The organism is Synechococcus sp. ROS8604, assembly GCF_014279655.1.
In the GTDB taxonomy this organism is placed as follows: Bacteria; Cyanobacteriota; Cyanobacteriia; order PCC-6307; family Cyanobiaceae; genus Synechococcus_C.
Map to the genome: position 1 here is coordinate 1,827,415 of NZ_CP047946.1, position 51,600 is coordinate 1,879,014.

Sequence of the window (51,600 nt, forward strand, 5' to 3'; positions counted from 1 at the left end):
AAATCGTTTTCTGTCAATAATTTATTTGCCAACAACAAAGACGTTGACGACGAATGGCTCGACACGTTGGAGCAAGAAGCAGCCAACATGAGCACGCGTTGGGCAACATTTTCTTTTTTGGCTGGTTTTTGGAGACGCAAATGGATCAGTCAATGGCAAAAAATCAACCAACCTGTGTGGCTGTTGTTCGGGCAAGAGGCCACCGGAATCGGCCGTTCCAAGCAATGGGATGACGCACGAGAACGCATCCAAACCTATGAGCAGCAGATGCCAACTGCTGTGAGCGCAAGCATTCATGGACGCAACGTTCTTCCCTATGAATCAACATCCGAGTGTGTGAGCCAACTCCAAAGCTGGTTATTACACCCATCAAACCCTTCAAACAATCAAGCCATCAGTCATTAGAAAGGCGTCGAGCATTCCCTTCCGCCGAGGGATGTCGTCTGTGGGCAGAGACATCACGCATCGCCTCAGATGGATTCAAAGAGCGCGCCAGCGCTAACAAGCCTGCAGCAAGAGCCGTTTCACCCTCAAGCTGCATCATTCGGTGGAGGGTGATGACCTCGCTGTAATCGGCGGCAGCCGTTCCATTGATCAGACCGCGAGCGGTGCATCGAGCAACGGCAAGCTGAAGGGAGATCGTCATGACCCAAAGCTGGCCCAAGGCACGAGCAAAACCAACGAAGCTTCCGGTTTCCAGCTGATTCAGAAACGCGGATCAACGACAAACTCATTAATATTTCTTAATAAGAGTGATTCGTTACATGCTTTCTGCACTTTTTCCCTTGGTTTATGGAAGCGTCTTCGTCTTCCTGTTGGTCCAAGCCTTTCGAATGATGCGCTTGAGCTCTAGCTCTACGCCCCCTACCAATTCAAGACGCCGGACAGACCGGACAGGGTTGTTAACCACCCATCCCGAACTCCTAGACGCCAACGGTTCCATCACCGGCGAAGATCTTCTAGTCGTGCACTTCCCGGGCCAGGATCGACCCGAAGCGTCCATCACTGATTGAAGAGGGACTAAGTCCCATTCAGAATGGAATTCCATACCTGTGGCCCATGACCCTTAATCAATTTTTGATCTTCTTGGTCATAGGGATTGCCATTGCCATCGTTACGAGTTCAACCTGGCTGTGGTGGATCCTCGCCATCTGCACAGCTTTCGTTGTGTTGAAACTGCTTAGAAAATAACAATGCATCAACAATGACATCACAATTAACTGCAATCAATTGGGCAAAAGCGGTCACGATCCTTTTGATTCTTGGCTTAATAGGACTATTTGGTATCGAGAGTCAGCGGCAAATCCTATACGCATGTATACACATTAGCTATTGCTTATGGTGGCTTATAGAGCAAAGGATTTATCCAGAGCGTCGGAAGCAGATTTTCACAGAAAAAGTTGATTTCTCTGGATTTATTGGTGCAATTGTGACTGTTGGAGTATTTTATTCACTACCAGCATTTTTAGCCTTTACAAATTCAACAGAGCTTTCCATCGCAGCTACGGCAACGGCAATTCCACTTTTTTACTTCGGAAGCCTGATCAACACAGCTGCAGACATTCAAAAAACAACAGCCAAAGAAAGCGGAACGGGCTTGGTTCGTACCGGCATCTGAAGTAGTGTACGCCATGTTAATTACACAGGCGATTTGATGCGCTACCTAAGTTTTAGCGTGATAGCAGGTTCCCTGTGGGCATTCTTGGTGCCACTCTCAGTTTTTCTTTTGTACTTACAACGCATACGCGAAAAAGATGCATCAATGAGAATCAAATATCAGGATTTTTCGAATTACAAATCTACAAGTTTTCGCTTAATTCCTGGGATTTGGTAAGAATACGTGCATGGTCAAATCAATTCTCAATATTGTTTGGGTCATTCTTGGTGGCCTGCCCATGGCCTTGGGCTGGTGGCTGGCGGGTCTCCTCTCTGCCATCAGCATCGTGGGCCTGCCTTGGAGTCGCTCGTGTTTTGTGATTGGTAAATTTGCTCTATGGCCCTTTGGGTTTGAAGCCATCAATCGACGAGAGCTCAATGGACGCGTTGATTTAGGCACCGGACGGATGGGTCTCATCGGAAATATGATTTGGTTTTTAGTGGCTGGCTGGTGGCTGGCCATAGGTCATCTCACCTCAGCACTGGCCTGCTTCGTCTCCATCATTGGGATCCCCTTCGGGATTCAGCACATCAAACTCGCTTTGATTGCGATAGCTCCCATCGGAATGACCATCGTTCCAGCCAATCAAAACAACTAAAAGCGAGGCACTCATCACAAAGAGCGGACACCATGGATCCAGAGGTACGACAATTGGTGGTCGCTCAGCTCCTCGTGATCGTGATCCCCGTTGGAACGCTGTTCGCGATCTGGATCAGCATGCTGCGATGGAAAGGCAATCGCTAAGGAAAGCGTGAAGACAGCTTGCAACGGATGTGGTTCTTCTAGACATCCGTTGCCAAGCTACAAACGACGAGCATGCCAATAATCAAAATCGCAATGAACATTCCCAGCGAGTTTCAAGCCTTCTCCAACGTCCACGCCATTAGAGATGGCAGTGCATTTATTAATGTTCTCGGTTGGATGTGGAGCGAAGACAAGGGGATTCAGTATCTGGCTTGGGATGGAAGCATCTATTCAGCGAGTTCCATTGACGGAATCAGCCCACAGGCATCACACCAGTTGTATCGAACGGCTAATTCCCTTGAAAAGCTGGCTGATCAGTAGGACAAAGCCTTGCAAAGTCGACGCAAGACGTGCCAGAACAAGAGAACACATGCCTTTGGCAGATGACCAGCACAGCTCAACGCACAGTTCAAGCCACAACAGGCGAAGACATGCTGATTGATGCCTTACGAGGAATCAAAACAAAACGAGAGCTGATGCTCTTGCAAGACCGACTAACTGCAAACCCAGCCAACCTCCCCCTTTTTACTTGGGTTTGCAACCTGTTGATTGAACGAAGGATCTCAAGGGGACTGGCCGCACGCGTATTGTCCCAATTGCATGATCTTGATCCTTCGGCAAGCTGAGACCAGGACCAGGTGGAGGCCTCCAGGTCCGCCGACCACCTAACCGTTACCACACAAATCCTGAAGCAAGCGCACAGAGGTCGAAGAAGCGAAGCAATAACATCGACAGGAAAAGTCAAACCTAGAGAACGAGAAGGTACAAAAGACTTCTGGATCGAAATGACAAGCCACAGGTCTCAAATACACAAAGAAAAATCAAATCAATCCAAAGAGTTGACTTAGATGAGGATGCGCTGTTAATAATAGTTTGTTGAGGCTTATTCCCAAATGCTTACTGGTGCAGACCTGCTCGCTAAGGTCAAAGATCTTGGCGATGTATCAAAGACCGATTTAGCCACTCAGTGTGGCTACGTCTCGAAGAAGAAAGACGGAGGTGATCGTGTAAATTTCACTGCATTTTATGAAGCTCTTCTGAACGCCAAAGGCATTGATCTCGGAGGCGGAGCAGGAGAAATTGGCAAAGGCGGACGCAAGCTCAGCTACATCGCCAGAGTTCAAGGCAATGGAAATCTATTAATCGGTAAAGCTTATACAGCAATGCTTGATCTAAGCCCTGGCGACAATTTCACCATCAAGCTAGGTCGAAAGCAAATCCGTCTCATCCCCGAAGGCAGTGAAGATAGCGAGGATTGATTAGTCGAAGCAATCTAAAAGAGGCTTTATGCACCTCTTTTTGATTGCAAACCAAATTAAAAACTATTAAAAAAACAGAACAACTAGGAATTAAACGATAGAAAGCAAGAATCAAGCATTATCCCATTTAATTTTTCCATCAAGGAGCTCCATCAACTCCTCAAGCTTCTGATTGGTCACACGAACATCAGCGGCATCTGGCATGGTGCCCTCTTCAATCAAAACGTTGTAGTGTTCGCGACACATATTGCGGAGTTCCTGAAGGCGCTTCTTCGTAATGGTGCGTTTCTCTTCTGCTGTTGCCATGCTTGGATCCTAGACCTAGATACAGTCTGCCTTATCGAGTGAACTGATAGGGCACATTGGAAGGCAAGCATCGAAGCTTGCATCATCAACACGTCTAACCATTAAATCCTTGCAGGTGCAAGACTTCTACCCATCAATAAGCATCATTCAGAGAATGTTGCACCAAAGCCTCCATACACAGCCAATCACCCCCATCACAAAGCCTCGATAGCTGCTGAATGCATCGTGCAAGAGACGCGTCAAAGCCAACAAGGCCTAGCCGTGATCGGATGTCGGCGGTCATTGGCCATGACGGGCCGCCCACTTCGCGTGACGGTTCCGACTCTCAATGTCCCAACGTCGCCATTCCGAGGAAGAGGCTGGGAGTGCCGATGGCATCAAAGCTGGATCAGTCCAATAGTCGGGTGAATCAAGGGTGGATTGATGGAGGGGGCAACAGGGTCCGTGAGCCACGAGAGATAACTACAGATTTTCTTTATCATGCTCCCTTGAGCTCCCGTAGCGCAATAGACAGATCAGCGCACCTTTACGCCACAACCGCCACAGCCCCGGCAAGCCGTCAGAGTCACACAGAAAAAATCCACGAAAAACCATGGGATCAAGGGAAAGCCCATCAGGCAAACAATGAATTACAGAATTTCTGAAGGGCAGAAGAGAGATTGAGCCCGTTTGAATTTCAAGATCCAACGTAAGCTCAATTAATTATTGGACTGGTCGGTGCCCTCACCTCTTCAAAAATACGAATTGTCATCGATGAAGTGGGCATCGAATGGAGAGCTTTCTGCCCATGACATCCATAAGCTGCTCAACAAGATGAGTCAGGCACAAGCCTTTGAGCGACAAACTCGGTGCCTGGAGCCAACAGAAAGTACAAGATGAATCCATCACCAGATCCAGGCCACCACTTCAAGCTGTTCGCACAAGACAGCGGCGATACAAGTGAAATTAAATAAAAAATACAGAAATGCATTTGATTAATTCATAATTTATTTCTGATCCCAAGGTTAATCGGTAGATCGCACGCTTTTGTCCCACGAGAGGCCAACATATCGATAATGGTTAGACCTAGATGTACACGATTGAGCACCTGTCTGATGAAAGCTGGACAGCAGAAGTAACCAGAGAAACTGAGTTCAAAGCATTTGTTGATGCTCGGACAAAATGTATGGCCACCGGCAAAATTTATAGAGTTGTGGACGACAAGCACAACGTAAGATATACAATCACACTCGATGCATGCAAAAAACAGCTGTTTTCGAATCACTAGCGCGTGAATCGACGCATTATTGTTGAAGAGCAGGCATAGCCTCTTGCAGCTCATTAGAAGAATCAGAATCGTTCAATCCACTCGTGAGTTGGAACGCCAAAATAGCTAATCCGAGAGAAGCAACAATAACGATTACACGCAAAACTTTGGTGGGATTCACAAAAATAAAAACAATGAAACAAACTATAGCGAGTACAGAAAAGAAAAGCCAGTTGAATTCACGTCAAACTCCTGTTCATTCATACACAGGAGACAACATTGAAGCTCTATAAAATGGCTCAAAGCATTGAACGAGGGCAAGAGAGATACGTGACACCACAAAAAAACCGCTCAACACATGAGCGGCCTGAAACCAAGCAATCCCCATCACCCAGCCTTTTGCATCACATTGAGTTGTGATGCGAGAAGCATAGGGACAAGACACCCTAAGAGTGCATGAGTTTCGATTTACTCAAGATTGTGACTACATTGTGTAAAGCTTTAAAAGCAAAAAACACGCCAAACAGATTTTCGAAGATCTACAACCAGCCGTCACAATAAAATGTGACAGCGATCTAGCGCATCAAACCAAGACAATGAAGAAGCCAAAGCTCACACGAGGCAAAAAGATCAGGTCAGATCGAAACGATTAAGTATTCAACCCGCTCATCAGAGCAACAAAGATCTCCATAAAAACATTCTAATTCATCATAGGCGTCATCGTAATTAGCAAATCTCAACTTCGTGATCGAATCTTCTTGAAGATCATCGCGAACAATACGATACGAAGGAGATTTAGCATCTAAGCCGTCAGAGATTGACCGCAAAGCTTCAGATGATTCATCTACCATGTACTTAAAATCATCCATATTCAATCATACGCTATCAACAGAAAGCCGACAAAGATTGAAAATGCAAAGAAAACTAAATCTATTTAATTGCTATTAGCGATGAATAGTAATCAGCCGTTCATTCTTAGAGAGCTAGAGGATATTTTAGATGATTTATGAAACAATGATGTCCTTGCCGGAATAAAAAGCAAATCTATAACGAATCGACTCAGCGTTAGGCTTTGGTGTTTCATAGCTCCAAGCCACATTAGTCATCACATGGTCGCCAACAATGAGGTCCCAGTAGCGTGCTTTCCCTTTCCATCCACACACCGTCGTGTGTCGAGAATCGCGAAAATATTCAGAATTCATAGCCTCACGAGGAAAATAAGGATTCCCATCCATATAAACAATATCGTCGCTTTCAGCAAGAACGCAACCATTGAAAACTGCTTTCATTGAATTTGGCTTTTTCACCATAATAAGTAGGTATGGACTGTAGTGTGAGGCTTCAGATCATCAATTCAATGGATCAAGCAAAACAAATTCAAATGGAATAAGACAGAAAGCAGAAAATATTGACTTAAAACTATGTCCATCGAAGTTTTAGAGGACTAAATTCAAATGCAACCAAACGGTCTGGACATCTTGGGATGTGTTGCGCGCATCGACGCCATGCAGTCGGTCAACGCAGCAGTCTTTATTCTCCGCGAAAATCTATTTCGATCTGAAAAGGAACGGCTGAAAAACGTGCGCAATGCCTAGATCCTGATCTAGACCAAAGGTAACTGAGTCATTCCAGTGACCTTTCTCAGCAGAATCTGCGCAACATCCAAAGGTTCAACCATTGATGCCGTTGGGAATGGGAAATATCGAGTTTGTAACAAGGAATTGACCTGCTCAGAAGTGGATGGCTTGTGGAAAGCCTATGAAATGCTGAGAACTCAGGAGCAACGAGTGAGCTAAGCAATCCAACGCTTAGCGCAGCACGAATCACAAGAGAAACAGGCAGGCATGATCTTTCACTCAGGTCATCTGCGTATAGAAACATGCATAAAAACTATGGGAATGAAAATCAGTAGCATGCATCCCCTTTCTTGAGCTTATAAGCAGCTTCAGGATATGCATTTTTCCAAATCACGCAATTCTTCTCTTCCTGAGACAAACGACTGAATTCATCATTGGAAGCGGAGGGAGCAGCGAGTAGATTCTTACTTTGTGTATGGTTAATATCTTTTTCTTGCGGGTCTGTTGTATTAGGAGACTTACGACTAGGAGAAACTTCACTCACATAAGGCTTGGGAACAGGCTCACTCACTTCTTGGGGTGATTCCAGATTGATTTTATTATTTAACGTGCTTCTAATCAAAAGTGAGCCAACAAAAAATCCAATCAGGGTGAAACCAATTCCTATCGATAACTCAAGCCTATTCGCTAGACGAAATTTACCGAGCATATTGTTCAGATCTCAGATAAAGGTATTTTAATTATAGAATCCAGCGAAGCCTTGATTGAGGCTTAAAAGTTAGCAAAAAGCTCATGGAATAAGCAAAACGACCTAATCTAAAAAGATTTGCGGCCCTAATATTTCTGAATAACCATGCTTTAAAGCCCAAAAAAGCCTCAACAGCCAAAACCAATGCAAAAGAATTAAGAGTAACAGTCAAAGTTTATCTTGGAGCTTTGACAGACAGGCAATAAAAACAATCACTCAATTCAAGTCGGAGTGATCACTCTGTCTAGGTCTTCATGGACATGACACAGGAGTCTCTCAAAAGACCAGTCAGCTGTGGCGTCCCAGAGGTTCGATCCAATCCACTAGGACCTCACGGTGATGCAGCCAGCGCTTGGAGACACGGCATCCGAGATTGACTTGTCCCTCATCCATAAGACGACCTAAACGAAGCGCAGCTGCTTCTTCAGGCCTTGAAAAGGTCTGAAGATGATCAGTGAGCCAAGTGACCTCATCTTCCGTAATCACTCCGGTGGAAAGGGTTTCGAGCACGAGTTCGCCGACGGTCACGGGGTTTGTAACGATTTCGTTACATCTTGGCGCCTCCGTCGGCCAACCGTGGCCCGCGGTCTTCATGAAGAATTTTTAAGATAGTGTCATCTCTAGTCACTTCCATGGAAGCCACTCTTTCCCAGCAGTTCGAAACCGAATCCATCAAGCGTCAAATTGACTCCACCACCGACGTGGCGGAACTGCAACAGCTTGCAAGGCACCTTGCGGATCTCTACTTAAAGCAACGGGTCGCCACTGCCTGGGTCATCGCCAATAAGTGATTCATCGCTTGTCCAAGCCTGTGTCCTCGAAAGATACGATCCACGAGACGACCAAGTTGGTTCCGTTGATATTCAAGGAGAAGGAGAGTGTGATTTCCAGTTAGGTGTGACTACTGACTGGTACTCCCTCCCTTAAAAGACTTTGTTTCAATTCTCATCCTCTACTGATAGTAATTTCCATAAAGAAGCCTGGTAAAAGCAGCTTTCAAATCTTGTATTGAACTTTCAATTCACCATTTATTGATCGTTGTCCCAACTTTTTATTATTCGACAAGTTTTCAGAATCGGAGGATCCTAAAAGTCGTCATCAATCCGCATGCCAAGACGAATCGGCCCGAAGCAACAGCCAAGCATCGAGACGCCTCAGTTCCAACAAGCTCCATGGGGCCTTGCGCCAAAAAGTCTCTAGGACGCACACCACTGAGCAAGTACTCATCGTGTGCGCATCATCTGTCAAACAGCTCAGAGTTCAAATACCGTTCCAAGCACGCTGGCTGGATGCTCAAACTGCTCTGCAGTTCGACGCTCAAGCTGAACCATCATCACCAGATGAGCCGTGGTTCGAATCGCTGAGAGCAGCGCTAAGCCGATACAAAGAGGACAGTGAGTCAATGTCATGAAGTCAATCTTGGAGCCAGTTCAAGCCTCTGACCCCATTCCTTGCGATTTCTTGACTTAATGGAAGATTCGGCAGTGAGTGATCAGAAGCGGCAACCCACCTCATGGATCAGGTCAATGCTGTTAGGCCATCGCCGAATGTGTTCGTAAAACTCCATGGCAAGGATGCGAGCTTCCCAAGCATCGGATGCATAGAAGCAAGCCTCCTGCTTGCTGCCATCAGACATCTTGTAGCGAATCGTGAAATGTTTGTAGTGACTGAAATAAGCCATCGGTTAAGCCACCAACTCGTGATCAGTTTGAATCGCAGTCGAACCAGCTCGGTTCATGATGCAAACCATCTCATCCAAGGGGTTGAGGACTCTCGCGGATTGTCCTTCCTGCTGACTGAGAGCATGCGCAGCCCTAAAAGCCTCTATTTCTGTTGTTCTGGATCCGTGATCCATCCAACCGGAAGAGCTCAGCTCCTTAATTCTGTTCATCAATGAATTTTCATATGTACTCAACATATGCACCCAACCTGCAAAACATGGTGCAAACCACTCACATTGATCAGAAGTCTTCGGGATCACGGATGATTCATGTGGTGATAGAGACAAACAACCGCCATTTTTCAAGATTTCAGCACATTCAAAGGAAATTCTGACCAGGAATAAAACGCATCCATCAAAGAGGCAACAGACCAATGAAAAGGCCGTGACCCCCCGGCCACGGCCCACGAGACGCATTCATCAAGCTTGATCTGAACCCTTCCCAATGGGCTCTTTCGTTATGGCGCATGCCATCTTCTCAACACATCGGTGTTTCTACTCAGAAGCTTGACTCAGTAACGGTGTGGGTATTCACCAGGATGATCAACACGAACCACCCGCATCCCTCTCAGAGACTTACCTGATAGCAAAAGCAGCTCACTTCCTGACACGGGATAGCCAAGCTCCTGAGCGATCATCGCAACCTCAGCAGCTGTCATTGCCGATTGAACACGGCTTTGCAAACGACCATCGCGTTGCAAGTGCTCCAAAAATGACTGGAGAGCGCTCAAAACAGATGTCCCATGCCCTTTTTCTCCGTTTACTGATACACGAAATCAATGCACAAAGGGATCGATTACCAGCGAATCCCAAGAACCTCAACAAGACATGAAATCGGTCGTGAGCTGACGTCGAAGGCTTGATGGAGTACGAATCAAGTCATGACCCATTACCAATCTCCAGCGATCGCCGGCCGCGAAGCCGATCTGCATTCCCTTTTGCAGAACCGCGAGCCCGTCTGGCTCCAAGACACCAATTTGAGACTTCCCAGGATCAGCTCAGCTTTTGCCTGTGCTCTGCACATGCATCAGCCAACGATTCCCGCCGGCAAAAGCGGAGAACTGGTTTCCCATTTGCAATACATGGTCGAGAACCAGGGAGAAGGAGACAACCACAACGCGGAACCCTTCGCGCAGTGCTACCGACGGATGGCTGATCTCATTCCGCAGCTGATCAGCGAGGGATGCAATCCAAGGATCATGCTCGATTATTCCGGAAACCTCCTTTGGGGAGTTCACCAGATGGGCCGTGAAGACATCACGGGGGCACTCCGCTATCTCGCCTGTGATCTGGAGATGCAACGCCACGTGGAATGGCTGGGTACGTTCTGGAGCCATGCGGTGGCTCCATCAACACCGATTCCGGATCTCAAGCTTCAGATCAGTGCCTGGCAACACCAGTTTGTTGATCTCTTTGGGGAAGAGGCACTCAAGAGGGTGAAAGGGTTTTCACCACCGGAAATGCATCTTCCCAATCACCCAGACACCCTTCATGCCTTCATTCAAGCCCTCAATGAATGCGGCTACAGCTGGTTAATGGTTCAAGAACACAGCGTCGAAAACCCGGATGGATCCCCTCTTTCCCATGCACAGAGATATCTCCCCAACCAACTGGTTGCACGCAGCTCAACAGGAGACATTGCAAGGATCACAGTCTTAATCAAGACACAAGGCTCAGACACAAAGCTCGTGGGCCAAATGCAGCCGTATTACGAGGCTCTCACCCTTGAGAAACAACCGCTTGGAAACAGACACATTCCATCCTTGGTGACCCAAATCGCTGATGGCGAAAACGGGGGGGTGATGATGAATGAATTCCCTGAAGCATTCCTTCAAGCGCACCGCAAAGCATCCAATCGCAACCCATCCGACAACGAACAAGCCCAAACGGTGGCGATCAACGGAAGTGAATGGCTCGAACTTCTTGAACAGGAAGGAGTTACGGCCTCCGATTTCCCCGAAGTACAAGCCGTGAAGCAGCACCAGCTATGGGAGAAGGTGGGCAGCTGTTCGACGCGTGAAAACGTAAACGCAGCAATCGATGAACTCAAAGCCAATAACAGCGGCTTCTCGATGGAGGGGGCCTCTTGGACTAACAACCTCAGTTGGGTTGAGGGCTACGACAACGTCTTGGAACCGATGAATCAACTCAGCGCAGACTTTCATCAACGCTTCGACCAGCAAACAGCAAAAGATCCATCGATCACAACGGGGGGAAGTTACCGAAACGCGCTGCTTCATCTGCTTTTACTGGAAACAAGCTGCTTTCGTTACTGGGGACAAGGAGCATGGACGGAATACGCGCGCAGCATTCACAGCCGAGGCAAGGACTTGCTGAACTAACCCATCCTGTGACCAAGGTGGAGACACGTCAGGACTCGTTCTGACGTGTCTTGGAGCTGATGAATCTCCCCGTCATGCAGGGAATCGAAATGTCCTAGCTGGTTACCCTGCTGCACGTGATCGACGACGCACGACGCGTCGACCATCGGGGGTCTGATCCACCTCGGATTCGCTATCAGCGCTGGTGGTGACATCTTTGCCCTCAGGTTCGTTTTCAGGCGGTTCTTGCTCTGCAATAAGACCCACAACCACCGCAGCCTGAAGCTGATCAGAAAGATCACCAATCACCATCAAGGCCTTGAGGGTGAGCTCCAATCGAGACTCACGAGGCAAACCCGGGCGCAGCTTCTTGACAGAACCCCACAACTCCTGCCCGACTTCCTTGAGTAGCTCCTTGTCCGCCATCTAAATTATTGTCAATGACATCAACTTACCGAACGAACGGCTGGAGGGGTTTCTGAAGACGCTCGTCTACGACGGTGGCTGTCCTTTCTGCAAAGCATTTGCATTGCGCAGCGAACTAAAAGGAGGCATTCCAGATCTGCTGATCCGGGACGGAAGGCTTGAACATGATCTCCGCAACGATTTACGTAGACGGGGATTCAATTTAAGTGAGGGAGCCGTTTTGATGGATGGAGATCAAATTTGGCACGGAAGCGAAGCCATTTCAATTCTCTGCAGCCAGCTCAAACCGAGCGATCCACTATTGACCTTGCTCAACGGCCTCTTTCAAAATAAAAAAAGAGCCAAATATTTGTATCCAGGGTTGCTTGCTGCCCGTCAATTCGCACTCACACTAAAAGGGCTGCCCGTGGATCCAGATCGTGCCTGAGCTTTTTGAAAGTGCTGTTCTTCAAGGTCCATTTGATAGGAAAACTCACGTATCTCAGCTTGCATTTCTAAGAGCATGACCACGAGTGAACGTGCCAGTTCCCTGCTAAAACTGTTCTGCATGGACGATGCTCAATACAGGTCAAGACTCTTCTAAGTGACTTGAACGACCGTTCGTGGATAGGGTGAGCCTGCTGTCACACAGCTCAATGATTATGCGTGGAAAGATGATGTCCTGACAGGGAAACAGCTTGAACATCGGATCAAAAGTTCATTGGGAAACAATCAGCGATTGAACAAATGCGCTGAAACACTCATTAAACGATGCTTCAGCTAGCAAAATTTCCGAATAGGCAGCATCAAATATTTCCTAACAGGAACAAACCTGGGTTCTAGCCACATCGATGACGGGATTTAGAGCAGGAGGCCACGCGTGGAAGGTCTCTGTTTTGGAAGCTGATACAGCTCAGGCGAACCTTGAGGCACGACCCTGTAGCGAACGCGAACTTGGGTCTTGGATGCGCAGTGGGTAAGCACACCCAAAAGGAGCACAACCAAGAGCCCACGAACAACATGGTGATTCACGCTTTCTCCTCGTGGTCGCTGGTTGGAAGATCAGCAATGCAAGCCCAAAAATTCTGTCTGGGAACATTGATAAAACCTTCACCATTTCATTGCTTTCATCGTACCCACTTTTCCATTGCCATGAGTACTAAACTCAAGAACGCCAACTCTGAACAAAACCGGGAGAGCGTTCCTGCAGCAAAAAGAAACCACTACAACCATCAAGATAGGAGTGATTCAATCAAAGCAATTCGACTAAAAATGCCAAAAAAAGGTCAAAATTTAGCCGAAAAGCATCTTAAATCATAACCATTTACTTCTTCGATCCCACGATCACAGAAGGCATACCACCATTGGTACCTGGCAGACCAGGAACAACCTGAGTCATACCGTCCCACTTATCGAGGAATAATTTGTACAAAACACGGTCATCAAGACTTTTGTTCAGGGTGTCGTAGCGCAAAGCTTCCTGCTCAGCAATTTTCACCTCGGTTTGGGCCCTGAGAAGTTGCTGTTCAGCAATCTGTTTCTGCTCAATCGCGGCACGATATTCTTCGGCGATTTCCAGTCCAGTGAGGTCAAGACCCAGCACCTTTACGTAATCAAATTGATCAAGTTCGTCGGCAACTGTCTCTGCAACGAGCGTTGAGATGTCATTCCATTCAGAAGCGATGGTGACCAACTCATACTGAGAAAACACAGACTTGAGTGCTTTCAACAAGGACGGCTGAATGATTCTTGGATACACATCCCGGTCACTGCTTGCAATCGTGCTGTAAGCACGACCAGCTTGATCAGCCCGCAACGCGTATTTGATGGTGGCCGTGGCCTCAATGACCTGCAAATCCTTCGTCAGAGTTGCAAAGTTTTCAGGCCGTACTTGCGTTCGGATACTGAAAGGCCATACCTGCTGAACGAGGGGAATTTTGGCATTCAAGCCAGGCTGACGTGGAGCACCACTGACTTTGCCAAGCGTTGTCACAACAGCAACTTCACCAGCTGGCACCACAAACAAGGCCTGAGCGAGCAACAACAAAGCGGCTAAGACGAGACCAAGGATCGCGACCAGCCCTCCTTCAGGCCCTCCTGGGGTCACCGAACGCATCTGAGATGGGGTCTGCATGGGGAATGTTGTCCGCTAGAGCTTTGATGCACCTTCTCTAGCGAAGATGACCGTGATTGAGGCGATGATCGTGCTCAAAATGCCACAGTGATCTTGGTATCGACTGGAGAGCGATGTCCCAGCGATTCACAGTTTTCTTCAAACTCACGGGTGAGAGTGTCAGCTCGATCACCGTGTTTGCCTCGGACCACGCGGCAGCATGGGCCGCTGCACTTGACGAATTCGGAGCTCGCACCATCTCCGTGGTTCGTACTCCTGACGATGACAGCGACCTATGAACGTCGATTCAGCGACGCTTTCCATCTATCCCACAATTTTTGCTGCCAAGGGGTGACATCCATGGGGATGCGCTCAGACGACTTCTTCTGAACCTGGTCAAGTTGCTCGAGTTCGTTGCGCAATTGACGGAAGATCGGGATCAGGGCGAGCCCGGCCAACAAGCCAGCAATCAAAAGAATCGGCAAGACGACGGGTAGCAACGCCGCCATCAACACCAATCCCAAACCAAAAACAAGACCAGAAATAAGTTGTTGCTGCCATCGAGGACGCGATCGGCCTGGAAGCTGTTTCATGGCATCGTTGTCAGCCTAAGCGCACTCTTCCATATCAGCCCCGGATGACCAAGCCACAACGCACTGTCTTGATCACTGGGGCCTCTAGCGGAATTGGCAAAGCCCACCGCTCAACGGCTCCTTCTTCAAGGCTGGAAGGTGATTGCTGCGGCACGAAAAACAGAAGCGTTGAATGATCTTCGTGAGTTAGGGGCCGAGTGCTGACTCTTGACATCACGGACATCCAATCAAGGCAAGCCGTTGTGACGCATATCCATCAACAATTTGGTGCTCTTGATGCCCTGGTGAACAACGCTGGATTTGGAGATGTTGGTCCCATCGAAACTATGCCAATTCAGACCGCTGAAAACCCGTTTCAGGTCAATGTCTTCGGTCTCATCGCACTCACTCAGTTGGTTTTACCGGAAATGAGAAAGCGTGGAAAAGGCACGGTCATCAATCTTTCCTCGATCGCGGGTCGATTTGTTACCCCTGGAGCCGGGTGGTAAGGAGCAAGCAAATTTGCTTTAGAGGCGCTCAGCGATGCCTTACGTCTCGAGCTTCACCAATTCGGAATCAACGTCGTCGTCATCGAACCCGGCTTAATTGCAACTCGCTTCGAAATTCTCACGAGGAACTCCATGGCCGAAGCCCAAAAAGACCTCGCTAGGGCTCCCATGATGAGGAAAGTGGAAGAAAATTGGCAGGAGGGGTTCAAAAGGGCATCTCCAGCAGACGTTGTGGCGGCAACCATCCAAAAGGCCTTGGATGCTCGCACTCCAAAAGCGCAATACCTCTGCGGACACCGAGCCGCGTCTGCAGTGATACAAAGACTGTTGCCCACTAATCAGTGGGACAGCATCGTTCGCTGGCAAATGACGTAGGAGCTACCAAATCAGCGCCCAAAGCGCGACGTTTTCGATACAGAGTGTTACAGTACAAACACCTTCAGGTGCGGTAATTCCATGTTCACGATCGATAAGGCCGCGCAAATATTTCCAGATACACGCACAGCAGACGCCGTTCCAGCGATTACTGCTCGCTATAAGCTGTTGAGTGCAGAAGATCAACTCGCTTTGATCTGGTTTGCCTACTTAGAGATGGGACGCACGATCACCGTGGCCGCTCCTGGCGCTGCTCGAATGGCAATCGCCCAGCCAACCTTGGATGAAATTACAGGGATGAGCTTCAGTGAGCAAAGTCGCGTGATGTGCGACTTAGCTGGAAAGGTTGATGCTCCAATTTCAAAGCGTTATGCCTTCTGGTCGATCAATGTGAAATTGGGATTCTGGTACGAACTTGGCGAACTGATGCGTCAAGGCAAAGTTGCACCAATTCCCGATGGTTATAAGTTGTCTTCCAATGCCAACGCCGTTCTTGAATCAGTCAAGAAAGTTGAACAAGGACAGCAAATCAGCATTCTGCGTAATTTCGTTGTCGATATGGGTTTCGACCCTGACAACGATGATTCAGCCATTGTTTCTGAACCAATCGTCGATCCGACTCCTTCAGAGGCTCGCGAAAAGGTCTTTATCCCAGGGGTCCTGAACCAAACGGTTTTGGACTACATGGAACTGCTTAACTCCAATGATTTTGATGCACTGATTAAGCTGTTCTTGTCGGATGGAGCGCTCCAACCTCCCTTCCAAAGACCCATTGTGGGCACTGATGCGATTCTGAAATTCTTTAAGCGGGATTGTCAGAATCTAAAGCTGCTTCCTAAAGGTGGTTATGGAGAACCCACCGATGGCGGTTTCAATCAAATCAAGGTTACTGGACAAGTTCAAACGCCTTGGTTTGGAGGTGAAGTTGGCATGAATGTTGCTTGGCGCTTCCTACTAGATGAGAACGACAAAATCTACTTTGTTGCCATCGACCTCTTGGCATCACCAGCTGAACTTCTGAAACTTGGTGGTAGCTGAATCAGTTCAGCAGCGTGATCTCGGTTTAATTTTCGCCGCAATAATTGCGGCGATTTGGCTCATCACACTTGTGGTTTGCCTGTCATTAAATCTTGAATCTTTGCCGCTTGCAACACTCATTCCACTGGTTTTGTTGAGAACTTTTGTTCAAACAGGTTTGTTCATTATTGGCCACGATGCCATGCATGGAATCCTTGCGCCCAAAAGATTAAAACTCAATCATTGCATTGGAGCTGTAGCACTCATTCTTTATGCGGGTCTCAGTTATCGACGATGCAAAAGTAATCATGCTCTCCATCACTTAAAGGCGGAAACAGAGCGCGATCCTGATTACCAAAGCCACCCAGATCATTCCGTTTTGAGATGGTTTGGGGATTTCATGAGTCGGTATATGAATGCCGGAGCCCTCACGATTTTGGCTTTGTTTTGGATGGCACTTACCATTCTCAACCCTTCAACGGATCAACAAGCCGTTTTATCCGTTGCTGTGTTCTGTGCCCTCCCTTTAATCCTGAGCGCCCTGCAACTCTTTTTCGTTGGAACCTGGTTTCCCCATCACCTCAATAAAAACAACCCCAACCGTCAGACACCAAGGAGTTTGACGATCCACCCATTGCTCTCGTTCGCAGCTTGCTATCACTTTGGATATCATCGCGAACATCACCTATCACCGTCCACCCCCTGGTTTGATCTTCCGCGTTTGCGTCAACGATCCCCATTGAGTCAGACGGCCTGAAACTCCGGCTAACACCATCCCTTTTGATTCACGTCATGACGCAAGTTGACTGGCCTTCCACAGAAACAGAAATCGCTCGTAAAGCTTTCCACAAAGGCAATGAGCGCGCGGTGACTGTTTTAATTGGTGTGATCCAAACCAAGAGTCAATCCCTGAACTCGCTGGAATCAGTTTGCTCACTTCACGATTATCTCAGCACTGAAAGGTACGAGATCGAAGGGAGAATGGAATTCAACTACGACACGATCCTTTTCTGTCTCGCAGAAATGATGAAAAGAAATCTCATTGAAGCAACAGACCTACAGGGTTTAGACCCCAAAAAGGTGTCAAAGATTAAAGCGATGTCCCTCTTTTGAATAAAAACTAGACTTTTTACCAATACGAAAGCTCCTTATATCAATATTTTTAACTTAGAACAGTTGATGCAATTATTCATGGATATTACTTCGTTAAGCTTGAAACAAATACGTCAACGAACTTCTGATTCAGTCTCATTTTCACTTGAAGGACCCTGCTCAAGTTTCCTCTGTGCCTTTGCAGCTTTCTTCAAGATTTTTTGTGCCTCCCCTCTTGTGAGGCACTCCTCTGCCCGAGATTGAAGCTTATGGAGCTTTCGATGCTGCTTAGCGGGGTTCATCCTTTACCTATCCATATACCTTTTTAACATTCTCTGAGCCGCAGTGGCAACTGTGTGGTTCATATCGGGATTAGCCAACAACATCAGTAACCATCTGAGCTCAGAAGCCACATTGCGACGGCCTTTCAAAGCATGCTGCAACAGCAAGTAAACAGATGCCGTGGTGCCTTGGTGGGATATTCCGCTCTTGATCAGCCTCGGACTCTTGGCAGGAGGGTTGGCTGGATTGTTAGGAATCGGCGGTGGTCTCATTTTTGCACCGGTTTTGCTCTGGCTCAACCTGCCTCCTCATCAAGCGCTCGCCACTAGCAGCTTTGCCATTGTCCCCACCGCTCTAGCAGGGACAATCGTCCATCTTCAAAGTGGAAGCCTGCCAACACGATCAGCCCTAGCCATCGGCTTAGCAGGATTCGGATCAGCATTTTTATTTGGAGGGCTTGGTGGCCTTGCCGCTGGATGGGTGCTGTTGGCAATGCAAACAGCGGTCTATGTGTTGTTGGCCTTTTCTATCAAAGAGCCGCCACAAGCTGAGGAAGAGGCTGGAGAAGAAGAGAACCAGGAAAAAGAAGAGGAAAAAGAGCCACTTTGCTTGGAAACGGAAGAAACCTCCGCGCCCCTGCTGGCTGGTGTGGGCTGCATCGCCGGCTGGACAGCGGGCATGCTTGGTCTTGGTGGAGGACTCGTGCTCGTCCCACTGATGAGTGGGCCTTTTTCAGTCCCGATCCATCAAGCCATTCGACTCAGCACCGTCGCAGTGTTGTGCTCAGCGAGTGCAGCATCCCTGCAATTTCTGCATGAGGGCCGAGGCATTCCTTGGATGGGACTCACGCTGGGAAGTGTGGCAGCACTGGCGGCCCAATGGACAGCAAGGCGCCTCGATCTTTTTGATTCGGCTGTGTTGGTTCGTTGTCTACGAGGACTGGCCATTGTCTTGGCCGTCGATAGCAGCCGACGAGCCATTCAACTTGTCCTGAGTCAACCAAACATGTTCATGCACTAAGAGACAGACCAAAGGAGTGAGTGCAACTCCAGAAGTCTCAGGTTTCATTCATATTCAACTGATCCTTCAGAAAACTCTAAGAACAACAAGATTCGGCTTAATATTATTTCTAAAAGAACACATCCGATGCATGAAAAGCGCTCTTAAGGGGTTTCATTATGGCCATACTGAACACAATCAGCTTCGCCAGCTCATTGCATCCACTATTGTGATCGGAGTAATTGCACCAGTCCTGACGGCAGTTTCTCTTAGCCAAAAGCTGTCACCTTCACCGACAGAGACGAAGAATTTTCAACTGTGGTAGTCGAATGGACTAAGGAAACGGGGCAGCATCTTGCAAATTCCTCTAAATGAAGAGAGAATAGAAAGATAGCCGTCAAAGACAAATGAGCAACGAGTCAGAAAAAAACAAAGAGTATTGGATCGATGAAATCGCTTTCCTGGAAGCGAGACTGAATGGAAGCCAAGGGGATATCGATTCCGAAGATCGATCTGCTTGCGAAGAGGCGCTTAAAACAGCAAAAACAAATTTTTCCGCCTACAAGTAATCATACGAAGGACAAAAGCCAAGCATACAATTCAGCAAGAAGCAATTACTAGGAATTCAAGCATCAACTTGGCAGCAAAAACAAAGTCATCAATAAAAGCAATTGCATTTTCATTGATTCACCTAGACATCAATACCAGGACACTTTGTTCCAACAAAAAATCACTCAACCTTCACCAAAAAGCTCTTCTAACGGTGCCTCATACCACGACATTGACTGACAACCTCAAGAACAAAGGTTCAAAGAAGCACCTCACTGCGGCATGGTGAAGGTCTGCCCCCACTCCATGCCATGCTTCGGCGCTCTTTGACTTCCATCCTGATCGCAGTGTGTTTGCTGATCGGGACGCCCGTGCTGGCCGCAGAGCTGCGGTTGACTGACGTGGCCTTAGCTCCCTGCGATGCCAATGATCCAGGCGCACAACCAGGTCAGGCGCTTGGAAATACCCGCAACAACATCACAAGTCCAGAGGGCGCTAGCTGCTACGTCCTGAGCGGAACGGTCGTGAATCCCAGCAAACGCGCTGTCGTGGATACGGATGTTTATGCACGCATTCTTGATCGAAGCGGTGAGCCAGTGCTTCAAAACCGCACAAGGGTTGGGTCTATTGGAGATGTTGAGCCAGGGTCGCAAGCGTTTGCCCTCCGCCTCGCCGTTCCCAAAGGCACTCCAGGCCCCTTTGATGTCAAAAACCCAAGAGCACGCGGATTCAATGCTCCTGTCCGTAGTCGTGCGAACGACGACGATGAATTGCTACCACTCGAACAGACTGTGGTGACGGCTACGGTGGATTGAAAAATGCTCACACCGATCAGGTCTGGAATCACGTTGCTGGGCTTAATGGCATTGATGTTGCTCATCAGCTCGAACCCAAGAACCGTAAATCGAGACGCCCCTCTGCGTTCCCTGAGGGACAATCGAATGATGCCCCGCAACAGCATGCGACGCCTCAGGGAACAACGGATTCGAGACTGAGTTGCAAATCATTGAAGGAAACTAGCCTTGATTGATAAGCATTAATTTGTTGATCCGAGTTCAGTTGATCTCAAAGAGCGAGCCCTGAATGGACGATGGAGAGGGCTCATTCCTGCGCCGTTGAATGGGGTCCACCTTCCAACCTTGAGGATCCCAACCCATCAGGAGTGGTTCTAAAGCCCTTAGGTCATGCCCATCAGCGACGGCTAACCACGCCTCTTCCAGACCATCCGGAATTAACACAGGCATTCGATCATGCAGGGGTTGAATGAGAGCATTCGGCGCAGTGGTGAGAATCGTGCAGGTATCAAGTTCACTCCCATCCGAACCAAGCCAGCGTTCCCACAATCCAGCGATCCAAAAGGAACGTTGATCAAGACGGCTTACAAAATAATTTTTCTCGAAAAATCCAGTGGCTGGGATTAAACATCGCCGATGGCGCCAAGCCGCTCTGAAGCTTGTTTTGTCAGCAACAGTCTCAGAGCGAGCATTAATGGGTCTAGGTCCAGTAGAGGGGTCTTTCGCCCAGGAAGGGATCAACCCCCAAAGCATGAGCGCAGCTTCGGTTTTGCACTCCTCTCGACGCAATCCCAACACCGGTTCAGAAGGGCGTATGAGCTGCCGGGGCGCGTAGCGCGCGAGATGCACATCAGACATCCGCTCCCGTAGAACCTGCGGGAGCTGAAGAGCATCGGCAGTAAGGGCAAAACGACCACACATAACACCCATCATCTAAGTCTGATGGCATGGGTGAGGGAAGACATCAATCAAAGATCTCACGGATGAGAGATCAAACTCGTCAGAATCGAAGTTCGTTTGTAACCGAGGGAATGCTGTTACTTAATCCGTTTTGCCTGATCCGTGCAGGCCAGGTAGCTGGTCTTAAAGCCACCATCGTGATCTTGATGATGATGTTGATGAAGTCCAAGCTTCTGCGCGTGAAGATGTCGCTTCTTGGCTCCTTGATTGGTTTCACTCTGTTGGTTGGCTTCCTGCTCACCACTGGCGTGCTGACGTTTGTTGCAGGTGGAGCCGTCGTCTACGCAGCAAAGAAATAACGATTGGATGAAGCCTGTTTGAAGATGAACAGGCCAAAGTGCCGTACCACTCAACCCAACTCCAAACAGGCAAGAGCAAACACATCATCTAAAGCCAGTTTCGGCAGATCACCTCGATACATCCGCATGGTTTCTGACTCAGTCTTAAAACCCAGACCTGCCATGAGCCCCTTTGCAGCAACGTTGAAACCAGGGGTATCGATCAACAGCACCCCTGGATGGCGTTGCTGAAGCTTTTGAATCAGATACACGGCTAACCCAGGGGAATCGGCGAGCAGGGGACCGATGCGCCAGCCTTCATCGTCTTGCAAAAGGCATGGGCGAATGCGACCAAAACCATGACAGTTTCCGTTCTCATCCAGGAGAGCAAGAACTTGACCCGACGGATGTCCAAGCCAATCAGCAAGGAAATGAGGCCTAGGACTGGGCTCTCGTTGGGCGTCGTACAGCTGAACAGCCTCTGAGGGAATATGGCTGCCCTCCAGCACATGCAAACCGGTTGGAAGTTCCCCCCTCAAGTCAATGGCGTGGCCCTCGTTGAAGCAACGCCAACGGGTGGTTAACGAAGATGATTCAAATCCCCATCCCGCATAGTCCAAGATTCGAGCAGGTGCTGCCTCCAATCCAATGCAGGTGAGATCGGAAAGGTGATCGAGAGCATGCTTCCAAAGCTGTCGGCCATACCCGTGACCTCTCTGATGGGGCACGACGAGATACAAGCCAATAAATCCGTAATCAGGGTTGTACCGGACGCCTGCAATGCATCCAATCGGCTCGTGATCAAGCCAGGCAATCCACAAGCCTTGACGATCCGTGTGCCGATAAATCTCTATACCTCCAAGACCTGGAGCAAATCCCTCACGACGGGACCAGTCGGTCACGATTGGAATCTGATCTGACTCCAATTCGCGAATATCAAGACACCCCATCAAACCAGCCAAAACGAGGCACGCCCTCAATCATGGGGAACAACACGCCCAAGCACTCAGAATTCATTCTTGAATATTCGCTCCAAGTCTTTTCGAAACTGTTGGGAGCTCAGGGGCAGAGCTTTTTGACGCGCTGAGTTTCTAAACAGCAAGGAGCGAATCCACCAGATTTGAAGAACTGCTAAGAAAAACCCCACAATCAGCAGGCTGACCGTGGGGGAATCGAGAGGAACGTATATCAAAGTGACACTGATCGAGCAGGATGGAGTCTGATTGGGACAGAACCTTGCGCGAAATGAGTGTGGCCGAACTGTTACTCCGCAACGTCGGAAAGTTTGCAGCCGTGTCAGGGGTGATCGGCGTTGTGATCTGGTTGAGCTGGGTCATGCTCGATGTTAAACACCTTCAGTCGGGATTTACCCTTCCTTGAGCACCTAAAATTTATGCGACACCGTCGGATATCACGGTATCGATTGGACCGGATTGCTCACGCTCTAGCTCTGGACTAAAGCGACGAACAATCAATTCATCGATGGCTAAGCGTCCGGGGCCCATGGCCAGAATCGCCACAGCGGAAGCAAAGTAAAGACCTAATAATTCCAAAAGATAGATGTTGAAACCAGCAGTAATGATGGCGTGATAGATAGCGACCGAAATCGTGCCCATGATCGCAAGGGCACCAAAACGCGTCAGAAACCCCGTAATCAACAACCAGCTCCCAATAACCTCGGAAAACGCTGCGATGTAAGAAAGGAGAATGGGAAAAGGGAGATGGAGAGGCCGCACAAATGCATCAGCAAAATTTTCGATATTTGCCAACTTCTCATATCCGTGATGGATAAGAAGTGTTCCGGTGAAGACTCTCAGAATCAAAATTCCAAAATCGGAAAGGAACGGTTTTGTCGCGAGAGTTCTCAACACTGGAATTTACGTTTCTCAACATACCTTAATGAAAAACAGGGTCTCTCGCGAAAAGCAGCCCAAAAACGGCCCGATTTAGGAATAAATACTCACTTGCAGGTCAACGAGCGAATGCGCCATGATGAGATTGATATCAGTCTATTGACATGTCAAACGAAGCTTTGATCACCCTCTTCCTTGGTTTTGGCGCCGCCGTCACAAGTCTCACCTTTTGGAAGCTGAGCCAAGCCCAGACTTCCGATAATTCCTCTACTCTCTGAAGCAGTGTTGATCAAGCTCTCTTCCTTACCGTTCTGAGTAGTTAGTCCACAAATCTCTTGTAAAGCCAGCGTACAAACCCTCCAAGTACTGGAACAGGACCAAAGGTGGGGCCAACGAAATCAAAGTAATCTCTATGACTTACAACTTTTCCGTCCGCGTTGAGTTCTAATCGAGAAGCACCGGGATAAATAAACTCAATTCCCTTAATTTTCAATCCCATTTCCCACTCAATAAAAGCAATATTTTCATTGATGGCGATTGCTCCAGGCACAAGATAGATGTCATCGCAACGCTTCATTAACCTATCTTGTGCTGCGATATAGGCATCAATGCCATGACGCTCTTGCGTTGGATCTTGAAAACAAACTTGTTCGTCATACAACTCTCTCCATTGAGACTCCGTTGGGGCTGGTTTTCCATATGGTTTCGTAAACAGTGCTTTTAAACGGTCGGAATCCATGGGTTCGGGCTTAAGGGTGTCCTAAGCCTATGAAACGAAGCTGAATCTCTGCATAAAATCAATTTTGAATTGATAGAGCCCCTTTGTCACGCCAAAATTTCCAGTACGAACCGTTGGAAGCTTTCGGCGAGGGTCTGACCACGAAACGCCCATGGAATCAAGGATCTCTGGGTTTTGTTGAGCGTCTCAACGGGCGTGTGGCGATGTTGGGTTTTATGGCTGCCATCATCGGGGAGCTGATTAGTGGTCATGGACCTGCAGGCCAAGTCGTAGGCATGATTCGCTGGTATCTGTCTTTGTAGGCTGAGTAGCAAGAAGATCATTATTGGAATAAAATATTCTTGAACGACATCCAATAAAATATTCAAATTTAAAGAAATCGCTAAATCAAAAGCTTTCAATCACTTTAGGGAACCTCCAGCAATCCACCGCCACGGGATCAAACAGGCTCAGCAGAGTTTGTCTGTATTCCCATGCCTAACAAAACTCTGCCTCTGGACTGGGTGTAAACAATTCGTAATCGACTATGGAGTCAAGCGGTAGAGGAATACCGCCAAATTCCAGAGGAAATGGGATCGTTGGATCACGCCACCGAGGAGGAGAGAGTAGCTATTGCTAAACGGAACAACAATCAGCAGCAAATCGACCCTTAGGAGTCAACTATCGAGGCGATTCTTGATATTTCAAGACGAGCGGGCAATCTTGCATTGGCGTTGAATTTCATTCTCAATCACTTGAAGATTCCACAACCGAAGCAAAATAATGGAATCGCTTACCGTATTCGAAGCATCAACGAAAATCGAATGCACTGGCAAAAAGCACGACGCCGCCCAAGCCATGGATTTACAACAGTCTCTCATTTTTACCACCTGAATAACGGATAACTCTGTTATACACACCGAAACCGTTATTCTTTTCCTACTTATAGACCTACAACAGCAAATGATAATAAAATATCTAACTTTTCAGAAACTTTGGTCATTTCGATGTGTACGGCATGAAAAACGGATTAGATTTATTGGCATCATTGGATATATCTATAAACACCGCGGTGTTTATACGGGGTGTAGAGTCTGTACAAAGCTTTGCTCTCAAAATCCTCAGCCGATGGGGAATCAAAACGTTTTACTTAGTTGTCTCTCCCAATAATTTCGCAACTTCCAAGCCCTCCTTAACCGCATCGACTGAAATTCTCTCATCTACCTCTAAATCCTGGCATTTATCTAGAAATTGAACTAACCGCTTAAGGTTAGGTTTTAAAAACTTATTCCAAGCTAATTTTGCTTGGAGCGGACCAAGTATCTGATCACGCTCTAAACGGTCATAATGGATGGAAGGTGGTAAAAAGTTATTATTGGTCAAGCTTGATGTAAATCTGCCATTAGCGGCTTTACATGCTGCGTAAATTTCAGGCCTATAGATACGTTGAAAAGTTTCCATAACAGCAACCAGTGCCACCAAGTCCCGGCCAGGGCGATTCAGTAGATCTCCCAGCTTGTAGTAAAAAGCTAGGGGTGCTTGAGTACCAGGTGGTTGAAAGTAGCTTACTTCCAGCCCCATACAACCAAAGTATCTGTCTGTGAGAGAGGATGGACCAAGCTTTTGATATTGTTGTCCTAGTATTCGATGAGTAAACTCCTGCGCATCATAGGTATTGTTTGTTGATACGCTTAGTGCAAATATACAGGGTATATCGAGTATGCCACCTTCGGCCCAAAAGTCACGGAACATCATCCGAAATAAAAGCCCGTGGAGCTGACCAAAGGTATTCATCTTGCTTTTTAATCCCCTCACTTTTAGAAGAGAGGGGAGAAGAATATTGAAATCGTAATCTCGAATATAAGAAGAAAAGTTAAATCCAATTGGGCCGGCACACCTCTCTCCTGTTCGCCTGTGTTCAAAGGCAGAGGATAGAAATTCGGCGATTGGGAACGGAGGAGATGAAGCATCATCGAAGTATGCGAATACCGTCACAATATCCAAGCGCAGGAGATATTCATTGCTGCCAATCATGCCTGAGCGATACAGCGATTCATATCGTCGATCTATCTCTGCAAGAAGACAACCTAGATTCTGTTTACGTGTAAACTCATTCTTTGCAAGATTGACGTAATTAGTGGTACAGCGCGAATAAGATGCGGGAACATAACTAAGATTAAACGGGGTTGTGCAAATTTTAAAGCGCAACATCTTAGAAGGTATCAATTTTTAAAGAACAATGCTTAAGGATTCTGGTGGGGAAGACCTTTTTGTATTCGATAATCTGTTAAACATTAGCTAGCATAGCTAGAATTCATCGAATACTGGCGGCATAGGAAGAAGAGTTGATTATTTCTTGATCGTCCTTGGTTGCAAGATGACGCAGTTATGAGTTTTGCAAATAATGCTAATAGATAATAGACTGCAGAGAATAGAAGTGTTCGTAAGATCAGCAGGGTAGATTTTTAATGTGGACAGCGACACTGTAAACAAAGGCATGAGAGTCACGAAGACTTATTGATGAACAATGTTCTACGAGCTATTTATGTATTTTAAAAATAAAATATTTTACTGCCTCAGCTGCTGTGTATTTGTATTTGTGTGTGTGGGAGGGGGCACACTAAGAGAATTCTGAATTGCTTTAAGGGGGCTGCGGAAGAGATGCCAGAATCGAAGACGTATATTCCCAAATATTTAGCGACTCTCATCTAGAGCTAAAGATTACACTGCTACAATTACGACTGACCAAAAAGGTCTCATGGCTCATGATTTTTCATGTCATCAAAGCGACAACTTAAATTGCAAGGGCAAACTTCTAAAACATATAGACAAAAGCTAACCCTCAGGTGCCGATACGCTTTTTACCTCCTCAACATTCTGAGTTATGTCTGCGTTCTAGCTTTTAATAAGCTAGCACTCGAAGAAGTTGATCTTATTTCCCACAACGTCATAGTAATAAGTAGCTCTGCATTAATCTGCATCGTCTATCTCGTTTTCAATGGCAAATCAGTTTGCCATGAGGTCTTCAGCGCATCCACCAAGGTTAAATGGCTGTTTTTTTTATATGCACCGGTAGCGACAATATTTCCAATCTACTGTTTAGCCTACTCTCAGCAGCGCATACCTCTGGGTGTTTTGAGCTTCCTATCCGTTGGCTATTTTGCTTTTACTCATATTTGGTCTCATTTACTTGGTGTTAACACGCTTTACCGGCATGAGGTGCTCAAAATTGCCTGCGTCTTTGCAGCAGCGGCAATGTTTTTTAGAATAAGCTTCAAACCCGAAATAGATTTTCTTTTAGGCCTTCTGTCTGCGCTAATGTTTGCCATTTTAGTCGGATTGTCTCATGCACTGGCTGGAGTTATCCGTAAGGAAAGCCCGCTGGTAACAGGTTCAACAATTGCGGTACTCAGATTGTTTCCAGCAGGAATCTATACGGTCATCTCTGCCATCATTCTTGGCATTGCAACACAATACTCTGCCTACTCCGCCGCTGCAGGGGTCGCGCTAGGAATTTTTTCATTCAGCCTTTATATCAGCGTAGCTTTAAATGGTGCTAATGAGACATCTACAACACTTGCGGCCTACCCCATTCCCACCTTCATTATCGCGGTCATCTTTTTCAACAATACTTGGTCTACCGGACAGATTGCGGCGGGAGGCCTGATGTTGCTATCAATATTGCTCTTACAACTAACTCAGGAATAGATATAGGTTGACAACCTTAATACGAATGTTTATCTCCTTCATCTCTGATATTTGAATTGTAGAAATTTTTCAAAAAGAAGCGTATCAAGACGTCCTTTGACTTACGGTCACCACAAAACATCAATACAAGTCACACTCTGCTTGAAATCAGTGGCCAAGTTTGGACAAGATCAGTATTTCTGAATGGAACAATTTGGATTCTGAGATGAACATCAGAGAACCCAAAAGATTCATGATACAAAAACCTGTATTGATGACCCTCTCCGAGTCAATTCCATGAGAGAGAATTCGATCACTGCTTGAACAGAGATATAGAGATAAGCGAAAAAGCAATGCAGGCCGGAAAATGATTGATCCACTTATCTTCTTCAAAATGCTGGTTTTGCAACAGCTTTTTTAACCACAGTGATGCTGAGCTTGAATTCCCAGTCAGCGACAGGCGGTCCTTCGAGCAATTCATCGGACTTGGAGTGATGAACGCGATTCCAGATGCAACAACCATCGCATTTTTTCGTGAACAGCTTCGTAAACCCGGCGTTATTGAAGAACTTTTCGATTGTTTTGAACAGCAACTGCGAGCTCAGGGCTTGGAAGCCCGCGATGGTCAGATTATTGATGCCACTCATATACCTGTTCCCTCGTAAAGAAATACTCGGTCTGACAATAAAATCATCAAGGAAGGGAATCTGCCCAAGCAATTGGAGGCCAACCCAAGCCGCCTGCAACAAGGGATCTTGATGCTCGTTGGGTGAAAAAAATGGTGTCCATCATTACGGATATAAGAACAGTCTCTGAAATGATTTAGATCACAGTTTCATACGCAGATACGTCGTTACCCCCGCCAATATTCACGACAGTCAGATGCTGATCCAAATTCTAGATCCGGAGAATAGAAATGACTTTGTCTAGGCTGATTTATGTTATACAGGAGAAAAGTTTGAGGGGTTATTGAAATTGGCTGAGTATTGATTTAATATCCATGAAAAAGTGACGAGGAATCATCCTCTCAGCGAAGAAGCTGCTATATGGAACAGGCTACGCTCAAAAGCAAGAGCTAGAGTCAAACATCTATTTGGAGTAATGACAGTTTGTATGGGTAGAAAGATGACAAGAAGAATTGGATTGGCATGAAATCGGGCATGGTGGGGGCAGGAATTTGACATACAATTCTCTCCGATATCTGCTCTGTACTGGAAAGAAAATGTTTACTGTCTGATAGGATAATTCAACAGATGATGGAGTTCATTTTCCATTCGAACTTCTACTCCCGTACCGATGTAGGTTCAGAGAGCAGATGGGTCGTTACCTTGCTATTTACGAAGAGAATGGCAATATCAACATTCTTTTAATTTTTCCAGCGCAAGCAAGAATAAAACTTTGCTCAATCAATTATATCTGAAGGTGCTACCATCAAGACAAAACAAGAGATTAAGACGCTTAGCATTGCAAAGCATTGACAATTTTTCATCTAAAAATCAATATTTACCCCGATATTTTCCTTGCTTTCTGGATTAATTGCTCACTCAAGTCAAATTGTGATTTTCAGGATCACATCAAAGGGCTAATTATTTTGCAATCCAACCCCTCGGTCACGTCGCCAAAATGTCTGACATCTCAGGCTGAAGCAAAACGTCTCGAGCATTGTTTAGACGCGTCATTACATCTGGATCGCCACCCTTATCAGGGTGATGCTGCACGGCCAACGCTTTATGCACCCGCTTAACGGCCTGTTCCGTTAACCGACCGGAGAGAGCCAATCCCAGGGTCTGCCTTGCACAAATCGCTTCAAAATCTGGATCGCGACCCAGGGGCTGACGCTCACGACCGTGGTTGAAGTGACCTGGTTTGCGCTTGCTATTTCGGTTGCGCTTGCTCTCGCCAGCGTTACCAGTTCCGAAACCTGAGCCCCCTGGGGCCTCTTGAGCGCTTGACATGGTGATGATCTCCCTTGACGTGCCAGCCTGCCGGATCGCGATCACCAAAGGCCAAGCAAGTCCTCACGGATTCAAAAATGGCCTGGGGTCTTGATCGAAACGATGCTCAAAAGGTGGCGGGGCTGGCTGCGCCTCGCCATCCAGAGCGGCAGTTGCTTCAAGGGCCTTCCTGAACAAGCGAGCACTCTGCAAAGGCATATCTCTCGGCACCGAAATGCGATCTCTCAAATAGCGCAGCCCGATTGCAGTATCAGCATTTGGCTGGCAAAGCTTGCCGGCGATCAAATGGGTCAGTGCAGCCCGCAGGGGCTGATCAAAGGCAGCACCGAGGGGGTTCCTTGCTATCAGCGCTGCACGATGGCGCAACACTCTCTCCAGTGCCCTGTCTGAAGCCCGCACATCGTCGTCGCCTATCTGATCATTCCAGCTGGTTTCGAGTGCAGCAAGACCAGCACCTTGATCCACCGCCCGCGCCATCGCTTGCTGTTCTGGACGTCCATTGCTCCAACAACCACCCATTTGTGGAGGTAAGTCGTGGGCATGGGTATGAACATCACTCTGGGTACCGCGATACGTCGCAAGCTGCTCCAGTGCGTTGAACCATCGATCGATTCCTGGATGCTCGTCACGTAAGGCAAAGCCCTTGAAGTAAGCCAAGGAGGCATTCATCCGCTCGACGTAAGGAACGAACACCAGATCTGCCGTTCCTGGATGAGCTCCACCCGGATGATCAGGATCAAGCCATTGGCCACCGCCTTCTGCTAGTGCAGCCTCCATTTGACGGGCCACCGCCTGAAACTGTTCACGCGCTTGATCCTCCTGCCGATTGTTCAGCCTCGGTGTGCAGAGCCAAAGACACCAAGCGCGAAACAAAAGGCGTTCAAGCTCGCGCAACCGGCGCACACGTTTGTCGTGCATCCCTGCGCCAAAGGAGCCAAAGGCATGCTCCAACGCTTCCAGGATGCGATCACTTTCTGTGATGAGTTGTCCATCCAACTCAAGGGCCGGAAGCATGCCTGAAGGCACCTTGGCGGTAAACCAGGGCTCTTTTGCCCCGTAGCAGCGCATGGTGACCTTACGAATCCGATAGGGAACTCGACGAAACTCAAGCCATAGCCATACTTTCTGGCAATAGGGGCACCAAGCGTGATGATCACGAAACAACGTGACCCGCACATCTGACTCCGGCTGTCCAAACAAGCGCAATGTGGATTGGGCATTCGCAGGGCCTTCACATCGCTCCGCAGGGGCGGGAGCCAAAGCTTCCAACTGCTCCCAGTTCAGAGCGACAGCGTCAGCGAGCAGGTCGGCCATAGCCCATGTTCAGATTGATTCATGATCAAGGATCAACCAGCCTGCGGTGGCTGAGCAAGGCATAATCCCGAGCCTCGGCTGTGATGTGCAGCATTGGCTCGCCGCCATTCAGCAACCAGATTTCAAGGCGAGCCTCATCTGGGGCCTCAAAAAAGTAAACCTCAGACGGCATCAAAACTTTTTCACAAAAAAATTGATTCTCGCCAATACATTTGAGGATTACCATTTTTGATGAATCGTTCCGATAACAACACTCACCCATCGAAGAATTCCATCAGCTGATGCAGGAACATCCCCTGGAAATCCAATAAAAATTGTCTAGCTCAACACAAAACCAGATGCATCTTTAGATTCTTTTTATTTCCAATGCGACGATTGTCTTGCCCCAGCTTGCTTTCATGAATTTCGCCATTCTCAGCGCGAAGGAGAGGGCTGTCCGCCTGAAAGGCACTGGCCTCGAAGGCGCTGATCTCCTGGGCTGTTGGCATCTGCAAACGGTTTGGGCCAAGGGAGCACAAACATCAAATCCATTCAGCAGCTGGATGCTGCGAAGCCTGGGTGCTCGCCTGGAGATCGAAACAGGTTTAAAGAACGACGGCAAAGAGTTGCGTCTCTCTAATGCCGTCAACTTGGGACCTATTGAACTCAAATTTCAAGGTCTAGGGTCGTTGATAGGGAAACGCCCGCTGCTGAGCTTTCATTTCAACTCCCTCACCCTGCGAATGGGTGCCCTTGTCTTGCTCAAAAAAACACTACCCACTCCAGACCAAAGACGCACGCCATTTTTCGCTCTGATCGAACGCAACCCTGAAGGGTGGATGGCAGCTCGTGGACGGGGTGGCGGACTCGCGCTCTGGACCCTCAAGGATTGATCCTTTGTTCTTGCCAATCGGTGGCCGATGTCCACACGCGTCGCAGGTGGGGGTGTGGCTTGAGATCGAGCTGCTCAACCTGATGCAACGAAATCCGCAGCAGGCGCAAATGCTCTGGCATCGCTGAGTCATCTGACACCTCCTGAGGCCATGGCCCTTGAACATCGAAAGGATCACCGGGAGGAGGCCAGGCCCAGACCGATCGCCCAGAGGGTGAGAGCTGCCTCCAAGACTGATCCAGTACCACAGGAGCCTCTCCGGGAGCGATCAGTCTTGCCGTACCACGAAGGCGAAACTGCTCGCGGGCCTTACGAAACAGCCAGCACAACTCCACCTCAGGCGTTCTTTGAATTTCGAGGGTCTTGTCGCTGCGGGCATCCGTGAGCAGATCCAGCGTCGCCGACGCACTCCAATCGCGAAAAACAAGCGTTCGTACCCGCGGGCAGCCATCCATAGCAAGAGTGGCAAGCTGCACCCAGCGACCACCCGGTGAGCGGCCTTCCCGCTTGCGCGCCGCAGACAACAGGGATCTCCAAGGAGGAAGCGACTGAGCTGCTTCCATTTCAGTGCTCGCTTTTCAACCAAGGGTCAAGAAAAGCGAGCGGATGGTTCATGGTTTCCGAGAAGCCCAAAATGCCCTGGTCTCGGTGGACATAAAGAACGGAATCATCCTCGTCCAACAGAAAGGTGCCGCCTCGCTGCGTGATGTGGGCGTTATTGGGTACGTAGGTACTCCACTTCGTCAGCACTTCGTTCATATTGCGAAGACGAACCGTGGCCAGCTCGAACGGACGCTGGAATCCGCTTCCCCCAGCCAGGCGAAACAGGGAAGAATCATCAAAGCGGGCGGGTGCGCTGCGATCCCCTGTGTATCCCCTTAGAACTTCAGCAAGCGTGCCCGGAGAGCCAATCCCCGCACACATCAACAACAGAGATGGCCAAGGGCCGCCAGCAGCCTGAAGACCGGGTGAGAGACCAACACTGCGATGCAGCTCCGCATCAGGAACCACCCGAAGCTGAGACCTTGGGAATCCAGTGAAAACGCAGAAACGATCAGCACCTGCTTGATCACCGATTGCGATGGCCAAGGTCTTGATACCTCCCTGCTCCAAACGAGAGAGCGCAGGCACCAGGGCTTGGGCATATTCCATCGAGTCGAAATCACCAAGCTGAGTGAACAGCAGCACCAAACGCTTGGCGCCTGATTCCATACCAGGGATCTGCTGGAGGTAGGCGAGTAAAGCTTCTGGTGCTTTCATGTGGGATTGAGCCTTAACAGAGCAGTTCGCAACTGAGGATCTAGACCCTAATCAAAATCTAGGCTTAACTTCAGATTTTAAAATTTCATGCGCGGGGTAAAGGGAGAGAAAGCCCTTAGCAAAATCCCTTCCATTCATTGTTGCAACATCAACAACAACCCAACAAAATCCGATTCCACACCAATAGAATCCAGCGCAATTCTAAGAGAATTCCAAGGAAATTGATTCCAGTGCAATCGAGTGGAGATCGACCAATCAGCGTCTGATCTCCCTAAGTTCATCCATCGAATAGTTCACAGAACTATCGCTTCATTTCAGCTGACTTTGCTTTTTCCAATCCCTTCACCCCTGCCGCATCAGCACCCATCAAGGGAACGACATTAGGTCTCATCACTGCGACCACCAAAATCCGAGATCATCGACCGGATGGCTTCTTCAATGTCTAATTCTTCTAATCTCCACTGCTTGGAGGATGCGTTGGGGATGTCAATACGTTTGTAAATGTGACCATCAGTCACAAGGTACTGGCTGGGATCAACCATTTTCAGAGGTGACGATCAACGAAAGGTCTCCATTTTAATTTGATCGGACCATGCAGGAAGTCACAAGGGTTTGTCTTGGGGAGCACATCAAAAGACGCTGGCCTCTCCAGCCCCCACGCACGATCACAAGCCTTAGCGAGCAGCCATTGGGGACTGCGATTCGAGTGCCGCGGAGCGATGATGACCTCTTCATGAATGCAGCATTCGGCATGAAAACCCAACATCTGTCCTTTCCGCTGCTGTTGCTTGCACTAGCAATACCCAGCTCTGTTCATGCCAATTGCGAGATCTTTTCAGCCAGCCTCAACAGGATCAATGCGGCAGAGCAAGAGTCCCTCAAAAAAGCTAGAAAGCAGCATGTCAGAAAGAAATGCGGATCTCAAAGCCAATCCTGGATAGGAGGAGCGGCAGGCTCCAGGCGATTTGAATATTTAAATTGCAAACTCAGTGCCCGTAATAGCGAAGAGTTCAAAAAAACATGGGCTGTCGAAGCGGCGACTTGGCAGGCCAAACGAGAGAAACTAACAACTGAACGCCTCTCTTCCGGTTGTACGGAATGATTGATTTCGCCACACCTACCAGACAGCCAAGCGGTGGCCCACCCATCCCTTAGGGAGTCTTTGCGCAAACGGGTCTTGAGTTGTTCGCGGGATGCAGCCACTCTGCTTTCACCATGATTGGTCTGTAAGGGCTCCTTCTGGTGAATTTTGGCCCCATCCTCAGCGTTCTTGAGATCTTTTTTGAGGTTGAATCGTGCCGTTTAGGCACACCAAGCCCCTTGTCAGACTGACATGAGCAACTGGAGACGCGCTTGAAACAGGTTCGACAGCGCTGCCAAGACGTGGATCTTGCAGAGGTTCTAGTGGCTCCAACACGCTCGGCCTGCGGCCTCGGTAAGGACAAGCCACGCAGCCTGGTCTTCTGAAAGCCGAACTGCTGCTATGGCCTCAGGCCGACTTCGTCTAAATCACTCGGAATGGGTTCTCACCTTTGGATCAGATATGAACCTTGTCCGTTTCTATCGGATGCTGCCGTCTTTCCTCGGATGTATCCCGTAGGGCCCTGCGTTTGCCGAGCCGCATGGCACCCACCCTAAATTCCGTTGTCTTGCGGGCCATCTCAGGCCGTTTGGCAATGCTTTAGTCGCCTGGATCGCCGTAAACGATCTCCTTATCACCATGCAGCAGCTCAGCTGCCGGGGTGATGTCATGCACGTTGGCCGCACTGACGACGACCGAATGGATCAGCCCTGAATCGATTAGGACACCTGATCAAGCACGAAGCGGTAGCGCACATCGCCACGACGCAAGCGCTCAATCGCTTCATTGACTTGATCCAAGGGCAGATGCTCCACCTGGGGTTTGATGTCGTGCCTCACGCAGAACTCCATCATTTTTCCGAAGACTCCCTGGTGAACACGTGGGACTACCCGTGATCGACCGGCGGAAGGAGATCAAATCGAAAGCACCCACTTGGATGGGCTGCAAGACGGCTCCAAGCTGATGCAAGCGGCCCCGTGGGGCGAGAGATCCCATCACGGCAGACCAGTCGAGCGCTTGATTCACGGTGTTAAAGACGAGATCGAAGCGTCCAAGCAATGCGGGGAGCTCTTCCAAAAGCATCACATTGTGGGCCCCAAACCCCCTGGCCTCATCCGCCTTCGTGCCGTCGGTGGTGAGCGCGGTGACCTCACAGCCCCAGGCTCTAGCGAACTGCAGCACCAGATGGCCGAGACCACCGATCCCCACAACCGCCACATGGGCCATCGGCGAGACCTGCTCATCCACAAGCGATGCGAAAATTGTGATCTAGCGCAAAACAACGGACCTGCCACCGCAGGATCCAACCCTTCGGGGAGAACGACGGTCCAATCCTGGTGGGCTTTGACGTAGCTGGCAAAGCCGCCCTGGCGACCAACAAAGATTGCTAGTTCACTCCAAACATTGATTACAGCGAAAACAACTGCCACTGATCCAGCCCAAACCAGGGATCTGCCCGATCACGGCTGAGTCCACGCCCGGTCCAACAGACACGACCCTGCCCACAACTTCATGGCCGGGAACGAGCGGGTAATGGCTAATGCCCCAGCTGTTGTCGATGACCGACAGGTCGCTGTGGCAAAGACCGCAGTGAGGGACTTCTAAAACCAGTTCTTCCGGACCGGGCTCAAGCAGAACTCGCTTGACCTTTTGGAGAGATGCCGTTGCACTCCCCGCGTCCCAGACCGAAATGCCCATCAAGGCGTTGACGCCCACACACAACTCAACTAGAACACCTGTACCAGCGACAGAATCTTGGCTCCGAGTTCGCCCTACGCCCCCTTCCAGGCTGAAGCGTGGATGCATGACTCTGTCATCAGCCCTCGAAAGACATGCCACGCCAGGCCTGGATCCAGGACCCAAACTCCACTGACACGAAACGCTTCCACCCCGACGAAAAAAGTTGGGGCCATGATCCACACGTCTTCGTGGATTCAGGGCGACCTCTTTCAGGTGAACCTCCCCTTTTGAAGACACGTGTCCATTTGAGCCAGCAAACGGCTGATCAACTTTGGCGAGAACTCGTCCGGGTTGGCTGGAGACCCTGCGCCCCTCAGTGGAGTGCAGATTCAGACATCTGAGTGTCTTCCCACAACAAACAAAGCTGGCTTCGGAATCTCTCTTTCGAAGCGCCTAGCCAAATTGATAATGCTTGCGGACAGGTTGGTGAACCTCCCAAGTGCAGCTCAGCCCCCTTGGAAACACCACGAGGTCTCCCGCCCCAAAGCGGACGGGCTCGCCACCATCCGGCGTCACCGTCACATCCCCCTCTAACAACAAACAGGTTTCACGTTGGTCATAGGTCCAGGGGAATGTGCTGATGTCGCAGCCCCAAATCGGCCAATCACGTAACCCAAGCGCCACGATCGTGCTCTCAGGACAAGGCGATGTGAAGCTGATCTTCATACAAATCCAGCAGACCCGTTCAGATTCGCTGATTTCGGGGCGGCTGACCATCCCCGATTCGCAATCCACGCTGCCAACGCGACGTTTGTCGGAGCAGAAGACCGCTGAGGGCCGCGAGACCTACACCCATCCAAAGCAGCCAACTCAACTGACCCGCTCCAATCAACACCGCAGACAACCACAGCGAACCCCATAGCCAAGGCCGTAGCGAGCGAATACGCCGCAAAGCAACCGAACAACTTGCACAGTGCTTGGTATGACTGTGATATCGGTCCATCAAGGCCTCCACATCCTGTCGCGGTGGAAGTGGTCGGCCTGCGAAGGGGCCGCCTCCTTGGCCGTTAACCCAGCGATGCAGCGCCTTGACATACACATCGGCAGACGTCTTGAGGACAAAGGCTTGTTCAGCAGCAGCACTACCACCTGCTGTTTCAAGGACCCTTTCTTGCCAATGCAGAAACACCTGATCGTCTTCCAACACCTTGTGGTTGCCAATGTGCTGCAACCAGCGGGGCCGCAAGCCCACCAAGACTCGGGGAAGAGCAGCCTTGAACTGAAAGGGGAACCGAGCAAACAATCGACATTTTCCCCGGCTGATCGGTACGGCGTAAACCACCGTCAAAATGCGCGCGAAACCCTTCGCCGTGAGGTCATGCCACATCAGCTGGGGAGCACGAAAGTGCGTGTTCTGTGAACCGAGCTTTCCCTTGCGAGGGCCTTCCTGCCAAAACGCTTCAAACCCTTGGGAGTCCTCGCGGGTGATCACCGCCTCAACGGAAGATGCATTCTCCCTTTTCCCCACGGTGCGGTGATGGGTAAAAGGGACATGACTCACATCCAGGACGTTCTCAAGGAGGGTGAGCGCATCCATCGGCAGATCTCGGAAGGTGTCCTGCACAATCCAGCCATCCGCCCAGCCATCTCCCTGCTCCTGGAGTACAGGCACCAAGGGAAGCGCTGCAGGGTCAGCGGCTGAAGGGGTCCCACTCCACACAAACAACAATCCCTGACCTATAGCAGTGGGCAAGCTCCCACAGGCCGTTCGCTGGGATTCCGAGCGAGCTCCTGCCCCCAATTGAGGGATGGCCCGACAGCTGCCCTGCCCGTCAAAACTCCAACCGTGATAAGGGCATTCCAATTGACCGGCGCTATTGATCCTCCCTTCACTGAGAGGAACTAAACGATGAGGGCACACATCTTTAAAGGCCCTCCAGCTTTCACCCGGAGCATCCCACCACAACACCAAATCTTGCTCGAGAAGGGTGAATCGCTGGGGACGGGTTGGGTCAAGATCGTGCAGATAGGCCACTGGCCACCACTGTTCACTCCAGCTGGGGTGCATGGACGCTTCACGACTGACGCCATGATCGTCGGATCAGGATCCCTACCGTGAGGATTCACCTGGTACCGAGCAGATTGACTGTTCAGTGCGGGAGCATCGGCTCCTACACACCATGATCAACGCTGAGGAAGCTTTCCTATGGTCTTGACCATTTTTTCCGTTCTTCTGGCTCTCTTTCATTTCGTTGGGCCCATGCCCACCAATCTCGGCATCCATCAAGGTCAACTCAGTCCCTGCGAATCTCCCTCCCACTGCGCTCGAAGCGATTGGGAGCGTAACGATCCGATCGCAAGCCTGAACGAACTCGCCGACGTCATCCAACAAACCCCACGATCAGAAATCGTTGAACAGCGAACGGACTACCTGCATGCAACGGCCAGCAGTGAGATCTTCGGCTTCGTTGACGATCTGGAGCTCTATGCCGATACGGAGCGATCTCTTCTCCAGGCACGCTCCGTATCAAGACTGGGAGAATCAGATCTTGGGGTCAACGAACAACGTCTTCGAAGCTTGGAGACTGCGTTGATGAAGCAACAGTGATTGAGATCGTGTGGCGTTCAATGTCAAACGACCGAGCAGGTCAGTGCAACTTAAACACCTACAAGGCTCGTCATCATGCACGCTGGCATGGAGCTGAACAGGGCGATAATTCGAGCGCATGCGTGATGCTCTTTGGACTGTTTTGACGCATGAACGAACCGATCACCAGCTCTAGTGATCGGTTCTGAAACTGTTGTTATTAATTCTTCGGCGGCTCACCCTCAGTCCCATCCGTCTTCACTCAGATCCATTGAGCAGCCAGATCAACCGCACTTTGAAGAGCCCCTTCAGCCATCCCAAAACCTGGGCCTGCGATCCAATCGCCACAAAAACCAACAGCGCTGGGTTGACACCATTGAAGGGACGGTGGCAGGGGAGCATCCAAGGGCTGAGACGCTCCCCAGCGCATGACCCCCAAAGAACGGGCCACAGGGAGAGCCTGAGCCAACTCGGGCCAGGGCAGCAATAGCTCAGCGAGAGCCTTCCGTTGGCGTGATTCCTGCTCCAGCAACAAACGTGGCTGACTGGCTGGCGTGATGGGAGATCCGTCGTCTAAACCGTGCACGACTAAGCCCAGCCGTCGGCCCTGCTGACGATGGAGAACAATCCGTTCAATCCCAAATTTTTCTTGGGCATTAGATGTCAACCAAATTTGCCTAGGAAGTTCTTCAGGGAAGCAAGGGAAGTCGAGCATTAAATTCCAGCGCACCGATGCATGCATCTCACGAATTCGCTCCAGTGCAGCATCCAAGGCGAGATCCAGATTCAACGGAACAGCTGAGCGCAACGGGACATCGTGCCAACCCAACATCGCCAGGGAACGGGGATGGGCCAAAAGATTGCCCGTGACCACTAAAGAGCGCGCCCGCAGATGACCTGAAAAACACCACCAACCGTTCTCTCTGCGCAGGCTGCTGATTCGTTCTCCGAACACCCCTCGCGTGTTCGCACCTGCGAGCTTCAGCAAAGCCTCTGGCACGGAGGCCATCGTTGGAACACCTCGAAAGCGTGGGCCCTGGAGAAGGGGATGATCCGGTGGATCAACAAGACAACCCGTCTCGTTCAACCCAACAACAAGCCCACAATCGGGCTGGACAATCCCCTGCTCCAGAAGGGGATTCCATAGGTCAGCAAGAGGCCCCTGCGGCGCTTGGCTAAAGCTGAAACAAGGGGCTCCATGGTCAAGCCGCCATTGCAAATCATCACGTCGGCGTCGCGTCGCCACCCGACCACCTGGACCCCGACCAGCCTCAAACAGCAGAATTGTGCCCTCAAAACCGCGTTGGCGAACCGAGGCAGCAAACCCAGTGCCGGCAAGACCGGCTCCAATCACAGCAAGATCAACGTCTGATTGCTGAGAATCACCAAAAAAGATCATTCGTTTGAAGCGCCAAGGGCCGCGGGATTATGACGAAGCGATTCATAGGGAACGCTATGTCAATCAAGTTTGGGCGCTACGGAGATCCACCGCGTACAGCGCGACGGGACTATTTCGTTATTTTGCTGTTATTGCTGTGGCGTATGCGCTACGACCTGTTGTTATTAGCGATTATTGGAGCTCTGATACTAAGTGACACAGTGCCTACAAATTGGCAACAAAGTGGCAGCGTCGTTTCAATTATGGGAATCACGGTTTCCATCATTATTGGTTTTCGAAATACGCAGGCGATTGGCCGCTGGTGGGAAGCTCGGCAACTATGGGGCGCCATTATTAACCACAGCCGCAATTTGTCAGACATCCTGACAAGCCTCCTACCAGAGGAACAATTAGTCAGTGCACACGGACGCAACTTAGTGCGTTATCAAGTGGCCATGGTTTGGCAACTGAATTTTCAGTTGAGAAACTTTTATCATCAGGATTTGAGGCGTTTTCAAGACTAACTCCTGGAAAATCTGGAGATGAAGCCAACCACAACATAGAGACAATTAGGGCAGGCCAGAGCAGCTGCCGTTCGCAACCTTTACGAATGCAAGAAAATTAATACTCGCGGCAGGGAACAATTAATGAATATCGCCAATGCCACAGTCGATGCAATCGGCGGGCTGGAAAGGATTAGAAACACCCCATTGCCCGCTAGTCACGACGTCTTTGTTCGCATGCTTAGCTGGGTCTTCGGTTTTCAACTACTGCTAAATTTGAAGACAAATGGGGCATCTTTAGTCGACAACATCGCAGGAGTTGTGCTGTTCCTAGGCTTCTTAATGACCGAACGGATTGGCGCCTACGTTGAAGGTCCATTTGATGGAGATGGAAGCACATTTGCACTCCCCCTCAATGCAATCTGCCTCACGATCAGCCAGGACTTACTGGGGAATGAAACAGATTCATGTCTCCACCATTTCTCCAAAGACCCTGTTCGCTGGACATAAAATAGTTACCGCTGAAATCAAAAGCCATTAAAAAAGATGGGTGGCGGCCCATCTTTTCAACTTGATTGCAACGACCAGAGATCAAACCCTGATGATGGATTTATCGCACATCAGCAAGACCTGGTCTCTAGGAATCAATACTCAATAATGCATCGGGCAAACTAATCACTGGTCGAGACACACTGCTTGTTACCTCAAGGACCCTTCCGATCGAAGCAGGAGTATTCAAGGCCTCTAAGCAACAACGAGCAACCAGACGCCTTGGGATGGAATCATTCTCCTGCTGATCGGGACCTGACCAATACACCCCCTCTTCCTCCAGGGTTTCCTCTCTTTCACTGAGACCTCCTGGCCTGATCACAGTCCAATCCAAGCCGCTGTTCTCCAAAGCCTGCTCCCCAATTCGTTTCCAAACAAGAATCAAACCAAACAGGTTGAGGGGGTGACGCCAACGCCCCGCACAAAGAGAACTCACGAGAATCACTCTGGGCACCCCAACTCTCAGACAGCTTTCCACCTGAGCACGCACACCCCATGCATCAACCCGCATCGGCCCTAACAAATCAATCGAAGGCCTCGCACCCGTTGCAATCACAAGGGCATCTACGCCCTTTAAGGCTGAGTCCAAAGCGATTGGATCCTGCAAGCTGAGCCGCACTTGATCAGCGTTCATGAGGGTATCGGGAATCACCGACGAAGATCGCACCAACAAACGCGGACGATCTCCATGCACCATCAACTCTTCAGCGATACGAAAGCCTGTTTTTCCAGAAGCTCCAGTAATCGCAATCGTTCGGTCACTCATCCAACTCTCCGGGCAGAACTCAGGAATGCATGAATCAACCGTAAACGAGAACTAAGATGGATGGTCATAAAAACAGCATCATTCGGGAGACAAACTGATCAACCAATGAAATCCCTAACAGCCATTGCCTTGCTGACAATCTCCAGCTTGCATCCACCACAGAGCCAAGCGATGACAGAGTGTGAACTTCTCACTCGTGTCATGAATAATTTGGGGGCAAAAATAAGCATCAATCGCTACATTATCTCGAGCAAAGACGACAAAGGTCTAATCGAACAAGCGAGCAAAGATCTCTCCGAACAAACTAAAAACTACAGAAATGCAAAGGAGCAATATAAAAAAGCCAATTGCAAAAGCATCTGGGACAAATAATTATCCATTGAGATCGATGCATGCAAAAACCCCAACAACCATTGGCTGCTGGGGCGGAAGGGGGTTGAATTTACAATCTAAAATTGATAAAAACTAATTTATCTAGAGTAAGAAACTCCCCGATAGGTCAAAGTGGGATGCTCTTGCATCTCAGCCTTAACAAGCTCACGGCACGTGTTGTAGTGCTCATGGCGATAAGTCAGTTCAATGCATGCTTTGACGTCAGACGTCTTAGGCGCTGCGTAGGCCTGACCTCTGTAAAGAAGAGTAGTCATGATGTTCTCCGAGAAAACCCAGGTCCCCGTTCCTTGGCCTGGGTCGGTCTGCGCCTCGGAAACCCGAGGTGAACGATGCAATAGGTAGCGGTTGCTACTCCATAAACCTAGCCAGCCGTCAGCCCAGGCGTCGTTCGTACCGATACAAAGACAAAAACCGCTTGAACCCATGGAGGCAAGGCAGCGAATCGCAAAGGTCAGTCGAAAAGGTCTGTCGATCGAAATACACCACCTCGACCTGCTTCAAAACGCCTCGTCATCGCTCTTGCCCATGCCCCTCAGGATGGGCTAATCATCCATTCTGACTCGATAGAGCCCTTCAGATCAGCAACTGCCGGTCTCCTAATCGAGTGCTCAGGGAAAGACTTCTATCATGAAGAGATGACAGCCAGCGCAGCAAACATCCCCAAAAAACCATTCCAGAGACTCTGGTCTGCCCACTAAGAAAGGGAAAAGGATTCACCATCCAGCTTGAGGCGACGAATCAAGCCGTTCAATCCTTAAAAAGTACAAATACTCACCATGATTCGTCCTCTTCAAGCTCTAGCCATCACGGTCCCCCTGCTGATGCTGAGCTGTGAAGCTGGACAATCAGCCAAACAAATTCGAGTCGTAGAAACAATCGAATCCGTCGCATTCCAAACACCACCGACACAAGCTCCAGGCCAACAGGGCCCCTCTCCAGCTTTACTTCAAGTGAGACAAGGAGAAAGCTTTTCACTCAAGGCAAGGCGCAACGACCCAAAAGGATTCACGCCAAGTGGCTCTTGGACGCTTGAATTGTTTAAAGGTGAACAACTGCTCGCTGAATGGCCAGCCGTTAGCGGTTACAACAGCAAGCAAACAGCCGACCGTCTCTGGAGTCCAGGCAACGGAGCACCCCTACCGATTGGAACGTATGAGCTGGGCCAACCAGAACCGTGGGGAACAGATCTTTGGCTTAACTTAGAGCCCCAATTCGAAACAGATCGAAGCGGCCTTGGAATTCACAATTGCAACCCAGGAAGTGGATGTCTCTGTCTTCCCAATCGCAAGGACCTTGAAACCCTTGCGGACTGGGTCCAAGCAACAGGAATCCGAAAACTCACAATTATCGACTAACAAAAGTAAGACATACATCAAGACGAATCATTCCCAAAAAGCTCAAAGACCTGCATCAACTGGGCATTATCAAACACATTGTAAACCTATCGAAACCAATGACAAAGCCAAACGACTGCTAAGACTGCAAGGATTCTTTTAAGGCGTAGGCCATGACATCTGATCAAGAGGCAGGCTAAACATCCCCAATCGGTCCATTTGGGACTCATTCACAAAACAAGAAAGCATAATGAGCCCCATGTCAAACGAACGATGCCGTTTCTTTCCAATCCTGCCAACTTCGCGTGGCGCCTCAATCGATTAAGTCTTCTACGGCCTTGATCCACAATTCACAAAAAAATTGCAACCCCTTTATTCGGCATAAGGTGCACTAAACCCACCTAAAGTATTCTCACATTCGCCAACGAATCAACCCTCGAATTTGTTCCAAAAAGATGACCTGGAAACTAGCCAAAGCCTGGACAAGCGTGCTTCCTCAGGACGGGTATCGACACTTTCGGGTGATTCTCCAGGGAGGAAAAGGTCAGGAGCGCTGGGTTGAACTCGAAGCTGTCCTCGACGCAAGTATTCGACGACGCATCGCCTGGACGGTGCTAAAAAATCAGGATGTCTGGACGAGCGGTTGGAGACAACTTCCACCGACGGAATAAGGGATCAAGACGATCCCTCTCGCCAATCGCTTGTTCCCAGTGCGCTTCACATGTTCGTATCGATGACCGGCACTCGCAGCGACGCCATTCCTTTCGCCACAATGAGTTAATGGCAACCCAAGTCTTAACGGAAGACCAGCGTTTCAAGCTCGACCGCGAGCCAGATCGGGTCTTTTATTCTGAACCACGCTTCGTCCAGCACCTCGACGAAGGTTTCAGAGCACGTCTCACCAGTTTTTATCGAGAACACATTCCATCTGGGGCCGTCGTTCTTGATCTGGGTTCGTCATGGGTGAGTCACTTGCCAGAGGACATTCATTACGAACGCGTGATTGGCCACGGTATGAATGAGGCAGAACTCGTCGCCAACCCAAGGCTCGACAGCCACTACGTCCAAGACATGAACTTGAACCCAACCATCCCGTTAAAGGATGGATCAGTTGATGCCTGCCTAGCTGTGGCTGCTTGGCAGTACTGGACGCAACCAGAAAATGTTGCTGCGGAAATGCTTCGCATTACCAGGCCCAATGGCACAGCCATCGTTGCGTTCTCGAATCGGATGTTTTTCACGAAGGCGCCACAGGTTTGGACCGACAACGACGACATGCAGCACCTTGACTATGTCGGAACGGTGCTGCAAGCCAATGGCTGGACCGACATCCGTGTTTTTGCTGAGGAAACAAAAGCCGGTGGCTTGATGGGACTGGTAGGAGGAAAAGGTGATCCCTTTTTTGCCGTTGTCGCGCGCAAAAGCATCGACTAACCACCTCTCTTCAGCAACACCAAAGAATGGAAACGCCTACAGCTCGAGGGATCGAAGCAATTCCTTCTGAGCCTTGCGTCCCGTAATGGCGTGGGCCGCCATCGCACCACTTGCAGCCACGGGTGGAATCCCAATTCCTGGGAAACAACTGGCACCACATTGAAAAAGTCCCTGCAGGGGAGTGGTCACCCCAGGGAACAGACCCTTCGCCGCTGACAACGCAGGTCCATAACTGCCTTGATGCGTGGATAGGTAATGACGGTGGGTCAGGGGAGTCCCCTCCATCACAACTTGGCAACGACTGCGGAGATCGGGAATGCGTTGTTCCAACACATCCCAAAACACCTGACAGCGTTGTCCACGTTTCTCCTGATAGGCCGCTGTTCCTCTCTGCAAACCAGCCCACTCTGACCAAGGTTCATTGGCCGGGGTATAGGCATGCAGCACGTGATGTCCCTCCGGCGCCATCGATGGATCGAGCACCGATGGAATCGACACCACCACAGCATTGCGCTCAGCTTCAATTCCCCGTTCCCAGTCACCAACCCAAACGGTATGGATCGGCAGATCCTCCAGACCGCTCGCATCAAATCCCAAGTGCAGGTGCAGAAAAGAGTGACAACCAGGAGTTGAAAGCCGTTCCTGACCCCAAGCCTTCGCAGCCATCTCGGGTAGCAGAGACGCCGTCCCCCAAGCATCCGCATTGCTCACCACAACATCAGAGTGAAGCGTCTCGCCATTGCTGAGCTCCACGCCAATGACACGATCACCATCGAGTAGCAGCTGGCGCACGTTGGCTCCGAGCCGCAAACTGCCGCCGTGAGACTCCAGGCCACGCACGAGTGCATCAACCACAGCAGCACTCCCTCCCTGCGGAAAGTCGAGGCACGAATCTGGGTCAAACCACTCACCAAACAGAGTGGCCATCGCTGCTGCATTGGTATCAGCCATCGGCATGCCACTGATCAAAAAACAGAGCAAATCCACCCAGTGATGCAGAAATGGATCCTGTAGATGACGGTCCACGAGAGGTCCAAAAGCACCACTGAGATGGCGGATGGCTGGCAAATGTTGCACAAGGCGTCCACTCCGCCTCAAAAGAGGACCAATTCCATCCACAGATGCGGGTAACGCCAGCAATGGCAGGGCATCTGCAGCAGCCGCAATCGGCTGCAAGACGGCGGTGAAGCGCTGCCACTCAGCCACAGCCTCCGGTCCGCGCAGTCTCTCCACCACGCGTTCAAACCCATCCCTTCCAACCCCAACGCGGAGATGTCCTTCCGGGAACAAAACATCCCAGTCCTTGTAACTCACAACATTCAAGGGCTGATCCAAAGCACGCAGGATCTGAGTGAGGGGGTTGCTGCTTGGCCAACGTGACAATCCACTCCAGAGGGAGGGACCAGATTCGAAGTGATAACCCTGACGTTCAAAGCCATGGGCAGCGCCGCCTGGTTGGCGATGGGCTTCAAGAACCAGAACGTCCTTTCCAGCCCGAGCGGTGAGACCAGCACAGCACAAGCCACCGATCCCGCTGCCAATCACGATCACCTCAGCGCTTTTTGGCATCCATCACCTATCAGGGATCTCAGCTCGGGTCATAGCCAGTCACAGCTGTGATTGCGAAAAACACGTCCCAATCCAAAAATCGGTTGAAATGGTTGAAAGCCCAAAGTCCGTGCCAGACCCTTCGTCCTCAGGCCAGAACCAGCTGCCGCTATGGCGTCGAACACCTCCCTTGGTGCTGCCAATGCTGGTGCTCAGCGGCGGACTTGTTGTGGCTGGAGCTGTTGCTGTCAAGGGAATTCGAACCGCAACAGACACCGTGACGGTGACCGGTGCCAGCACCGAACGGCTGCGCAGTGACTATGCGGATTGGACCGTAACGGTGAGTGGTGGCGGTCTTAGCCAACAGCAGGCCTATCAAAATCTTCAACCTGATTTGAAGCGCACGCTTTCCTTCCTTCGAGATGCGGGCATTCCAGAAAGCAGCACCCAACTCACTGTTTTAAGAACGGATCGCAACGACATTCGCAACCGTGTGACAGGCGTGCTCACCAACACAGAGTGGACGGCACGTCAGTCCATTCACGTTGGCAGCTCAGATGTGGCGTTAATCCGAAAGGCATCCAACAACATCAGCAACTTGATTGGCGATGGTGTCTCGTTGGCGATTCAACCACCGGCCTACACCTACACAAAACTGGCTGAAAAACGCGTCGATATGTTGGCCAAAGCCACCGCCGATGCTCGAGAACGCGCGATTGCGATCGCAGGTGAGGCTGGCTCCGGCATTGGAGCCATCACCAATGCCGACACAGGAACCTTCCAAATCACCGTTCCGAACTCCACCAAAATGGGGAGCTATGGCTCTTATGACACGAGCACGATCGACAAAGACATCACTGCGGTGATGGGAGTGACATTCAGAGTGCAGTGATTGCTCTTCCCTTGATCCTGTTAAGCCTGTCTTGGCTACAGGAAGGCATCGACCAACTCCTGCTGGGGGGACGCTGGAATTTGGCGATGGGGCCTGGCACGCCTTGGTGGACCCTGCTCACCGCTCCCTTCAGCCATGGAGATCTTGGCCACCTGATTGGCAACAGCATCGTTTTTTTGCCTCTCAGCTATCTGGTGCTGTTGAAAAGCCTGCGCGGTTATCTAGCGGTTTGGATTGCCGTGATTCTTCTCGAAATTCCGCTCTGGATGTTTTGGCCGGTTGGCAGCCACGGATTATCTGGAGTCGTCTACGGACTTCTTGGCTATCTCCTTCTCATCGGATTTCTCGAACGACGACCGCTGGCCATTGCGTTAAGCGTGATTGCCGCTGCCTTTTACGGAAGTGCCCTCCCGGGATTGCTGCCTTGGGCCTCCCCCACGGGCGTGAGCTGGATTGGCCACGCGAGTGGATTCATCGCTGGCCTTTTGGCAGCAGGCGCTGTTTCGCGCGAGCCCCATCAGCCGTCAGCCTGATCCTCAGCGGATTTGAGAAAGCGTCCAGACAGACGAACTGCCAAAACAGAACAAGCGGCGCCGTAGCCGATAAATGTGGCCACTTGACCGAAAGACCCCATCTCGTAGACCTCCCCGCTTAACAACACCCAATCCACGAGTGATGAGGCGACACCCCACACAACAACCCAAACCGAAACGTAGAGAATCCCCCTCACGGCGGTGTTCACGGCAGCTCCTTATGAAAATGCTTGTTCAATTCGACGCTAGGCCAACCGTTCATTCCATTCGTTCAGCCAAGGAGTTTCTTTCAAAGCTTCTTGATGCAACCTGACATTGAGCCTGCACCTCGCTAAGACCTTGGGGTGATCATTTTGATAGAAACAGCAAGGTCCTCCTATGTCTGAAGGCAATCAGCAGCAACCTGTTGTGGTCAAGCAAGGAGGCGACGGCACGGGCATTGGCTTGGTTTTAGCGGCATTAATTCTTGGAGGTGCGCTTGTCTATGCCGTCACCATTTGGTCAAACACGCAAAAAAGAATGATTGAAGCGCCCAAAGAGGCAATCCAGAAGGGCGTGGACACCCTTAAAAAAGCGATTCAACCGGTTGCCGACTAGCCAATCCCTCGTGTCTCGAGCAGGCAGCATGGAGGCAACGATCCCAGCCTTCAGGCTCCCTCGAGCGTTTGCTGCCGACTGTGATGGCGGTAGAGATCGGAATCTCCATCAGCTTCGGACTCAGCGATCGCTTGGCTCACGCGGGGCTCAACCGCTGCGATCCGCTGAGTGGGGATCACGGCGTTTTGTTCTCGAGCGATCGCACGCTGATAGGCCGACGTGACGTCTGATGAACCGTCGTGACGAACCGATGTCATGGCCGCAAAAGCAGTGCGGCCATGATGGCAGTCCTGCAACTCGATGACCATTGCTCAGAAAAGAGCGTGCTTCCCATCTGCTCTGCCGCCTGGATGAGCACTATCCAAATCCACCCATTCCTCTTGATCACAGCGACCCTTTCAGCCTGTTGATCGCTGTGCTCCTGAGTGCACAGTGCACTGACAAAAAGGTCAATGAAGTGACTCCAGCCCTGTTTGCTGCTGGACCCACACCCACTGCCATGGCGGCCTTAACCGAAGAAGAGATTTATGGACACATCCGCCAGCTCGGGCTCGCCAAAACGAAGGCCCGCAACGTGCACAAACTCGCTCAGCTCTTGATCACCGTGCACGGGGGGACCGTGCCCAGCAGTTTTGAGGAACTGGAGGCCCTACCGGGAGTCGGCCACAAAACCGCCAGCGTGGTGATGGCCCAAGCCTTCGGAGTACCGGCTTTCCCCGTGGACACGCACATTCATCGCTTGGCGCAGCGCTGGGGACTCAGCAGTGGAGAGAGCGTGGAGCGCACCGAAAAAGATTTGAAATCCCTCTTCCCCCCTGAACACTGGAACAAGCTTCACCTGCAAATCATTTTTTATGGGCGAGAACACTGCACGGCGCGTGGATGCGATGGCACTGTTTGCCCGATGTGCCGCGAGCTCTATCCGAAGCGACGAAAGCCGGTTATTTGGAAAAGGCCATAGCCCTTTCACGGACCTGCGTCAAACCTCTGTTACAGTTCGTTTCAATTGAGGCATCACCATGGACCGCACCCCTGCAAACGACACCTGGTTCCAAGGGAAAGCAGCTCGTTCCATTCACGAAGATCAACTCAAGAAGGTTGAGCTCTTCAATGGTCGTGCCGCCATGATCGGTTTCGTTATCGGAGTGATCACGGAAGGACTCACAGGTCAGGGAATCCTCCATCAGATCGGTCTCGGCCCTCTCGTGGATGGCTACGCGACTTGCAGCGTTCAGATGCTTCCTTTCTGTTTCTGATCTTAGGGCCAATCTCTGTCGGCCCCTGGCCCTAAGATCAGGAGCTGACAGTTCAGGCCAATGGCTCGGAAGCGGCGCAAACTCAGTAAAGACATGGAAGCCGAAATCAAAGCGGCCCATAAGAAAGTCGAGTTTATTTCCGCCCTCATTCGAGACATTCGCGAAGAAGACATCCAAAACGAATACGCGGAAGCTTTTGTGCAAGTGCATGCCGCATGCACCCATCTAGCCCAGCTGTACGACGCCGAAGGCATCACAGAGGAAAGTGAAGGAACTCTCGTTCTCTACAAAGGTCTTCTCAATCAATTTGAAGAAGATTACGAGCTGTAGAACCTCGAGGACATTTTCAAAATCTGGACTTCAAGCACTAATTTTTTTTTAAAGACCCGGTACAACCAGATGGGTTTTTAGATTGATTGGCATGCCAGACAACAACGATCCGCGCTGGTTCACGCTAGCGATGGCGAGCCGATGGCCCCTCGCTTTTGTGATTGCTGCATGGTCCGTCGCTCTTGCTGCGACTCAGATTCTCCGCCAACCCATCCCCATCGGACTGCCCCTCGGACAGCCGTTTCCAGTCCGCCTGGTCGGTGGTGTCACGGTTGACGAGCTCAAAGAACCAGTGAGCGTGAAAAGTGAAGGTTCGATCGCCATTGAAGCTTCGAAAAATCTTCCCATTGAGGCTCCTGAAGCCCTTCCCGTTCAAGGCCAAGTTTCCGTCACCAAACCCGTCCTGATTGACTCAAATCGATCACTTGAGGTGCAAGGACAAGTGTCTGTTGACGAGGTCACCGCCCCAGTGAATGTGCAAGGTGTGGATGAAGGCCCTGTCCTCGTAGGCACATCCGACGAAGATCAGCTGACCGTCGGTGGAGCGGTAGACGTCACCCAGATAGGCGGTCGAATCAATGTGCGCCTCCGAGATGCAGCCCAATCGGTCCTGCCGATTCCTTAAATGAGATCACTGCCAGCTGATCTCAAGCTTGCTGTTGTAGGGCACCTCGAATGGGTCACCTTTCTTGCCGTCAATGAGCTCCCTTCGCCTGGACAGATCAGTCGTGCCCATCGCTCTCTCGAGGAGCCAGCGGGTGCTGGCGCTGTTGTCGCTGTTCAATTGGCCAGGCTGACGGGACAAAGAGTGGCCTTCTTTACAGCCCTTGGCAAGGATGAAATCGGCGTGCGAAGCGAAGCACGCCTGCGCGAGTTGGGTGTCACCCCAATCATTGCCTGGCGTGACCAACCCTCCCGCCGAGGCATCAGCTTGGTCGATCGCAGCAGCGATCGGGCGATCACGGTGATTGGAGAGCGGCTGACGCCGATCGCTGCTGATCCACTGCCCTGGGAGCATCTCGCCGATTGCGCTGGCGTGTTCGTCTCTGCAACCGATGCGCAGGGCCTGAAGCTGGCACGAACCGCCAAGGTTTTAACGGCAACCCCTCGCCTTCGCTTGCCGGTTCTTCAAGAGGCGAGAGTCAGTCTCGATGCCTTGATCGGCAGCCATCTGGATCCAGGCGAGTGCATCGAAGAGGGTGCCCTCACCCCAGCGCCATGCTTGCGGATTGCCACGGAGGGAGAGAGGGGGGGCTCCTTTTCCCAGGAGGACGATTTGAAGCCGAACCTCTGCCGGGCCCTCTTGCAGAAACCTATGGATGCGGCGACAGCTTTGCCGCTGGCGTGACAGCCGGACTCGCTGCAGGATGGTCCACCACTGAAGCGATCAAGCTTGGGGCCCAATGTGGTGCGACCTGTGCAACCCACTTCGGTCCCTACGCCTAGCGCCAAAGGAACTGCGCCCAAACGCTGTGGGCGGAAGTCTTGTCTATGCATAATCTCGAGAAGACAGGAACCAAGCAAAACCACTGGCCATGTCTGATCTGAAGTGCCCTTT

The 51,600-nt window shown here is 50.1% G+C and carries 75 protein-coding genes and 3 pseudogenes (2 of these 78 cut by a window edge); 43 read left to right on the forward strand and 35 right to left on the reverse strand.

The annotated features are described in order from the left end of the window. A protein-coding gene (locus SynROS8604_RS09710; protein WP_255444995.1) for an alpha/beta fold hydrolase crosses the window boundary here: on the forward strand, positions 1-405 show its final stretch. Its footprint begins 444 nt before the window's first position; only the last 405 of its 849 coding nucleotides appear in the window; the start codon falls outside the window, past its left edge; the stop codon is at positions 403-405. Here SynROS8604_RS09710 and SynROS8604_RS09715 read toward each other — a convergent pair. Further along, positions 395-646, reverse strand: a complete 252-nt coding sequence (locus SynROS8604_RS09715; RefSeq protein WP_186543835.1) for a hypothetical protein — start codon at positions 644-646, stop codon at positions 395-397. The genes SynROS8604_RS09710 and SynROS8604_RS09715 overlap by 11 nt on opposite strands. A 118-nt stretch (positions 647-764) precedes the next feature. Between SynROS8604_RS09715 and SynROS8604_RS09720 the strand changes: the two genes are divergently transcribed. The 6 genes from SynROS8604_RS09720 (at position 765) to SynROS8604_RS09745 (ending at position 3,660) form a co-directional block, all read left to right on the forward strand. Continuing rightward, positions 765-1,013 (forward strand): DUF2973 domain-containing protein, encoded by a 249-nt coding sequence (locus tag SynROS8604_RS09720; RefSeq protein WP_186543836.1) that lies wholly within the window; start codon positions 765-767, stop codon positions 1,011-1,013. A 191-nt stretch (positions 1,014-1,204) separates the two neighbouring features. Then, positions 1,205-1,618 carry a hypothetical protein gene (locus SynROS8604_RS09725; RefSeq protein WP_255444996.1) on the forward strand — a complete coding sequence of 138 codons (414 nt, stop codon included), beginning with the start codon at positions 1,205-1,207 and terminating at the stop codon, positions 1,616-1,618. Positions 1,619-1,844: 226 nt separating this feature from the next. Then, on the forward strand, positions 1,845-2,255 hold the full coding sequence (locus tag SynROS8604_RS09730) for a YccF domain-containing protein (protein ID WP_186543837.1): 411 nt from the start codon (positions 1,845-1,847) through the stop codon (positions 2,253-2,255). A 239-nt stretch (positions 2,256-2,494) separates the two neighbouring features. Beyond that, the gene (locus SynROS8604_RS09735; RefSeq protein WP_038013368.1) at positions 2,495-2,722 is read left to right on the forward strand and encodes a hypothetical protein; all 228 of its coding nucleotides are present in this window, start codon (positions 2,495-2,497) and stop codon (positions 2,720-2,722) included. Positions 2,723-2,784: 62 nt separating this feature from the next. Then, on the forward strand, positions 2,785-3,027 hold the full coding sequence (locus SynROS8604_RS09740; RefSeq protein WP_186543838.1) for a hypothetical protein: 243 nt from the start codon (positions 2,785-2,787) through the stop codon (positions 3,025-3,027). 267 nt (positions 3,028-3,294) lie between these two features. Next, complete coding sequence (locus SynROS8604_RS09745) at positions 3,295-3,660, forward strand: AbrB family transcriptional regulator (protein WP_186543839.1); 366 nt, start codon at positions 3,295-3,297, stop codon at positions 3,658-3,660. 111 nt (positions 3,661-3,771) lie between these two features. Here the strand turns inward: SynROS8604_RS09745 and SynROS8604_RS09750 are convergent, their stop codons facing one another. From SynROS8604_RS09750 to SynROS8604_RS09770, 5 genes are all read right to left on the reverse strand, one after another. After that, entirely contained in the window at positions 3,772-3,966 is a 195-nt protein-coding gene (locus SynROS8604_RS09750) for a hypothetical protein (protein WP_006853133.1), read from the reverse strand. Between the two features lie 279 nt (positions 3,967-4,245). After that, on the reverse strand, positions 4,246-4,419 hold the full coding sequence (locus tag SynROS8604_RS15485; RefSeq protein WP_222930095.1) for a hypothetical protein: 174 nt from the start codon (positions 4,417-4,419) through the stop codon (positions 4,246-4,248). Between the two features lie 1,797 nt (positions 4,420-6,216). Then, a complete protein-coding gene (locus SynROS8604_RS09760) occupies positions 6,217-6,501 on the reverse strand; it encodes a DUF427 domain-containing protein (protein WP_186543840.1) in 285 nt (94 codons plus the stop codon). 616 nt (positions 6,502-7,117) lie between these two features. Further along, positions 7,118-7,498 carry a hypothetical protein gene (locus SynROS8604_RS09765; protein WP_186543841.1) on the reverse strand — a complete coding sequence of 127 codons (381 nt, stop codon included), beginning with the start codon at positions 7,496-7,498 and terminating at the stop codon, positions 7,118-7,120. Positions 7,499-7,825: 327 nt separating this feature from the next. After that, entirely contained in the window at positions 7,826-8,065 is a 240-nt protein-coding gene (locus tag SynROS8604_RS09770; RefSeq protein ID WP_006853140.1) for a hypothetical protein, read from the reverse strand. A 104-nt stretch (positions 8,066-8,169) separates the two neighbouring features. On the opposite strand from SynROS8604_RS09770, the gene SynROS8604_RS09775 reads away from it, so the two are divergent. After that, positions 8,170-8,328 carry a hypothetical protein gene (locus SynROS8604_RS09775; RefSeq protein WP_006853141.1) on the forward strand — a complete coding sequence of 53 codons (159 nt, stop codon included), beginning with the start codon at positions 8,170-8,172 and terminating at the stop codon, positions 8,326-8,328. Between the two features lie 307 nt (positions 8,329-8,635). Here SynROS8604_RS09775 and SynROS8604_RS15925 read toward each other — a convergent pair whose 3' ends face one another. From SynROS8604_RS15925 to SynROS8604_RS09790, 4 genes are all read right to left on the reverse strand, one after another. Next, positions 8,636-8,764 carry a hypothetical protein gene (locus SynROS8604_RS15925; protein ID WP_255444997.1) on the reverse strand — a complete coding sequence of 43 codons (129 nt, stop codon included), beginning with the start codon at positions 8,762-8,764 and terminating at the stop codon, positions 8,636-8,638. Positions 8,765-8,790: 26 nt separating this feature from the next. Next, positions 8,791-8,946, reverse strand: a complete 156-nt coding sequence (locus SynROS8604_RS09780; RefSeq protein WP_006853143.1) for a hypothetical protein — start codon at positions 8,944-8,946, stop codon at positions 8,791-8,793. Between the two features lie 83 nt (positions 8,947-9,029). Beyond that, positions 9,030-9,218, reverse strand: a complete 189-nt coding sequence (locus SynROS8604_RS09785) for a hypothetical protein (RefSeq protein ID WP_006853144.1) — start codon at positions 9,216-9,218, stop codon at positions 9,030-9,032. Between the two features lie 551 nt (positions 9,219-9,769). Then, complete coding sequence (locus SynROS8604_RS09790; RefSeq protein WP_186543842.1) at positions 9,770-9,988, reverse strand: Nif11-like leader peptide family natural product precursor; 219 nt, start codon at positions 9,986-9,988, stop codon at positions 9,770-9,772. 150 nt (positions 9,989-10,138) lie between these two features. Here SynROS8604_RS09790 and SynROS8604_RS09795 point away from each other — a divergent pair, with 150 nt between their 5' ends. Then, positions 10,139-11,599, forward strand: a complete 1,461-nt coding sequence (locus SynROS8604_RS09795) for a glycosyl hydrolase family 57 (RefSeq protein ID WP_186543843.1) — start codon at positions 10,139-10,141, stop codon at positions 11,597-11,599. Between the two features lie 102 nt (positions 11,600-11,701). Here SynROS8604_RS09795 and SynROS8604_RS09800 read toward each other — a convergent pair whose 3' ends face one another. Further along, positions 11,702-12,004, reverse strand: coding sequence for a TIGR03894 family protein (locus SynROS8604_RS09800; protein WP_186543844.1), 303 nt, complete (start codon positions 12,002-12,004; stop codon positions 11,702-11,704). 103 nt (positions 12,005-12,107) lie between these two features. Here SynROS8604_RS09800 and SynROS8604_RS09805 point away from each other — a divergent pair, with 103 nt between their 5' ends. Together SynROS8604_RS09805 and SynROS8604_RS09810 are read left to right on the forward strand one after the other, a co-directional pair. Next, positions 12,108-12,431: a hypothetical protein gene (locus tag SynROS8604_RS09805; protein ID WP_255444998.1), complete on the forward strand. Its 324-nt coding sequence runs from the start codon at positions 12,108-12,110 to the stop codon at positions 12,429-12,431. A gap of 524 nt (positions 12,432-12,955) precedes the next feature. Then, positions 12,956-13,303, forward strand: coding sequence for a hypothetical protein (locus tag SynROS8604_RS09810; RefSeq protein WP_186543845.1), 348 nt, complete (start codon positions 12,956-12,958; stop codon positions 13,301-13,303). Positions 13,304-13,307: 4 nt separating this feature from the next. On the opposite strand, the gene SynROS8604_RS09815 is transcribed toward SynROS8604_RS09810, so the two are convergent. Continuing rightward, positions 13,308-14,117, reverse strand: a complete 810-nt coding sequence (locus tag SynROS8604_RS09815; RefSeq protein WP_255444999.1) for a prohibitin family protein — start codon at positions 14,115-14,117, stop codon at positions 13,308-13,310. Positions 14,118-14,230: 113 nt separating this feature from the next. Between SynROS8604_RS09815 and SynROS8604_RS09820 the strand changes: the two genes are divergently transcribed. Next, positions 14,231-14,395: a hypothetical protein gene (locus tag SynROS8604_RS09820; protein ID WP_006853153.1), complete on the forward strand. Its 165-nt coding sequence runs from the start codon at positions 14,231-14,233 to the stop codon at positions 14,393-14,395. On the opposite strand, the gene SynROS8604_RS09825 is transcribed toward SynROS8604_RS09820, so the two are convergent. Next, positions 14,390-14,689 carry a hypothetical protein gene (locus tag SynROS8604_RS09825; protein ID WP_186543846.1) on the reverse strand — a complete coding sequence of 100 codons (300 nt, stop codon included), beginning with the start codon at positions 14,687-14,689 and terminating at the stop codon, positions 14,390-14,392. The genes SynROS8604_RS09820 and SynROS8604_RS09825 overlap by 6 nt on opposite strands. Before the next feature lie 197 nt (positions 14,690-14,886). On the opposite strand from SynROS8604_RS09825, the pseudogene SynROS8604_RS15930 reads away from it, so the two are divergent. The 8 genes and pseudogenes from SynROS8604_RS15930 to SynROS8604_RS09860 form a co-directional block, all read left to right on the forward strand. Beyond that, positions 14,887-15,279 (forward strand): annotated as a pseudogene (locus SynROS8604_RS15930) (SDR family NAD(P)-dependent oxidoreductase); the annotation flags it as partial. Positions 15,280-15,309: 30 nt separating this feature from the next. Continuing rightward, positions 15,310-15,552 carry a hypothetical protein gene (locus SynROS8604_RS15935; RefSeq protein ID WP_255445317.1) on the forward strand — a complete coding sequence of 81 codons (243 nt, stop codon included), beginning with the start codon at positions 15,310-15,312 and terminating at the stop codon, positions 15,550-15,552. Between the two features lie 81 nt (positions 15,553-15,633). Then, on the forward strand, positions 15,634-16,590 hold the full coding sequence (locus SynROS8604_RS09835) for an orange carotenoid protein N-terminal domain-containing protein (protein ID WP_006853156.1): 957 nt from the start codon (positions 15,634-15,636) through the stop codon (positions 16,588-16,590). A gap of 70 nt (positions 16,591-16,660) precedes the next feature. Continuing rightward, positions 16,661-17,326, forward strand: a complete 666-nt coding sequence (locus tag SynROS8604_RS09840) for a fatty acid desaturase (protein ID WP_255445299.1) — start codon at positions 16,661-16,663, stop codon at positions 17,324-17,326. 35 nt (positions 17,327-17,361) lie between these two features. Continuing rightward, positions 17,362-17,682, forward strand: a complete 321-nt coding sequence (locus SynROS8604_RS09845; protein WP_186543848.1) for a hypothetical protein — start codon at positions 17,362-17,364, stop codon at positions 17,680-17,682. A 441-nt stretch (positions 17,683-18,123) separates the two neighbouring features. Further along, positions 18,124-18,963, forward strand: a complete 840-nt coding sequence (locus SynROS8604_RS09850) for a sulfite exporter TauE/SafE family protein (protein ID WP_186543849.1) — start codon at positions 18,124-18,126, stop codon at positions 18,961-18,963. A gap of 386 nt (positions 18,964-19,349) precedes the next feature. Next, positions 19,350-19,511, forward strand: a complete 162-nt coding sequence (locus SynROS8604_RS09855) for a hypothetical protein (RefSeq protein ID WP_186543850.1) — start codon at positions 19,350-19,352, stop codon at positions 19,509-19,511. A gap of 291 nt (positions 19,512-19,802) precedes the next feature. Continuing rightward, positions 19,803-20,306 (forward strand): hypothetical protein, encoded by a 504-nt coding sequence (locus SynROS8604_RS09860; RefSeq protein ID WP_186543851.1) that lies wholly within the window; start codon positions 19,803-19,805, stop codon positions 20,304-20,306. A gap of 240 nt (positions 20,307-20,546) precedes the next feature. On the opposite strand, the gene SynROS8604_RS09865 is transcribed toward SynROS8604_RS09860, so the two are convergent. Beyond that, complete coding sequence (locus tag SynROS8604_RS09865; RefSeq protein ID WP_186543852.1) at positions 20,547-21,206, reverse strand: SOS response-associated peptidase; 660 nt, start codon at positions 21,204-21,206, stop codon at positions 20,547-20,549. A gap of 110 nt (positions 21,207-21,316) precedes the next feature. Between SynROS8604_RS09865 and SynROS8604_RS09870 the strand changes: the two genes are divergently transcribed. Then, on the forward strand, positions 21,317-21,544 hold the full coding sequence (locus tag SynROS8604_RS09870) for a hypothetical protein (protein ID WP_186543853.1): 228 nt from the start codon (positions 21,317-21,319) through the stop codon (positions 21,542-21,544). Between the two features lie 50 nt (positions 21,545-21,594). Here the strand turns inward: SynROS8604_RS09870 and SynROS8604_RS09875 are convergent, their stop codons facing one another. After that, the gene (locus SynROS8604_RS09875; RefSeq protein ID WP_186543854.1) at positions 21,595-22,473 is read right to left on the reverse strand and encodes a GNAT family N-acetyltransferase; all 879 of its coding nucleotides are present in this window, start codon (positions 22,471-22,473) and stop codon (positions 21,595-21,597) included. Positions 22,474-22,759: 286 nt separating this feature from the next. On the opposite strand from SynROS8604_RS09875, the gene SynROS8604_RS09880 reads away from it, so the two are divergent. Further along, entirely contained in the window at positions 22,760-22,903 is a 144-nt protein-coding gene (locus SynROS8604_RS09880; RefSeq protein WP_167897106.1) for a hypothetical protein, read from the forward strand. A gap of 11 nt (positions 22,904-22,914) precedes the next feature. On the opposite strand, the gene SynROS8604_RS09885 is transcribed toward SynROS8604_RS09880, so the two are convergent. Both SynROS8604_RS09885 and SynROS8604_RS09890 read right to left on the reverse strand, forming a co-directional pair. Further along, on the reverse strand, positions 22,915-23,394 hold the full coding sequence (locus SynROS8604_RS09885; protein ID WP_186543855.1) for a DoxX family protein: 480 nt from the start codon (positions 23,392-23,394) through the stop codon (positions 22,915-22,917). A gap of 301 nt (positions 23,395-23,695) precedes the next feature. Next, positions 23,696-24,115: a nuclear transport factor 2 family protein gene (locus tag SynROS8604_RS09890; protein ID WP_186543856.1), complete on the reverse strand. Its 420-nt coding sequence runs from the start codon at positions 24,113-24,115 to the stop codon at positions 23,696-23,698. Between the two features lie 83 nt (positions 24,116-24,198). Here SynROS8604_RS09890 and SynROS8604_RS09895 point away from each other — a divergent pair, with 83 nt between their 5' ends. Beyond that, on the forward strand, positions 24,199-24,417 hold the full coding sequence (locus SynROS8604_RS09895) for a chlorophyll a/b-binding protein (RefSeq protein ID WP_186543857.1): 219 nt from the start codon (positions 24,199-24,201) through the stop codon (positions 24,415-24,417). An 823-nt stretch (positions 24,418-25,240) separates the two neighbouring features. Here SynROS8604_RS09895 and SynROS8604_RS09900 read toward each other — a convergent pair. After that, positions 25,241-26,305 carry a putative oxygenase MesX gene (locus tag SynROS8604_RS09900; RefSeq protein ID WP_186543858.1) on the reverse strand — a complete coding sequence of 355 codons (1,065 nt, stop codon included), beginning with the start codon at positions 26,303-26,305 and terminating at the stop codon, positions 25,241-25,243. Positions 26,306-26,869: 564 nt separating this feature from the next. Here SynROS8604_RS09900 and SynROS8604_RS09905 point away from each other — a divergent pair. Then, entirely contained in the window at positions 26,870-27,802 is a 933-nt protein-coding gene (locus tag SynROS8604_RS09905) for a DMT family transporter (RefSeq protein WP_186543859.1), read from the forward strand. Positions 27,803-28,152: 350 nt separating this feature from the next. Further along, a complete protein-coding gene (locus SynROS8604_RS15945; RefSeq protein ID WP_255445000.1) occupies positions 28,153-28,446 on the forward strand; it encodes a transposase in 294 nt (97 codons plus the stop codon). A gap of 945 nt (positions 28,447-29,391) precedes the next feature. Here SynROS8604_RS15945 and SynROS8604_RS09915 read toward each other — a convergent pair. The 3 genes from SynROS8604_RS09915 to SynROS8604_RS09925 all read right to left on the reverse strand — a co-directional run bounded on the left by SynROS8604_RS09915 (position 29,392) and on the right by SynROS8604_RS09925 (position 31,312). Then, positions 29,392-29,736 carry a molecular chaperone DnaJ gene (locus SynROS8604_RS09915; protein ID WP_186543860.1) on the reverse strand — a complete coding sequence of 115 codons (345 nt, stop codon included), beginning with the start codon at positions 29,734-29,736 and terminating at the stop codon, positions 29,392-29,394. Positions 29,737-29,799: 63 nt separating this feature from the next. Further along, a complete protein-coding gene (locus SynROS8604_RS09920) occupies positions 29,800-31,050 on the reverse strand; it encodes a glutathione S-transferase family protein (protein ID WP_186543861.1) in 1,251 nt (416 codons plus the stop codon). A 25-nt stretch (positions 31,051-31,075) separates the two neighbouring features. Further along, positions 31,076-31,312, reverse strand: coding sequence for a DUF1830 domain-containing protein (locus tag SynROS8604_RS09925; RefSeq protein WP_186543862.1), 237 nt, complete (start codon positions 31,310-31,312; stop codon positions 31,076-31,078). A gap of 136 nt (positions 31,313-31,448) precedes the next feature. On the opposite strand from SynROS8604_RS09925, the gene SynROS8604_RS09930 reads away from it, so the two are divergent. Beyond that, the gene (locus SynROS8604_RS09930) at positions 31,449-31,922 is read left to right on the forward strand and encodes a hypothetical protein (RefSeq protein WP_186543863.1); all 474 of its coding nucleotides are present in this window, start codon (positions 31,449-31,451) and stop codon (positions 31,920-31,922) included. On the opposite strand, the gene SynROS8604_RS09935 is transcribed toward SynROS8604_RS09930, so the two are convergent. The 3 genes from SynROS8604_RS09935 to SynROS8604_RS09945 form a co-directional block, all read right to left on the reverse strand. Continuing rightward, complete coding sequence (locus SynROS8604_RS09935) at positions 31,912-32,484, reverse strand: pyridoxamine 5'-phosphate oxidase family protein (RefSeq protein ID WP_186543864.1); 573 nt, start codon at positions 32,482-32,484, stop codon at positions 31,912-31,914. The genes SynROS8604_RS09930 and SynROS8604_RS09935 overlap by 11 nt on opposite strands. A gap of 1 nt (position 32,485) precedes the next feature. Next, positions 32,486-33,181, reverse strand: a complete 696-nt coding sequence (locus SynROS8604_RS09940; protein WP_186543865.1) for an AhpC/TSA family protein — start codon at positions 33,179-33,181, stop codon at positions 32,486-32,488. 380 nt (positions 33,182-33,561) lie between these two features. Then, entirely contained in the window at positions 33,562-33,723 is a 162-nt protein-coding gene (locus SynROS8604_RS09945; RefSeq protein WP_186543866.1) for a hypothetical protein, read from the reverse strand. Positions 33,724-33,914: 191 nt separating this feature from the next. On the opposite strand from SynROS8604_RS09945, the gene SynROS8604_RS09950 reads away from it, so the two are divergent. Next, positions 33,915-34,283 carry a hypothetical protein gene (locus SynROS8604_RS09950; RefSeq protein WP_186543867.1) on the forward strand — a complete coding sequence of 123 codons (369 nt, stop codon included), beginning with the start codon at positions 33,915-33,917 and terminating at the stop codon, positions 34,281-34,283. Between the two features lie 579 nt (positions 34,284-34,862). On the opposite strand, the gene SynROS8604_RS16245 is transcribed toward SynROS8604_RS09950, so the two are convergent. From SynROS8604_RS16245 to SynROS8604_RS16255, 3 genes are all read right to left on the reverse strand, one after another. Further along, positions 34,863-34,937, reverse strand: a complete 75-nt coding sequence (locus SynROS8604_RS16245; protein ID WP_370586589.1) for a hypothetical protein — start codon at positions 34,935-34,937, stop codon at positions 34,863-34,865. A gap of 108 nt (positions 34,938-35,045) precedes the next feature. Next, positions 35,046-35,510, reverse strand: a complete 465-nt coding sequence (locus tag SynROS8604_RS16250; RefSeq protein ID WP_370586497.1) for a zinc-binding dehydrogenase — start codon at positions 35,508-35,510, stop codon at positions 35,046-35,048. Between the two features lie 144 nt (positions 35,511-35,654). Next, positions 35,655-36,068, reverse strand: coding sequence for an alcohol dehydrogenase catalytic domain-containing protein (locus SynROS8604_RS16255; protein ID WP_370586498.1), 414 nt, complete (start codon positions 36,066-36,068; stop codon positions 35,655-35,657). A gap of 26 nt (positions 36,069-36,094) precedes the next feature. Here SynROS8604_RS16255 and SynROS8604_RS09960 point away from each other — a divergent pair, with 26 nt between their 5' ends. Continuing rightward, entirely contained in the window at positions 36,095-36,343 is a 249-nt protein-coding gene (locus SynROS8604_RS09960) for a DUF1651 domain-containing protein (protein ID WP_186543868.1), read from the forward strand. Between the two features lie 52 nt (positions 36,344-36,395). Here the strand turns inward: SynROS8604_RS09960 and SynROS8604_RS09965 are convergent, their stop codons facing one another. Next, the gene (locus tag SynROS8604_RS09965) at positions 36,396-36,719 is read right to left on the reverse strand and encodes a cupin domain-containing protein (protein ID WP_370586499.1); all 324 of its coding nucleotides are present in this window, start codon (positions 36,717-36,719) and stop codon (positions 36,396-36,398) included. Then, a complete protein-coding gene (locus tag SynROS8604_RS09970; protein ID WP_186543869.1) occupies positions 36,688-38,010 on the reverse strand; it encodes a Rieske 2Fe-2S domain-containing protein in 1,323 nt (440 codons plus the stop codon). The genes SynROS8604_RS09965 and SynROS8604_RS09970 overlap by 32 nt, the downstream gene beginning before the upstream one ends. Before the next feature lie 138 nt (positions 38,011-38,148). On the opposite strand from SynROS8604_RS09970, the gene SynROS8604_RS09975 reads away from it, so the two are divergent. Next, complete coding sequence (locus SynROS8604_RS09975; RefSeq protein ID WP_186543870.1) at positions 38,149-38,550, forward strand: DUF1499 domain-containing protein; 402 nt, start codon at positions 38,149-38,151, stop codon at positions 38,548-38,550. A 241-nt stretch (positions 38,551-38,791) separates the two neighbouring features. On the opposite strand, the gene SynROS8604_RS09980 is transcribed toward SynROS8604_RS09975, so the two are convergent. Continuing rightward, positions 38,792-39,928 carry an NAD(P)-binding protein gene (locus SynROS8604_RS09980; protein ID WP_186543871.1) on the reverse strand — a complete coding sequence of 379 codons (1,137 nt, stop codon included), beginning with the start codon at positions 39,926-39,928 and terminating at the stop codon, positions 38,792-38,794. 143 nt (positions 39,929-40,071) lie between these two features. On the opposite strand from SynROS8604_RS09980, the pseudogene SynROS8604_RS16260 reads away from it, so the two are divergent. Beyond that, a pseudogene (locus tag SynROS8604_RS16260) lies at positions 40,072-40,920 on the forward strand (bestrophin family ion channel). Between the two features lie 127 nt (positions 40,921-41,047). Here the strand turns inward: SynROS8604_RS16260 and SynROS8604_RS09990 are convergent. Further along, positions 41,048-41,725, reverse strand: a complete 678-nt coding sequence (locus tag SynROS8604_RS09990) for an SDR family oxidoreductase (protein WP_186543872.1) — start codon at positions 41,723-41,725, stop codon at positions 41,048-41,050. A 105-nt stretch (positions 41,726-41,830) separates the two neighbouring features. Between SynROS8604_RS09990 and SynROS8604_RS09995 the strand changes: the two genes are divergently transcribed. After that, entirely contained in the window at positions 41,831-42,097 is a 267-nt protein-coding gene (locus SynROS8604_RS09995) for a hypothetical protein (protein ID WP_186543873.1), read from the forward strand. Positions 42,098-42,195: 98 nt separating this feature from the next. On the opposite strand, the gene SynROS8604_RS16265 is transcribed toward SynROS8604_RS09995, so the two are convergent. After that, positions 42,196-42,543: a DUF4278 domain-containing protein gene (locus tag SynROS8604_RS16265; protein ID WP_370586500.1), complete on the reverse strand. Its 348-nt coding sequence runs from the start codon at positions 42,541-42,543 to the stop codon at positions 42,196-42,198. Positions 42,544-42,894: 351 nt separating this feature from the next. Between SynROS8604_RS16265 and SynROS8604_RS10005 the strand changes: the two genes are divergently transcribed. The 3 genes from SynROS8604_RS10005 to SynROS8604_RS10015 all read left to right on the forward strand — a co-directional run bounded on the left by SynROS8604_RS10005 (position 42,895) and on the right by SynROS8604_RS10015 (position 44,886). Continuing rightward, positions 42,895-43,473 (forward strand): L,D-transpeptidase, encoded by a 579-nt coding sequence (locus SynROS8604_RS10005; RefSeq protein ID WP_186543875.1) that lies wholly within the window; start codon positions 42,895-42,897, stop codon positions 43,471-43,473. A 434-nt stretch (positions 43,474-43,907) separates the two neighbouring features. Then, positions 43,908-44,123 (forward strand): TIGR02450 family Trp-rich protein, encoded by a 216-nt coding sequence (locus tag SynROS8604_RS10010; RefSeq protein ID WP_186543876.1) that lies wholly within the window; start codon positions 43,908-43,910, stop codon positions 44,121-44,123. 109 nt (positions 44,124-44,232) lie between these two features. Next, on the forward strand, positions 44,233-44,886 hold the full coding sequence (locus SynROS8604_RS10015; RefSeq protein WP_186543877.1) for a class I SAM-dependent methyltransferase: 654 nt from the start codon (positions 44,233-44,235) through the stop codon (positions 44,884-44,886). 36 nt (positions 44,887-44,922) lie between these two features. Here SynROS8604_RS10015 and SynROS8604_RS10020 read toward each other — a convergent pair whose 3' ends face one another. Beyond that, positions 44,923-46,455 carry an NAD(P)/FAD-dependent oxidoreductase gene (locus SynROS8604_RS10020; RefSeq protein ID WP_186543878.1) on the reverse strand — a complete coding sequence of 511 codons (1,533 nt, stop codon included), beginning with the start codon at positions 46,453-46,455 and terminating at the stop codon, positions 44,923-44,925. A 181-nt stretch (positions 46,456-46,636) separates the two neighbouring features. On the opposite strand from SynROS8604_RS10020, the gene SynROS8604_RS10025 reads away from it, so the two are divergent. Continuing rightward, positions 46,637-47,326 carry an SIMPL domain-containing protein gene (locus tag SynROS8604_RS10025; protein ID WP_186545933.1) on the forward strand — a complete coding sequence of 230 codons (690 nt, stop codon included), beginning with the start codon at positions 46,637-46,639 and terminating at the stop codon, positions 47,324-47,326. Then, positions 47,323-47,859 carry a rhomboid family intramembrane serine protease gene (locus SynROS8604_RS10030; RefSeq protein WP_186543879.1) on the forward strand — a complete coding sequence of 179 codons (537 nt, stop codon included), beginning with the start codon at positions 47,323-47,325 and terminating at the stop codon, positions 47,857-47,859. The genes SynROS8604_RS10025 and SynROS8604_RS10030 overlap by 4 nt, the downstream gene beginning before the upstream one ends. Here SynROS8604_RS10030 and SynROS8604_RS10035 read toward each other — a convergent pair. Then, positions 47,844-48,068: a hypothetical protein gene (locus SynROS8604_RS10035; protein WP_006853199.1), complete on the reverse strand. Its 225-nt coding sequence runs from the start codon at positions 48,066-48,068 to the stop codon at positions 47,844-47,846. The genes SynROS8604_RS10030 and SynROS8604_RS10035 overlap by 16 nt on opposite strands. Before the next feature lie 169 nt (positions 48,069-48,237). On the opposite strand from SynROS8604_RS10035, the gene SynROS8604_RS10040 reads away from it, so the two are divergent. Then, entirely contained in the window at positions 48,238-48,456 is a 219-nt protein-coding gene (locus SynROS8604_RS10040; protein WP_186543880.1) for a hypothetical protein, read from the forward strand. Between the two features lie 50 nt (positions 48,457-48,506). Here the strand turns inward: SynROS8604_RS10040 and SynROS8604_RS10045 are convergent, their stop codons facing one another. After that, entirely contained in the window at positions 48,507-48,713 is a 207-nt protein-coding gene (locus tag SynROS8604_RS10045; RefSeq protein WP_186543881.1) for a hypothetical protein, read from the reverse strand. A gap of 50 nt (positions 48,714-48,763) precedes the next feature. On the opposite strand from SynROS8604_RS10045, the gene nth reads away from it, so the two are divergent. The 6 genes and pseudogenes from nth to katG all read left to right on the forward strand — a co-directional run. After that, positions 48,764-49,417: an endonuclease III gene (nth, locus tag SynROS8604_RS10050; RefSeq protein WP_115070087.1), complete on the forward strand. Its 654-nt coding sequence runs from the start codon at positions 48,764-48,766 to the stop codon at positions 49,415-49,417. A 58-nt stretch (positions 49,418-49,475) separates the two neighbouring features. Further along, positions 49,476-49,712: a high light inducible protein gene (locus tag SynROS8604_RS10055; protein WP_186543882.1), complete on the forward strand. Its 237-nt coding sequence runs from the start codon at positions 49,476-49,478 to the stop codon at positions 49,710-49,712. A 60-nt stretch (positions 49,713-49,772) separates the two neighbouring features. After that, on the forward strand, positions 49,773-50,042 hold the full coding sequence (locus tag SynROS8604_RS10060) for a hypothetical protein (RefSeq protein ID WP_006853204.1): 270 nt from the start codon (positions 49,773-49,775) through the stop codon (positions 50,040-50,042). A gap of 130 nt (positions 50,043-50,172) precedes the next feature. Further along, positions 50,173-50,667 carry a hypothetical protein gene (locus SynROS8604_RS10065; RefSeq protein WP_255445003.1) on the forward strand — a complete coding sequence of 165 codons (495 nt, stop codon included), beginning with the start codon at positions 50,173-50,175 and terminating at the stop codon, positions 50,665-50,667. Continuing rightward, a pseudogene (locus SynROS8604_RS10070) lies at positions 50,668-51,488 on the forward strand (PfkB family carbohydrate kinase). 89 nt (positions 51,489-51,577) lie between these two features. After that, positions 51,578-51,600 carry the 5' end (the start) of a catalase/peroxidase HPI gene (gene katG / locus SynROS8604_RS10075; protein WP_186543884.1) on the forward strand. The gene runs 2,170 nt beyond the window's last position, so only the first 23 of its 2,193 coding nucleotides appear in the window; the start codon lies at positions 51,578-51,580; its stop codon lies beyond the right edge, outside the window.

Excerpts from the sequence above, each read along its gene's own strand:
- SynROS8604_RS09760 (WP_186543840.1), bottom strand. The coding sequence starts at position 6,501 with ATGAAAGCAGTTTTCAATGGTTGCGTTCTTGCTGAAAGCGACGATATT.
- SynROS8604_RS09940 (WP_186543865.1), bottom strand. The coding sequence starts at position 33,181 with ATGAAAGCACCAGAAGCTTTACTCGCCTACCTCCAGCAGATCCCTGGT.
- SynROS8604_RS09900 (WP_186543858.1), bottom strand. The coding sequence starts at position 26,305 with ATGTTGCGCTTTAAAATTTGCACAACCCCGTTTAATCTTAGTTATGTT.
- SynROS8604_RS10015 (WP_186543877.1), top strand. The coding sequence starts at position 44,233 with ATGGCAACCCAAGTCTTAACGGAAGACCAGCGTTTCAAGCTCGACCGC.
- SynROS8604_RS09905 (WP_186543859.1), top strand. The coding sequence starts at position 26,870 with ATGTCATCAAAGCGACAACTTAAATTGCAAGGGCAAACTTCTAAAACA.
- SynROS8604_RS16255 (WP_370586498.1), bottom strand. The coding sequence starts at position 36,068 with ATGCATCCACGCTTCAGCCTGGAAGGGGGCGTAGGGCGAACTCGGAGC.
- SynROS8604_RS09845 (WP_186543848.1), top strand. The coding sequence starts at position 17,362 with ATGACGCAAGTTGACTGGCCTTCCACAGAAACAGAAATCGCTCGTAAA.
- SynROS8604_RS09960 (WP_186543868.1), top strand. The coding sequence starts at position 36,095 with ATGCCACGCCAGGCCTGGATCCAGGACCCAAACTCCACTGACACGAAA.
- SynROS8604_RS09980 (WP_186543871.1), bottom strand. The coding sequence starts at position 39,928 with ATGATCTTTTTTGGTGATTCTCAGCAATCAGACGTTGATCTTGCTGTG.
- SynROS8604_RS10020 (WP_186543878.1), bottom strand. The coding sequence starts at position 46,455 with ATGCCAAAAAGCGCTGAGGTGATCGTGATTGGCAGCGGGATCGGTGGC.
- SynROS8604_RS10025 (WP_186545933.1), top strand. The coding sequence starts at position 46,637 with ATGCTGGTGCTCAGCGGCGGACTTGTTGTGGCTGGAGCTGTTGCTGTC.
- SynROS8604_RS09930 (WP_186543863.1), top strand. The coding sequence starts at position 31,449 with ATGAATTTCGCCATTCTCAGCGCGAAGGAGAGGGCTGTCCGCCTGAAA.
- SynROS8604_RS09835 (WP_006853156.1), top strand. The coding sequence starts at position 15,634 with ATGTTCACGATCGATAAGGCCGCGCAAATATTTCCAGATACACGCACA.
- SynROS8604_RS09970 (WP_186543869.1), bottom strand. The coding sequence starts at position 38,010 with ATGCACCCCAGCTGGAGTGAACAGTGGTGGCCAGTGGCCTATCTGCAC.
- SynROS8604_RS09920 (WP_186543861.1), bottom strand. The coding sequence starts at position 31,050 with ATGGCCGACCTGCTCGCTGACGCTGTCGCTCTGAACTGGGAGCAGTTG.
- SynROS8604_RS09750 (WP_006853133.1), bottom strand. The coding sequence starts at position 3,966 with ATGGCAACAGCAGAAGAGAAACGCACCATTACGAAGAAGCGCCTTCAG.
- SynROS8604_RS15935 (WP_255445317.1), top strand. The coding sequence starts at position 15,310 with ATGGCCGAAGCCCAAAAAGACCTCGCTAGGGCTCCCATGATGAGGAAA.
- SynROS8604_RS09975 (WP_186543870.1), top strand. The coding sequence starts at position 38,149 with ATGGTCTTGACCATTTTTTCCGTTCTTCTGGCTCTCTTTCATTTCGTT.
- SynROS8604_RS10010 (WP_186543876.1), top strand. The coding sequence starts at position 43,908 with ATGACCTGGAAACTAGCCAAAGCCTGGACAAGCGTGCTTCCTCAGGAC.
- SynROS8604_RS10005 (WP_186543875.1), top strand. The coding sequence starts at position 42,895 with ATGATTCGTCCTCTTCAAGCTCTAGCCATCACGGTCCCCCTGCTGATG.
- SynROS8604_RS09995 (WP_186543873.1), top strand. The coding sequence starts at position 41,831 with ATGAAATCCCTAACAGCCATTGCCTTGCTGACAATCTCCAGCTTGCAT.
- SynROS8604_RS10055 (WP_186543882.1), top strand. The coding sequence starts at position 49,476 with ATGGACCGCACCCCTGCAAACGACACCTGGTTCCAAGGGAAAGCAGCT.
- SynROS8604_RS09735 (WP_038013368.1), top strand. The coding sequence starts at position 2,495 with ATGAACATTCCCAGCGAGTTTCAAGCCTTCTCCAACGTCCACGCCATT.
- SynROS8604_RS09890 (WP_186543856.1), bottom strand. The coding sequence starts at position 24,115 with ATGGATTCCGACCGTTTAAAAGCACTGTTTACGAAACCATATGGAAAA.
- SynROS8604_RS09950 (WP_186543867.1), top strand. The coding sequence starts at position 33,915 with ATGAATGCAGCATTCGGCATGAAAACCCAACATCTGTCCTTTCCGCTG.
- SynROS8604_RS09825 (WP_186543846.1), bottom strand. The coding sequence starts at position 14,689 with ATGAAACAGCTTCCAGGCCGATCGCGTCCTCGATGGCAGCAACAACTT.
- SynROS8604_RS09875 (WP_186543854.1), bottom strand. The coding sequence starts at position 22,473 with ATGGGGTGTCTTGATATTCGCGAATTGGAGTCAGATCAGATTCCAATC.
- SynROS8604_RS09725 (WP_255444996.1), top strand. The coding sequence starts at position 1,205 with ATGACATCACAATTAACTGCAATCAATTGGGCAAAAGCGGTCACGATC.
- SynROS8604_RS09925 (WP_186543862.1), bottom strand. The coding sequence starts at position 31,312 with ATGGGTGAGTGTTGTTATCGGAACGATTCATCAAAAATGGTAATCCTC.
- SynROS8604_RS09745 (WP_186543839.1), top strand. The coding sequence starts at position 3,295 with ATGCTTACTGGTGCAGACCTGCTCGCTAAGGTCAAAGATCTTGGCGAT.
- SynROS8604_RS10065 (WP_255445003.1), top strand. The coding sequence starts at position 50,173 with ATGGCGAGCCGATGGCCCCTCGCTTTTGTGATTGCTGCATGGTCCGTC.
- SynROS8604_RS09990 (WP_186543872.1), bottom strand. The coding sequence starts at position 41,725 with ATGAGTGACCGAACGATTGCGATTACTGGAGCTTCTGGAAAAACAGGC.
- SynROS8604_RS09860 (WP_186543851.1), top strand. The coding sequence starts at position 19,803 with ATGCTTCGGCGCTCTTTGACTTCCATCCTGATCGCAGTGTGTTTGCTG.
- SynROS8604_RS09870 (WP_186543853.1), top strand. The coding sequence starts at position 21,317 with ATGCTGTTACTTAATCCGTTTTGCCTGATCCGTGCAGGCCAGGTAGCT.
- SynROS8604_RS09935 (WP_186543864.1), bottom strand. The coding sequence starts at position 32,484 with ATGGAAGCAGCTCAGTCGCTTCCTCCTTGGAGATCCCTGTTGTCTGCG.
- SynROS8604_RS16265 (WP_370586500.1), bottom strand. The coding sequence starts at position 42,543 with ATGGGTTCAAGCGGTTTTTGTCTTTGTATCGGTACGAACGACGCCTGG.
- SynROS8604_RS09785 (WP_006853144.1), bottom strand. The coding sequence starts at position 9,218 with ATGGCTTATTTCAGTCACTACAAACATTTCACGATTCGCTACAAGATG.
- SynROS8604_RS09780 (WP_006853143.1), bottom strand. The coding sequence starts at position 8,946 with ATGACATTGACTCACTGTCCTCTTTGTATCGGCTTAGCGCTGCTCTCA.
- SynROS8604_RS09965 (WP_370586499.1), bottom strand. The coding sequence starts at position 36,719 with ATGGTCAGCCGCCCCGAAATCAGCGAATCTGAACGGGTCTGCTGGATT.
- SynROS8604_RS09800 (WP_186543844.1), bottom strand. The coding sequence starts at position 12,004 with ATGGCGGACAAGGAGCTACTCAAGGAAGTCGGGCAGGAGTTGTGGGGT.
- SynROS8604_RS10045 (WP_186543881.1), bottom strand. The coding sequence starts at position 48,713 with ATGACATCGGTTCGTCACGACGGTTCATCAGACGTCACGTCGGCCTAT.
- SynROS8604_RS09730 (WP_186543837.1), top strand. The coding sequence starts at position 1,845 with ATGGTCAAATCAATTCTCAATATTGTTTGGGTCATTCTTGGTGGCCTG.
- SynROS8604_RS09820 (WP_006853153.1), top strand. The coding sequence starts at position 14,231 with ATGTCCCAGCGATTCACAGTTTTCTTCAAACTCACGGGTGAGAGTGTC.
- SynROS8604_RS09720 (WP_186543836.1), top strand. The coding sequence starts at position 765 with ATGCTTTCTGCACTTTTTCCCTTGGTTTATGGAAGCGTCTTCGTCTTC.
- SynROS8604_RS09795 (WP_186543843.1), top strand. The coding sequence starts at position 10,139 with ATGACCCATTACCAATCTCCAGCGATCGCCGGCCGCGAAGCCGATCTG.
- SynROS8604_RS09945 (WP_186543866.1), bottom strand. The coding sequence starts at position 33,723 with ATGGTTGATCCCAGCCAGTACCTTGTGACTGATGGTCACATTTACAAA.
- SynROS8604_RS09855 (WP_186543850.1), top strand. The coding sequence starts at position 19,350 with ATGAGCAACGAGTCAGAAAAAAACAAAGAGTATTGGATCGATGAAATC.
- SynROS8604_RS09865 (WP_186543852.1), bottom strand. The coding sequence starts at position 21,206 with ATGTGTGGTCGTTTTGCCCTTACTGCCGATGCTCTTCAGCTCCCGCAG.
- SynROS8604_RS09915 (WP_186543860.1), bottom strand. The coding sequence starts at position 29,736 with ATGTCAAGCGCTCAAGAGGCCCCAGGGGGCTCAGGTTTCGGAACTGGT.
- SynROS8604_RS10040 (WP_186543880.1), top strand. The coding sequence starts at position 48,238 with ATGTCTGAAGGCAATCAGCAGCAACCTGTTGTGGTCAAGCAAGGAGGC.
- SynROS8604_RS09815 (WP_255444999.1), bottom strand. The coding sequence starts at position 14,117 with ATGCAGACCCCATCTCAGATGCGTTCGGTGACCCCAGGAGGGCCTGAA.
- SynROS8604_RS10060 (WP_006853204.1), top strand. The coding sequence starts at position 49,773 with ATGGCTCGGAAGCGGCGCAAACTCAGTAAAGACATGGAAGCCGAAATC.
- SynROS8604_RS09740 (WP_186543838.1), top strand. The coding sequence starts at position 2,785 with ATGACCAGCACAGCTCAACGCACAGTTCAAGCCACAACAGGCGAAGAC.
- SynROS8604_RS15925 (WP_255444997.1), bottom strand. The coding sequence starts at position 8,764 with ATGAGTACTTGCTCAGTGGTGTGCGTCCTAGAGACTTTTTGGCGCAAG.
- SynROS8604_RS09765 (WP_186543841.1), bottom strand. The coding sequence starts at position 7,498 with ATGCTCGGTAAATTTCGTCTAGCGAATAGGCTTGAGTTATCGATAGGA.
- SynROS8604_RS09715 (WP_186543835.1), bottom strand. The coding sequence starts at position 646 with ATGACGATCTCCCTTCAGCTTGCCGTTGCTCGATGCACCGCTCGCGGT.
- SynROS8604_RS09775 (WP_006853141.1), top strand. The coding sequence starts at position 8,170 with ATGGAAGCCACTCTTTCCCAGCAGTTCGAAACCGAATCCATCAAGCGT.